Consider the following 57,671-nt stretch of genomic DNA (forward strand, 5'->3'; position numbering starts at 1 on the left):
ATGCCCGCAGCCGCACGTACGCCAACCAGGACGGCACCCGTACCACCGAGATCTCCCCCACACCCCTCAACTACCGCGACGGCAAGGGCGACTGGCACCCGATCGACTCCGGGCTGACCGGGCGCGAGAGCACCGCCCCCGCCGCCGGGGCGGGCGAGGGTGACGCCGGGTGGACCAACACCGCCGACTCCGTCGGCCTCCACCTCGCCGCCCGCGCCGACGCCCCGCGGCTCGCCGCCCTCACCCTCCCGACGGGCGAGTCCTTCTCCTACGGACTGAGGGGCGCCGCGCCCGCACCCGGAAAGGCGGACGGCACCAGGGTCACCTACGAGCAGGTCCTGCCCGGCACCGATCTGTGGCTGGACTCGCAGGCCGGCGGGGTCAAGGAGACCCTCGTCCTGAACTCCGCCGCCGCCCCCGCCGAGTACGTCTTCCCGCTGGAGCTCGACGGACTCGACGCCACCGTCCGGAACGGCTCGGTCGTGCTCACCGGGACGGACGGCCGCACCAGGGCCGTCATTCCGGCCGGGTTCATGACGGACGCCCGGGGCGCCACCTCGTACGCCGTCCGCTACACACTCGTAGAAGGGGGCGAAGGCCCGGCCCTGAAAGTGAACGCCGACCGTGGCTGGCTCACCGACCCGGACCGGGCCTTTCCCGTCCGCGTCGACCCGTCCGTCGACACCGGCGCCGCGTCCACCTCCATGTACGTCAGGGACGGCGGCCCCTCCGTGGTCGGCGCCGAAGAACTCCAGGTGGGCCGCGGCCCGTCCGGCGCGACCTACTCCTACCTGGGCTTCCCCGGCCTCGACGAGCGGCTGCGCAACCACCGGATCTTCGGAGCGCAGCTCCAGATCGTGAACTTCGACTCCGCCTCCTGCAAGGCGCGGCCGGTTTCCGTCCACCCGGTGACCCAGTCCTGGACCGCGGGCACCGGCACGGCCTATCCGGGCCCCTCGGTCGGCGGGGCGCTCGCCACCAGGTCGTTCGCGTACGGACACGTCGCCTTCGGCGCCTCCAAGTCCAACTGCCCGGCGGCCGGAGAGCTCTTCGACCTCGGCAAGGGCGGCCGCGACCTGGTCCAGCGCTGGGCCGACGGCACCCAGGCCAACAACGGTCTGTCGCTGCGCGCCTCGGCGACCGACAGCCTCTCCTTCAAGAAGCTCACCGGCCACGCCACCGCGAACCCGCCGAAGCTGTTCGTCACGCACTCCCCGTACAGCGCCACGTACGCCTTCCCCAAGCCCGTCCCCGACCCGCCGGTGCTCCAGAACCAGGCGGGCAAGGTCAAGGTCGCGGTGACGAACAGGGGGGCCGATACCTGGACCCCGGGCACCTACTACCTCGCGTACCGCGCCTATGACGCCAAGGGCAAGCTGGTCACCCAGCAGCGGGCCGCCAACCTCACCGGCAACGTCGCCCACGGGGCGAAGGCCACCCTCGACGCGACCATCAAGGCGCTGCCGCCGGGCACGTACATGCTCGACTTCACCATGGTCCGCACCGGCGGCAAGGTCTTCACCGACGAGCAGGTGCCGCCCGGCCGGCTCACCCTCCAGGTCTTCGACATCGCCCCCGTGGTCAAGGAGCAGTTCCCGCCCAACGGCTACCAGGCCCAGACCCTCACCCCGCAGCTCTGGGCCGCCGGGGTCGACATCGACGCCCCGCCCGGTTCGGCCCTCCAGTACAAGTACGAGATCTGCGAAGCGGACAAGGGCGGCAAGCCGACCGGCTGCACCACCTCCGCCTACCAGACGTCGTCCGCCTACCCCGTCCCGGCCGGCCGGCTGAAGTGGGGCACCACCTATCTGTGGCGCGGCTTCGTCAAGGACGCGTCCAACGAGGTCCCCACGGCGCAGATCGCGCTGGTCGCCGCCGTGCCGCAGCCCGAGATCACCTCGCGGCTGTCCGAGGCGCCCGGCAAGGAGTTCGACCCGAACGTCGGGAACTTCACCTCCTCCGCCATCGACGCGTCGCTCACCACGACCGGGCCCGACCTGACCCTGGTCCGCACGTACAACAGCCTCGACCCGAGGCGCGACCTCGCGTTCGGCGCGGGCTGGTCGACCCGGTACGACATGCGGCTCACCGCCGACGACGACGGCAGCGGCAACGTCGTCATCCGCTACCCCGACGGCCAGGACGTCCGCTTCGGCAAGAACCCGGACGGCACCTTCGCCCCGCCGCCCGGCCGGTACGCCAAGCTCACCCTCGACGCCACGGCGGGCACCTACCGGCTCCAGGACAAGTCCGGCACCAGCTACGACTTCAGCACCGGCGGGCTCCTCTCGAAGATCACGGACGCTTCGTCCAACGTGGTCACCTACACCTGGTCCGGCGGGAAGATCCAGAGCGCCGCGCACCCCCGCAGCGGCCGCTCGCTGAACTTCACGTGGACCGGCTCCCACGTCACCGCGGTGTCGACCAATCCGGTCGACGGCGCCCCGCTCACATGGTCGTACACCTACACCGGCGACCTGCTCGACAAGGTCTGCGACCCGACCGGAGGCTGCACCCGGTATGCGTACGGGGCGGGCAGCCACTACGGCAGCACCGTGCTCGACTCCCGCCCCGAGTCCTACTGGAAGCTGGGCGAGGCCGAAGGCACGGCGGCCGACAGCGCGGTCGAGGCCAATCTCGGCAAGGACCGCGGCACCTCCACCGACGTCACCCTCGGCGCGGCCGGGGCGATCCCCGGCGACCCGGGCACCGCGGCCGGATTCAACGGCAGTACCTCCCGCATCGTCCTGCCCTCCGGCACGCTCAAGAAGAGCCGGGACACGGCCGTCGAGGTGTGGTTCAAGACGCCCGCGACCGGCGTCGGCGGCCCGCTCGTCGGCTACCAGAACAAGGCATGGGGCACCGCACCGGGGGCCGGTGCGCCCGCACTGTACGTCGGCAACGACGGCAAGCTGCGGGGCCAGTTCTGGACCGGAACCGTCGCCCCGATCACCGACACCACCAAGAACGTCAACGACGGCAAGTGGCACCACGCCGTGCTCTCGGCCTCCGGCTCCACCCAGAGCCTCTACCTGGACGGGAAGCTCTCCGGCACCGTCACCGGAAAGCAGCTCGTCGCCGGCGACCTGACCTACAACCAGATCGGCGCCGCACACGCCACCACCCCGGCCTCCTGGCCCGGCTGGGGCAGCACCGCGGCCCGCTCCTTCGCCGGCAGCATCGACGACGTCGCCGTCTACCACCACCCGCTGGGCGCGACGGCCGTCGCCGGCCACTTCCGCGAGGGCACCCGGACCGCGGACGTGCTGACCCGGACGACGTTGCCCTCCGACCGCATCGCGTCCGAGGTCACCTACGACACCGCCCGTGACCGCGTCCAGGAGTACACCGACCGCAACGGCGGCATCTGGAAGATCGGCACGCCCGCGGTCTTCGGCAACGACACGGACCTGCGCCGCACCGTGGAGGTCCACGACCCGGTCGATTCGCCGTACTTCTACGAGTACGACGGCCTGACCTCGCGGATGCTGCGCTACGGCGAGCCGATGGCGCTCGGCGCCCGCGATCCGGACCCCTCGCCGAGCCCGTCGGACACCGACCCGCCGCAGGAGGTCTGCACCGAGCCCGACCCGGGCGACCCGGCGTTCTGCACCAATCCGCCCGGTGACGGCGGCAGCGAACCGGACTTCATCCGGCACCCCGCCGACGGTGTCGCCATCCGTCTCTTCGCGTACGACGACAACGGCTTCCAGACCGGTATCACCAGCGAGAACGGTGACCAGGTCACCCTTGGCTACGACGACCGGGGCAACGTCACCAGCCGCACGACCTGCCGGACCAAGGACGACTGCCAGACCTCGTACACCACCTACCCGGCCCCGGCCGGGGACATCGACCTGCGCGCCGACCAGCCCTCGCAGACCCTCGACGGCCGGTCCTCCGGACCCACCGACACCCGCTTCCGTACCCAGTACCAGTACGACACCCGAGGGCTGCTCACCCAGCAGACGGCAGCCGACGGCGGCACCGTCAAGAACACCTACACCACCGGCGCCGAACCCGCCGTCAACGGCGGCAACACCCCCACCGGTCTCCCGCTGACCTCCACCGACCCGCGCGGCAAGGTCACCCGCTACCTGTACTTCACCACCGGTGACCTCGCCCAGGTCACCGAACCCTCCGCGCTGGTCACGAAGTTCACCTACGACGCGCTGGGCCGCAAACTCACCGAGACCGCCGTCTCGGACGCCCAGCCCGGTGGCGCCACCGTGACCCTCGCCTACGACAAGCTGTCCCGGCTCGTCTCCACCACCGAACCGGCCGCGACCAACGTCGTCACCCTCTCCAAGCACCAGCAGCGCACCGTCACCGGCTACGACGCCGACGGCAACACCGTGCGCACCGAGGTCAGCGACGTGCTCGGCGGCGACGCCGCACGCGTGATGACCTTCGAGCACGACGCGTACGGGAGGCCGGAGAAGGTGACCGACGCCGAGGGCAGCGAGACCACCTACGGCTACGACGCGCTCGGCAACAAGACCTCGATGGTGGACGCGAACGACAACCACTTCGACTACGTGTACACCGCGCGCAACATGATGGCCGAGACCCGGATGCGCGACTGGGACGACGACGGCGGAGACCCGGACTACACCGTCCTGCAGTCGTACGCGTACGACATGGGCGGCAGGGTCGTCCGCAACACGGACGCGATGGGACGCGACCTCGTCTACGAGTACTTCGGCGACGACCTGCTCAAGTCCCTCACGCTCAAGGGATTCCACAACCCCGACGGCACCCGACGGGACATCGTCGTCGAGTCCAACGTCTACGACGGCGCCGGCAACGTCCTGACCGAGAAGGCGAACAACGGCAAGCTCGTCACCGAGTACACCTACGACGCGGTCGGCCGCACCAAGTCCGAGGTCACCGACCCGGCCGGTCTCGCCCGCCGGACCACGTACGGCTACGACCTCGCGGGCAACGTGGAGACCACCACCTCCAACGGCGCCCCGTCCAACGTGCCGTGGCCCACGAGCGCCACACCCGAGACCGTCCGGTACGTCTACGACAACGCGGGCAACGCCGAGCAGGAGATCGTCCAGAACGGCACCGAGAGCCGCGCCACGGTCTACGGGTACGACCAGCGTGGCCTCGTCACCTCCCGTACGGACCCGGCGGGCAACCGCACCGACTACGCCTACGACGAGGTCGGCCGCCCGCTCTCGGCCACCTCACCCCCCGTGGCGACCGAGTCCGGCGGCACGGCCCCCGTCACCTCCCGGCCCGCCACCTACACCGGCTATGACAGCTTCGGCGCGGTCACCGAATCCGTAGATGCGGCCGGCAACACCAACCGCACCACCTACGACCGGCTGGGACGCGCCCTCACCGCCACCGCCCCCGCCTACCGGGCCCCCGGTTCCACCGAGACCGTCACCCCGACGACCTCCCGGAGCTACGACGCGCTGGGCAACGTGGCCACCGCGACCGATCCGCTCGGCCGGGTCACCGAGTTCGGCTACGACCGGCAGAACCGGCTCACCACCAAGGACGTGCCCGCGGGCAAGGACGACGAGCACGCGCGATGGACGTACACCTACACCCGCACCGGTGAACTCCTCACCGTCACCGGCCCGGACGGGGCCCGCGCCGAGACGACGTACGACGACCTCGACCGGCCCGTCACCACCACCACGATCGAACGCAGGCCGGAACCCGGCGCGTTCACCACCCGCAACGAGTACGACGACGCGGGCAATGTGGTCAAGCAGACCGCACCCGGCGGCGATGTGAGCCAGTACGGCTACGACAGTCTGGGACAGCTCGCCCGGGCGACCGACCCGGGCGGGGTGGTCACCCAGTTCGGCTACGACATGAGCGGGCGCGAGGTCCGCAGCACCGACGGCATGGGCCGCACCTCGGCCAAGCTCTTCGACGCCTTCGGTCAACTGGTCCAGGACTCCGACCTGGACGCGGACAACAGCCCGCTGCGCAAGGTCGACTACGGCTACGACACGGCCGGCAACCTCACCACCTCCACCGACCCGCTCGGCCGCACCACCCGCTACGCGTACGACCCGCTCGGCAGGCTGACCGGACAGACCGAACCGGTCTTCGACACCGAGTCCATCACCACCTCCTTCGGATACGACGCCCTGGGCAACCGCACCCGCTACACCGACGGCCGCGGCAACAAGACCTTCTACACGGTCAACACCCTCGGCCTGCCCGAGTCCGTCGTCGAACCGGAGACCAGCCGCGACCCGGCCCCGCAGGACCGCACCTGGACCACCGCGTACGACGCGGCGGGCCAGGCCCTGCAGGCCACCGCACCCGGCGGCGTGGTCCAAACCCGCGGCTACGACCGGGCCGGCCTCCTCGTCCACGAGACCGGCAGCGGCGCCGAGGCCGCCACCGCGGAGAAGACCTTCGGCTACGACACCTCGGGCCGGCTGACGAAGGCGTCGTCCCCCAAGGGCGAGAACACCTACGCGTACAACGACCGCGGCTCGCTGATCGAGGCGAAGGGACCGTCCGGTTCCGCGACGTACGAGTACGACGCGGACGGCCGGCTCACCTCCCGTACCGACGCCGCGGGCACGGCGAGCTTCGGCTACGCCCGCAGCCAGCTGACCTCCGCCACCGATCCGCTCACCGGTGCCGCCCAGACCTACCGCTACGACGGGGCGGGCTCGGTCAAGGAGATCGACTACGGCGCCGGCCAGTCGCGCAGCTTCGCCTACGACGATCTGGGCCGGATCGGCACGGACACCGTGACGAGCAGTGGCGGCGCCACCGTCGCGGCGACCGACTACGGCTACGACTCCGACGACCACCTCACCTCCAAGAAGACCACCGGCACGGCCGAGGCCGGTGAGAACACCTACGGCTACGACGACGCCGGACGCCTCACCTCATGGACGGAGAACGACACCACCACCGAGTACGGGTGGGACAAGAGCGGCAACCGCGTGCAGAACGGAGACAGGGCAGCCACCTTCGACGAACGCAACCGGCTGCTGTCCGACGGGGACTACACCTACGACCACACCCCGCGCGGCACCCTGGCCAGTCGCACCAGCTCCGGCATGACGGAGGAGTTCACCTTCGACGCCTTCGACCGGCTGACGAAGGCGGGGGAGTCCGGGACCGAGTACACCTACGACTCCCTGGACCGGGTGGCGTCCCGCAACGACGCGGACTTCAGCTACGCGGGTCTCGCACCCGACCCGGTCAGGGACAACAACTCCACCTACGGCAGGGGAGCTTTCGACGAACTGCTCTCGGTGGCGGAGGGCACCGGTGCGGCGCAGCTGACGGTTTCGGACAAACACGGCGACGTGGTCGGCGGCTTGTCGGCGACCGACGGCTCGGCCACCGCGCTGACCGGCTCCACGGCCTTCGATCCGTTCGGGCAGCCGTCCGCGGCGAGTGAAGCGCAGCCGGCCACGGCGGGCAACGCCGGATACCAGGGCGACTGGACCGACCCCGACACCGAACAGGTGAACATGGGGGCGCGCTGGTACGACCCGGGCACCGGGGCCTTCGACTCCAGGGACTCCTACACGTACGCCTCCGGAGCCTCGATCCTCGCGAACCGGTACACCTACGGGGCAGGTGCCCCGATGGACTACTCCGACCCGGACGGTCACTGGCCCAGCTGCGGCTGGTGCAAGAAGGCGTACAACAAGGTCAAGAAGAACAAGTACGTCCGTGCTGCAGTCAAGACCGCCAAGAACATCGTCAAGGCGGTCGTCTACACGGTCCGCCACCCCGTTTCCGCGCTGAAGAAGGCGATCGGCTATGCGGGCAAGGTGGCGAGCTACATCTACCGCAAGTCCGGTCTGAAGACGATCGTCGATGCCGGCGTGCGGATAGCCAAGAGTGTCGGACGCAGTACCGGGGCCACCCAATGGGCCCGGGAGAAGGCAGCCGAGGCGCGCCGGATCTACCACGAGACGCGGGCCGCGGTCAGCCGGAAGGCCCGGTCGGCGGCCGCGTTCGTCGCCAAGCACAACCCGATCCCCGACATCGTGGCCGCGGCCCGGCCACTCATGGCGGTGGCCAAGGCGATCGTGACGGCCGATCCCAATCTGCCGGCGATCCTCGTCGGTGCGGCCCGCGACGTGATCGCGGACGTGGCGAAGGCGACGGACGCCATTCGCGAGGCCGTGGTCGAACAGGTCGGCGCCGTCGTCGAGACGGTCCGCGACTCCGTCGACTGGGGTGCGGTCTGGGAGGGCGCCAAGACCGTCGGCAACGTCGTCGGCGATGTCACCGGCTTCAACGACATCCGGGACTGCGTCACCACCGGCGACATGGAGGCCTGCGCCTGGGCCGTCGCGACGGTGGCCGGTGTGGCCCTCGGAGGAGTCGGCGCCGGTGCGGTCCGGGCAGCCAAGGCGGGCCGGATGGCGACGAAGGCCGCGAAGTACGCGGACGACATCGCGAAGGCCGCCAGGAAGGCCGACGACACACTCGACCGGGTCGAGTCGGCGGTCGAATGCGCCCAGCTCGCCTCCGACCTGGTGGGCAACAGCTTCGTGCCGGGCACCGACGTGCTGATGGCCGACGGCAGCCGGCAACCGATCGAACAGGTCGAGGCGGGCGACAAGGTCCGGGCCACCGACCCCACCACCGGGAAGACCTCCACCCAGGAGGTCACGGCCACCATCAAGGGCAAGGGCCTGAAGAAACTGGTCCGCCTGACCCTCGACACGGACGGCGACCGCGGCGAGGCGACCGACACCCTGACCGCGACCGCGGGCCACCCGTTCTGGGTCCCGTCCGTACGCAAGTGGCTGAAGGCCGAGGAACTGAAGCCCGGCCAGTGGCTGGAGACCGGCTCGGGCACCCGCGTCCAGGTGGACGCGGTCCGCGCCTGGACGCAGCAGGCGGCGGTCTACAACCTGAGCGTGGCCAGGGCGCATACGTACTTCGTGGCGGCGGGGGCCACTCCGGTCCTGGTGCACAACTGCGGCGGGGGTGACGTCGATTACGGCGAGGTACTCCCCGGAGGGCGTCGGACCGGGGTGACGGCCATCATCGCCCCGGGAGTCACCAAGGGGACCAAGGCGGGCCGAAGGATCCTGCCTCCGGGCTTCGTGAAGAACTCGCCCGGTCACACGAGGGGGCATCTCCTCCCGCAGTCGCTGGGCGGTGACGGCAAGGTCGAAGCGAACATCGTCCGCACCAATTCGAAGGTGGACAATGGGGCGATGGCGACGTTCGGAGACTCGATCGCGGCGCACGTCGCGAAGGGCAACACCGTGCTCTTCCAGGCAACACCACGCTACTTGCAGGGGTCGAACGTCCCGTTCAGGGTGGACATCCACGCCTACGACGACAACGGCTGGTCCACCGCGGCTCAATTCCTGGTCGACTGAAAGGTGCCGAAGGACGTGTTTCCGTTCGAACTGGTTCGACTGACCGATTCCGAGAACGAGGTCAGGATCACCGTGTTCTCGGCGATGGACTCCGCGTTCTGGGAGGCGGAGATCGCGGTGACCAGTCTGTTCGTCAAGGGCAGCACGCTGCTCGTCCTGTCCCGTTCCAAGCTGGAGTCGTGGGGCAGGGCCCTGGAGCAGCTTGCCCTGGAACAGGACGTCATCTGGATGGCATCGGACCGAGGCCCCACGGTGAGCATCCAGCTCGACGGCGAGCGGGACTGCCCGGAGGTCGTTGTGGAGGACGAATCGATCTCCATGGTGACCGTCCGGATCCCGATCGCCCTCGAGGACGGGTGGATCGCCGACCACCAGGAACGCGTCAGCCGCTTCGTCGGGCAGCTGTGACGGCTGTCCGGCGAAGCGGCCGGATTCCCACGCCCCGCGTCAGCCCGCCGCCGCCCGCTTCAGCGTGCGGGCCTTGCGGGCGATGCGGCGGACCGTGGCGTTGCGCGGGATGAACGCGAGCTGCGCGGGGATGGCCCCGGGCAGCCCCAGCGCGGTCAGCCGGCGCCGTTTGAAGTACCGCCAGGTCGTGGCGCGGTGCCGGCTGAGGTAGCGCTCGGCGTCGGGGCGCAGGGCGGCCTGGATCTCCGGCTGCATGGCGTATCCCACCGCGGCGAGCAGACCGGTCGGCTCACCCCGGACTTCTTCGGCGGAGGGCAGCGACCAGCCGGTGACGGCGGACTCGTCCTCCAGGTCGGGCAGCAGCGCGTCGACGATCGTCAGGGGGACGCGGTTGCTGTTCTGGTACGGGGTGAGCTGTTCCAGCAGCGGGCCGGTGCCGACGCGGGCGACCGGCAGCCCGTAGAACGAGGCGGCGGTCAGCAGCGCGGTGGAGAAGCAGCCGACGACCAGGGCGGGACGCATCGTTTCGAACAGGGTCTCCGCGAGGACCGGGCTGTCGAGCACGGTGAGGTCCGCGCCGAGCCGTTCCGCCTCCAGCTCCAGCGAGCGGGTCCAGTGGGCCGGCGCGCTGGGGTGCGGTTTGAAGACGATCCGGGTGTGGCCGAGGGCGACGGCGCCGCGCAGCATCCGCGCGTGCTGGTCCTCCTCCTGTTGGGGCGTGAGAATGCCCAGCGTGGAGAGGTACTGGCCGAGCAGCAGGGCCGATCCGGAGGCGTCGGGAAGCTTCGTGGCCGCGCCGGCGAGCTCGCCCAGTACCTTCAGGAAGACATCGGTCGGCACGATCTCCGATGCGACCCCGAACTCGGTGAGCAGCAGCGGCCGCAGGCCCGGCACCAGGTCGAGGTGGAGCAGCCGGCGGATGCGGGTGCCGACCAACTGGTCGAGTTTGCTGCGGGTCGGGCCGTAGCTCATCAGTCCGTCGGCGTAGATGTGCACCGGGCTGTCGCCGAAGATCACCGTGAGGGCCTGGGACGGGTTGGCCTGGATGGACTCGCAGGCGATCTCGACCGGTTCGTCGCCGAGTTCCCAGGCCTGTCGCACGGCCCGCTCCCACAGCGAGGCGTCCTGTTCCCTGGGCGACCAGCCCGCGGGGTGGAACGGCCGGATGAAGTCGTTCCAGGACCGCACCGTGTCGAACTCGGCCGCCAGCGCCTCGAATCCGGGCCGTTGGTGGAGCGGTGTGCCGAGCTCGGGGGAGGGGGAGGTGTCGCTCACGACGAGGATGCGCCGGTGTTCGGAGCGCGGGCCGAACTGGCCGGCGCGCAGGGCGGCGACCAGGGTGGCGGCGGCGTACTGCGTGCACGCGGAGAAGATCTGGGTGGTGGACCGGCCGACCGGCGCGGTGTACGTGCCGGGCATCAGGCCGCGACCTCCCGGGAGACGGAGCGGCGGCGTACCCGTCGCAGTTGGTCCGCGCGGCGGTCGCCCAGCGAATTCAGCGTATCGGCGAGAACTTCCTGAGGCATGCGCCGCAGGGAAGCCGCGCTCATGGAGCGCAATTTCCGTGCCACTGCCGGTTCGAACCTTTCGATGGATTCCAAGTGATGCGCCATGACCGCGCAATAGGTGCGTACGGCCTTCGGCAGCAGACGGTCCGCCTCCGGGTCCCGGGACGTTTCTTCCAGAACCTGGTCGAAGGCCCGGATGAAGTCGAGTTGACGCACATCACCGATCTGGGTGAGTGAGGACGCGACGCCGCGCCGGTAGAACACTCCCGGCAGGCCGACCACCGCGAACGACTCCGCCTCCCGGTGCAGCCGCCAGATCCAGGGCCGGTCCTCCGCGGTGCGCAGTCCGTCCCGGAACCGGAGCAGCCCCGAGTCCGCGAGCCTCCGGTGATAGGCGCCGGCCCAGGCGTACGCGTAGTCCACCGGCGTCGACCGGTCGGAGGGCAGGATCACGTCCCGCGGACGCATGACGGTGTCGCGCAGACCGTGCGGGACCCGGTGCACGGTGCGCACCCGGTCCGTGAACTGCACATGGTCCGTGCGGACGAAGTCGCACCCCAGCCCCGTGATGGCGGCCAGCAGCCGCTCGTAGTGACCGGGAACGACCCAGTCGTCGCCGTCGAGGAAGGTGAGGTACTCGCCACGCGCCGCGTCGATACCCGTATTGCGTGCGGTGGCCAGGCCCCCGTTCTTCTCGTGCGCGACCAGGACGGCACCCGGGATCTCGCCCTCGGCGCGCTGGAGGATCTCCAGAGTCCCGTCGGTCGAACAGTCGTCGACGAAAATGAATTCGAAATCATCACGGGCATTGGCCCGCAGACTTCGCAAGGTATCGGGGGCGTAGGCCCGTACGTTGTAGAACGGCACGATGACGGAGAGCTTAACCACGCGTCACACGCTAGGCGGATGTCCGGCATTTACCCTGGACCCGACGGGGACAGCAGGTGAACGACGAATGTCGAAGTGATGAACCAGGTCCATTCCCTGCCGTAAGCAGGGCATTTGTGAGGGTGATTCGCCAAGCGTCGTCGGGTTGTTAACCCGCTGTTGCCGCCACGTTGGGCTGCGAATCGAAATGCCTTCCTAAGTTTTGGGACGTGCCCCCACGTACCGAAAAGACGACCGCCCTCCGGGTCGCCGTCCTCGCCGACTCCGACACCCGATGGAAGTGGGGCGCGCTCACCGCGCGCCGGCTGACCACGGGCGACGGCGGCGCGCCCACGCCCCGTACGGAGATCAGCGGACTGTTGCTCCGCGGCCGGGCGACCCCGACACCCCGCCAGCTCGCCGAGGTCGGCGACGTCGGCATCGACACCGACCGGGTGCGCGAGGTGACGGCCCTCGAATTCCTCGACACCGTGCGCGACGAGGGATACGACCTCGTGGTCCTCGCCCTCGTCGGCGGCGCCGTCCAGGCGATGTTGCACGGCCTCTCCGCCCTCCGCCCGGCCAAGGGGTCCTGTCCGGAGTGCCCCGTCTGCGCCCCGACGCCCGGCACGCACACTCGGCGCACGGGGCCTCAGGACAGGTGGCTCCGCCACATGACCTGCGACCCCGCACACCGATCGCACGCACCGACCGCCGCTGCGCCCGCGCTCCGCGCGGACGACGGGGAACTCCGGACAGGACCCAGGCCCGTCGTCGTCACCGGCTACGTAGGAGTCGTCTACGAGAAGCTCGCCGACGGCCTGCTGCTGCGGCACGGCGCCGACGTCGTCCTCGCCAACTCCCGCCACGACGCGGAGCGTTTCCGCGCCGTGTACGAGGGAGTGGGCGCCGACGCCTCGGCCGTCACGGAGGCCGCCCTGCCGTTCCTCGGCGGCACCCCGCACGCCCCGGAACCCGGCCGCGACACCGTCGTCTTCGCCGCCCAGCCGTCCGTGCCGGCCTCCCGCGCCGACCGTACGTACCTGCTGCGCAGGCTCGTCGAGCACGCCAGGCTGCACCCGCAGCGCGAGGTGCTCCTCAAGCTCCGCTCCAAGCCCGGCGAGCACACCACGCACATCGAGGAACTCCCGTACCAGCGCCTCGCCGAGAAGCTGCCCGGCGGGCTCCCGCCCAACTTCCGCCTCGTTTACGGGCACATGGGCGAGGTCCTGGACCGGACCGACCTGCTGGTCACCGTCTCCTCGACCGCCGCCCTGGAGTCCCTGCACCGGCGCATCCCCACCGCCGTCCTCACCGACCTGGGGGTCCGCGAGACCCTCGGCAACCACCACTTCATCGGCTCCGGCCTGCTCACCTCCTGGGACCACCTCGACGGCGGCGCCCACCCGCAGCCCGACGCCAACTGGCTGGCCGGCCAGGGCGTCGCCGCCGACGGCACCTACGCCACGGCCTACGACACCGCCCGCGCCAAGGTCACCGCCCTGCTGGCGCAGGACCGGCTGCCCGCCCTCGCGCCCTACTACACGCCCGCCACCGCCCCCGGCTACCTCCCCGGCATCCTCGCCCGCCACCACCTGGCCCCCGACGGCCACCCGCTCCCGGGCGCCGCCGCGCCCAAGGAGACCGGCCGGGTCAGGGGAGCGGTGCGCGAGGCGGTCCGGGACGCGGCCCGGGGCGCGTACCGCCAGGGCGTCCAGCGGGTCGCCCCGGTCATCCGACGGATGGGCGAGCTGTGAACACCACGAAGAGGGGCCGGCAATTGGGGGGCGGCGTCACGGGGCTGGGCACGCGCTCCCCCAACTCTCGGCTTCGCTCGAGCCGGGAGGGGCCCCCTCCGGCGTTGTCGTCAATCACCAGGTTCCCCGAGCTCTCGGCTGCGCTCGAGCAGGGGAGTCCCCATTCGCCATGGCTCGATCCTCCGCCTTGCAGCTGCACGACCCAGCCCGCTCCTTCTTCCACCCCCCAATTGCCGGCCCCTCTACCAAGACACCTCCTGGAGCAGCGATGACGCAGCCCACCAAGCAGCCGACCGTGCTGGCCGTGATCCCCGCCCGGGGTGGATCCAAGGGCGTACCCGCCAAGAACCTCGCCCAGGTCGGCGGCGTACCGCTCGTCGTCCGCGCGGTCCGCGCCTGCCTCGCGTCGAGCGAGATCACGGCAGTCGTCGTGACGACCGACGCCCCGGCCGTCGCTGAGGCGGCCCGTGCCGCCGGTGAAGCCCTCGGCGAGATTGGCCGGCTGCACTGCGTCCAGCGCCCCGAAGCCATCGCGGGCGACACCGCGACCAGCGAGGCCGCCGTCCTGCACGCGCTCGACACCTACGAGGCGGAGCACGGCCGGACCGTGGACGTGGTCCTGCTCGTCCAGTGCACCAGCCCCTTCATCGCCCGCGAGGACATCGACGGCGTCGCCGCGGCGGTCGCCCGGGAAGGCGCCGACACGGCCGTCACCGTCGCCCCGTTCCACGGCTTCCTGTGGCGCGACGGCACCGCGGTCGAGGACCACAACTACGGCGTCAACCACGACAAGGCCGTCCGCCCCCGCCGCCAGGACCGCCCCGAGGACCTCCTGGAGACCGGCGCCGCCTACGCGATGGACGCGGCGGGATTCCGCACCCACCGCCACCGCTTCTTCGGCCACACCGCGCTGGTGCGCACCGACCCGGCCCGCGTCCTGGAGATCGACGACCCGCACGACCTGGCCCGCGCCCGCGCCCTGGCCCCGCTCCTGGACCCGGCCCCGCTGCCCACCCGCGAGGACATCGACGCGGTCGTCCTCGACTTCGACGGCACCCAGACCGACGACCGGGTCCTCATCGACTCCGACGGCCGCGAGACGGTCGCCGTCCACCGCGGCGACGGACTCGGCATCGCCGCCCTGCGCAAGGCGGGCGTCCCCCTCCTGATCCTCTCCACAGAACAGAACCCGGTCGTCGCCGCCCGCGCCCACAAGCTCCGCGTCCCCGTCCTTCACGGCATCGACCGCAAGGACCTCGCGCTCAAGCAGTGGTGCGACGAGCAGTCCATCGCCCCCGAACGCGTCCTGTACGTCGGCAACGACGTCAACGACCTCCCCTGCTTCGCACTCGCCGGCTGGCCCGTGGCCGTCGCGAGCGCGCACGACTCGGTACGCGCCGCGGCGCGCGCCGTGACGACCACCCCCGGCGGCTTCGGCGCCATCCGCGAGATCGCGGCCTGGCTCCTGGGCCCCACCCTCACCAGCAACACCCCCCTCCCCAAGTAAGGAAACGCACCATGAGCACATCCCGACTGCGCACCCTCGGCAACCGCACCGCGGGCCCCGGCAACCCCGTCTACATCACCGGCGAGATCGGCATCAACCACAACGGCGACCTCGACAACGCGATCGCGCTGATCGACGTTGCCGCCGAAGCCGGCTGCGACGCCGTCAAGTTCCAGAAGCGCACCCCGGAGATCTGCACCCCGCGCGACCAGTGGGACATCGAGCGCGACACCCCCTGGGGCCGCATGACGTACATCGACTACCGCCACCGCGTCGAGTTCGGCGAGACCGAGTACCGGGCCATCTCCGAGCACTGCGCCGAGCGCGGCATCGACTGGTTCGCCTCCCCGTGGGACACCGAGGCCGTCGCCTTCCTGGAGAAGTTCGACGTCCCCGCCCACAAGGTGGCCTCCGCGTCCCTCACCGACGACGAGCTGCTGCGCTCGCTGCGCGCTACCGGCCGCACGGTGATCCTCTCCACCGGCATGTCGACCCCGCGCCAGATCCGCCACGCCGTCGAGGTCCTCGGCTCGGACAACATCCTGCTCTGCCACGCCACGTCGACGTACCCGGCCAAGGCCGAGGAGCTGAACCTCCGCGTCATCAACACCCTCCAGCAGGAGTACCCCAACGTCCCGATCGGCTACAGCGGCCATGAGACCGGCCTGCAGACCACCCTCGCCGCCGTCGCGCTCGGCGCCGCGTTCGTCGAGCGCCACATCACGCTCGACCGCGCCATGTGGGGCTCCGACCAGGCCGCGTCCGTCGAGCCGCAGGGCCTGACCCGCCTGGTCCGCGACATCCGCACCATCGAGGCCTCCCTCGGCGACGGCGTCAAGAAGGTGTACGAGTCGGAGCTCGGCCCGATGAAGAAGCTCCGCCGGGTCCCGGGCGTCGTGGCGGAGAGCGGCGAGACGGCCCAGGCCGCCGAGCCGGTCGCGGTCTGACGGGCAGACCGGTGAACCTCGCCTTCGTCGAGAGCCCGGTCCAGCTCCTGAACGTCCTGGAGTGGGCCTACACAGAGGGAGGCGGCGGCCATGTCGTCCGGGACGTCACCGTCGTCGTCCTCCCTCCGGTCGACCCGATGTCGCGCGGTCAGCTGCGCCGGATGGCGGAGCTGGCCCGCGACGAGGGCATCACCGTGCGCTGGCAGGAGGCGCGCGGCGACTCGGGCACCCCCCTGAAGTCGCTGCGCGCCCTGACCCGGCTCGTCCGCAACGCCGACCACATCGTCATCGGGGACCCGTTCTCCCGCTACGTACAACTCCTGCTCTCCCTGGTCCGCCCCCGCCGCCTCACCGTGGTCGACGACGGGACCGCCACCATGGAGTTCGTCGCCCTGCTGACCCGCGGCGAGCGCCTGGTGCGCTGGCACCGCCGCGGCGGCTCCGGCCCCCGCGACCTGGCCCTCGCCCCGGTCTCCGCCACCGCCCGCCGGCGCTTCACCCCGTCCGCGGTGCGCGAGGTCGAGCTCTTCACCGCGATGCCGGTGATCCCGCCGCCCGGCATCACCCTCATCCCCAACACCTTCTCCTGGACCCGCTCCCGGTTCGGCCCGCCGCTGCTCACCAAGGGCGCGGACCTGGTCGGCACCTCGCTGGTCGAGACGGGCGTGGTCGACCGCGCGCAGTACCTGGAGGCGGTCGCGGCCCTGGCCCGTACACACGGCGCCACCCGCTACTTCGCCCACCGCCGCGAGTCCACCGAGAAGCTCCACGCGCTGGAGGCCGCCACCGGCCTGGAGATCGTCCGCCCCGACCTCCCCCTCGAACTCATCGCCCGCCGCGGCCCCATCGGCCGCACGGTCCTGAGCTTCCCCTCCACGGTGGTCCACACCCTGCCGCTGGCCCTGGCCGGCACCGAGGTGAAGGTCGCGGTCTGCGACATCGCCCCGGAATGGCTCCGCGAAACGGCGTCCCCGAGGGCGCAGGGCTTCCTCGCCGGCGTCACGGAGACGGCCCGTGACGTCCAGCGGCTGGCGCCCTGGCGGGCAACGGCGGTGACTACGGAGGCGTGAACCGGCAGGGCAGCCTCGACAGGATCACACGGGCATGACCTGTACGTCGTAGGAGGGAATCCACTTGTCCCGGGTCAGGACGGTCATCCCCTCGGTCTGGGCCTGAGCGATGAGTATCCGGTCGAAGGGGTCCCGGTGGTGACCGGGCAGCCGGCCCGCCCGTACTCCGTGTCCGGCGGTGATGGGCAGCGACAGGAACTGGCTGTCCCGCACCCGTTCCGCGAGGTCATCCGGCCCTTCGAGCCTTCCGAGGGACTGCTTGATCGCGATCTCCCAAGGCGTCACCGCGCTGACGAAGACCGACGGTTCCGTGTCCAGCAGGTGTTTGACCTCGTCGGTGAGCTCGGCGGAGTCGTCGAGCCACCACAGGACGACGTGAGTATCGAGCAGCAGTTTCATCAGCGCATCCCGAAGGCGTCGGCCATGTCGTCCGGCAGCTCGTCGAAGTCGTCGGCGATGCGGATCCGCCCCTTCAGCGAGCCACGCCCGGTCCGCTTCACGTGGGTGCGCAGCGGCACCACCTTGGCCACCGGCTCCCCTGCCTTGGAGATGATCACTTCTTCCCCGGTGGCCACGTGTTCCAGGATGCGCGAGAGGTGGGTCTTGGCCTCATGAACGTTGTACTGACGAGCTGCTTCCACGGCTGCCTCGCAGGGAGCGGGTGCGGGATGGACTAACCACTGGACTAAGCGTACTCCGCGATTCGCCGCCATGCTCGGGCTCTCGCGTCCGCGACCGGCGTGGAAACCGCTGGAGGGGTGGCCGCACCCTGGCAGGTCTTCCCTCAGCCCCGGGGTTTCGACGGGGTCCACCTCAGGGGTGCCCCAGGGGCATCCCCGATAGCCGCCGATGCCGTCGGGAAGCGAGCATCGGGGCATGCAGACAAGTGAATTGACGAAGCCTCACCGCAGCATCACCGCCACGACCGCGTTCCTCGCAGGCCCGGCCCTGATGGCCGGATACGGCGTGGTGCGGCTGATCGGGCGAGCGGTGGGGGACTACGGGCCCGGGGTGTGGTGGTCGGTGGCGCACGTGCTGTTCCTGGCGGGGGTACTCACGTTCGTCCCGGTGTTCCTGGGCCTGTGCAGGACGGCCGGGGTGCGCGGCGGGAGGCGGGCCCGTCTCCGGGCGGCCCGTGCGGTCGGCCTGCTGGGGGCGGCCGCGGTGGCGGTCCAGGCGGTGATCGACCTGGTGGTCGGGTTCCTCGCGGCGGACGAGGAGGCGATGAGTGACATGTTCGAGAAGGTGCAGGACGTGCCCGGCGTGATGCCGGCCGTCTACACGGTGGTGCCGATGCTGTTCTGGCTCGGGCTGCTGGCCCTCGTCACACAGCTCGCGTTCTTCCGCCGCGACGACGTCCCCGGCTGGTCCCCGCTGCTGGTGCTGGCCGCGGTCGTCATGATGGCCATGAGCCTGGACCTGCTGGCGGTGGGGGCCCTGTGTATCGGGCTGGCGCTGCACCCGATGCGCCGGGGGCTGCGGGGCTGACGGAACGGTGGAGCTTACCCACCGCGTCCGGGTCTCACACGCCGCGACCCAGTCATTTATTCGTCTATGTGGCTGAACTTTTCTTGTTTCATGGTCAGTTGGAGGGGGAACAGACTTACCCTTCACCAGTGAACCACTCGACGCCCCGCGATCGCGAAGCCCCGCCGCTCACGGAAGAGGCCCTGCCCGGCACGCTGCCCGAAGCGCTGCGCGCCGAGCTCATCGCCTTCCGCCGCGATCTGCACATGCACCCCGAGCTCGGCAATCAGGAGTTCCGCACCACCGCGGCGATCAAGGCCCGGCTGGAGCAGGCCGGCCTCGAGCCGAGGGTGCTCGCCTCCGGGACCGGGCTCATGTGTGACGTGGGGACGCGGGGCGAGGGGACGCGGCCCATGCTGGCGCTCCGCGCCGACATCGACGCGCTGCCGATCCCGGACACCAAGGCGGGAGTCCCGTACCGCTCCACCGTCCCCGACCGGGCGCACGCCTGCGGGCATGACGTGCACACCACCACCGTCCTCGGCGCCGGCCTCGTCCTCGCCGAGCTCGACCGGCAGGGGCTGCTGCCCAACCCGGTGCGGCTGATCTTCCAGCCGGCCGAGGAGGTGCTGCCCGGCGGGGCGCCCGACGCGATCGATTCGGGGGTCCTGGAGGGCGTCGGCCGGATCATCGGGGTGCACTGCGACCCGAAGGTCGACGCGGGCCGGATCGGGCTGCGGGCCGGGGCGATCACCTCCGCCTGCGACCGCCTGGAGCTGTCCCTGGACGGCCCCGGCGGCCACACCGCCCGCCCGCACCTGACCACGGATCTGGTCACCGCCGCCGCCAAGGTCGCCACCGAGGTGCCCGCGCTGCTGGCCCGCCGGGTCGACGCCCGGGCCGGACTCGCGGTGACCTGGGGGCGCCTGGAGACCGGGCACGCGTGCAACGTGATCCCGCAACACGCCGAGCTGTCGGGCACGGTTCGCTGCCTGGACCTCGCCGCCTGGCGCGACGCACCGGACCTCGTGCACGCGGCGATCGACGAGGTGGCCGGAATGTACGGCGCCAAGACGGTGATCAACTACATCCGGGGTGTCCCGCCCGTGGTGAACGACGCGGCCGCGATCGACCTGCTCGGCAGCGCGATGGCCGCCCGCCGCGGGTCGTATGCGATCGAGGACACCGAACAGAGCCTGGGCGGGGAGGACTTCTCCTGGTACCTGGAGCACGTGCCGGGCGCCATGGCGCGCCTCGGAGTGCGTACGCCCGGCGATACGCGCGGGCTCGACCTCCACCGCGGCAACTTCGACGCGGACGAGGAGGCGATCACCGTCGGGGTGGAGCTCTTCACCGCTTCCGCTCTGCTTGACACGGTGGACTGAGGGCGGTCTGGCTCGGTGCTGGTCGGCAGAGCCAGGTCCGCGATCCCCTTGGTGAACCGTTCCGGATCGGCGAGCTATTTGAATGGACTCGCGCGCCTCGTAGATGTCCAGGGTGTGCGTTTTCCGAACACTGAGTGCTGGAGATATTGCCTCTGGGGCGTCCCCGTCGGCACGCCGTTGGCCGACGAATGGGTAGGTCAGCATAGGTGGGGTATGCCCGCGCCTCGGAGCGCGAGGGAGTACGCCACTGCACGTCGGCAACAACGTCCGTGGAGGCGTCCTCGTCCCCGACTGGGCGAGGACGAGGACGCAGTGTCAGACAATCGTGGTGTGAACCTTAAGGATGCCGACGTTTGGGTTGTCCGAGCACTTGACGGCCGAAGTCCCAGTGTTTCGCGTCCACGGTCCGTTCACGACCCAGGTGCTCCCGCGAGGATCGACGCACGTGGCCTGCACCCGAAACTGTTTGGCTAGCGACAATCCGCTGCAGGAGGCGTAGGCGACATATGGTGCACTTTTGGAAACTCCGTACTTGCATGTCGGAGTTGCTGTTGCTGTTGGAGCCATTACGCCTGCGGTGGCCAGCATTCCTGCTGTGATTGAGAGAATGGAAATTGCCCGCTTCATGTTTTCCCTTCGTCAGTGGTCCGGAAACGGGAGGGGGATCTGTCGCAGGGCGTCGTCATCGACGAGCCTATTCGCGGAATATCCGAGGAGGGGCACCCATTAAAGGCGCGTACGATTAACCCCCACCTTGTAGATGCCCACGCTCGAGTTGTCGGAGCACTGGGCGCTGGAGGTCTTGCCGTTGCCCACCCGGTTTCCATTGACGTGCCACTGGGAACCGCGCGGGTCGATGCAGGTCAGCCGTACCTGTACACCCTCGAGCGGGTAGGGGAGCATGCCCGTGCACTTGGCGTATCCCTTGTAGGGCGCGGTGCTCGACTTCCAGGTATCGCAGTCGACGGAGGCTGCGCCGACTTCCGTGGCGGTCGCGGTGGGCGCGGCGACGAAGATCGAGCCAGCTGCGACGATAAGCCCGGCGGCCAGGTTGTACATCTTCTTCATGAGTATCCCTCAGTTGCGTGGAAGCGGTCGGACATCTGTGCGGTCGCCCCCGTTCCCCGATTGGTTGAGGGGCGAGGGGAGGCCGGAGTCAGGCGCTGAATGAGACCCCGGTCTTGAGGATGCCGACGTTCGGGTTGTCCGAGCACTTGACGGTCGAGGTTTTGGTGTTCTTCACCCACGGGCCGTACGCGATCCACGTGCTTCCGCGAGGATCGACGCAGGTGACTCTCACTCGGAACTTGTCGGCCGCCGCTATTTCGCTGCAGTAGGCGGAACCGGTATAGGGGGCACTGTTGGACGTCCAGGTCTTGCAGTTTCCTACGCCGGCCGATGCCGTCGGAGCCATTGCACCGGCGGTCGCGAGAACTGCTGCCGTGATCGAAAGAATGGAAAATATGCGCTTCATTGTTCCCCTCGGTCCGGAAAAATTGCGTCACGATCGAGTGAGCAGATTTATTTAATGAAACTTTGAGATTTTGGTCAACTTTTTAGCAAGATTTGGCTGAATGATGCGCTTCGGTGAAATGGAAGTCTGCATTGCCAGTAGGTATGGGATGGTTTGCGCTCAGCGCGTGGCCTGTTTCGTTTGGATGGTCGGCAATGGTGCGTGAGTCCTCGCCTGAGTCGCTGGGGTGCTTGTCGCGGACCCCGGCGTCGGGCGGCGGTTGTCGATCTTGGCCATGCCCTGGTGGGTCCGATCGCGTCGGGTGTGTGGAGGCCTGCGGCCTCTCGTGGCGGCCACTCCGCCCCAGACGAGAGGCGTGGCGACCGCCGTGCATCACCGCTTCCGCGCTGCTCTGCGGCAACCATCCGTAACCGGACAGGTCGCCCGCGGTTCACGACGATCCGATAACGGCTTCCGTACGGGTCATTATCTGACATCTACGCGCGTTACGATCGCCGCGAAACCAGCGCCGGAAGAGGCGCTTCGGTCAGGTTTGAAGGAGCCTTCCCTTGCGCCGGGTATCCAAGATCACCGCTGCGTGTGCTGTCACCGCAGCGCTCGCGCTCACCGCCACCGCGTGCGGCAGTTCGTCCGACGAGGGCACCAGCTCCGAATCGGGTCAGATGAAGATCGGCATGGCCTACGACGTCGGCGGCCGTGGCGACAACTCGTTCAACGACTCCGCCGCCCGCGGCCTGGACAAGGCCAAGGCCGAGTTCGACGCCCAGACGAAGGAGCTCACCGCAAAGAACGGTGAGACCCCCGCCGACCGTGAACAGCGGCTGCAGTCGCTGGCCGAGGGCGGCTACAACCCGGTCATCGCCGTCGGCTTCGCGTACAAGGACGCGGTCGACAAGATCGCTCCCAAGTACCCGAAGGTCAGCTTCGGCCTGGTCGACTCGGTCGCCGATGCGAAGAACGTCGACTCGATCGTCTTCACCGAGGAGCAGGGCTCGTACCTCGCCGGTGTAGCGGCCGCGCTGAAGTCCAAGGACGGCAAGGTCGGCTTCATCGGTGGTGTGGACCTCCCGCTGATCAAGAAGTTCGCCGCCGGTTTCCAGCAGGGCGTCAAGGACACGAAGCCCTCGGCCACGGTGCAGATCCAGTACCTGTCCACCGGTTCGGACCTGTCCGGCTTCGGCAGCCCCGACAAGGGCAAGGCCGCCGCCAAGGGCATGCTCGACAAGGGCGTCGACGTCATCTTCGCCGCCGCGGGCGGTTCGGGTGCCGGTTCGATCGAGGCCGTCGCCGGCCAGAAGGGTGCCTGGTCCATCGGAGTCGACTCCGACCAGGCCCTGGACCCGGCGCTGTCCAAGTACAAGGACACGATCCTGACCTCGGTCGTCAAGAACGTCGACACCGGCGTCTTCGACCTGGTCAAGTCCGTCAAGGACGGCAAGCCGCTGACCGGCACGCAGACGTACTCCCTGGCCAAGGGCGGCGTCAGCCTGACCACCACGGGTGACCACCTCAAGGACATCCAGACCCAGCTCGACGCGGCGAAGAAGAAGATCGTCGACGGCGAGATCACGGTCAAGACCACGACCTGATCCGTCCCGCTGACCGGGGCCCGGACGAGTGGCTTCCGCCGCTGGTCCGGGCCCCGATCGCGTAACCCCACCCCCGGGGTCACCGGCCCCGGTCCGCCATCTGTGATCAGGTGGCCAACGATTCGGTGGCGCTACGCGCGTAGCTCCGGCTCGGGCGCGGTACCTTTTTCCGCCCCCCGCTCGCGCCTTCCCGTCTCCGTCCCCACCGCCTCCGCCCTCCGCTCCTGCCAAGGAGAGTGCGCCATCAACGCGTCCAGCAGTCCTCATGCCGTGGAGCTCCGCGGCATCACCAAGCGGTTCCCCGGGGTCGTGGCCAACCACGACATCGACATCACCGTGCGCCGCGGCACCGTCCACGCTCTCGTCGGTGAGAACGGCGCCGGCAAGTCCACTCTGATGAAGATCCTGTACGGCATGCAGAAGCCGGACGAGGGCACCATCGCGGTGGACGGCGAACAGGTCACGTTCTCCAACCCGGGCGACGCCATCGACCGCGGTATCGGCATGGTGCACCAGCACTTCATGCTCGCCGACTACCTCACCGTCCTGGAGAACGTCGTACTCGGCTCCGAGAAGCTGCACGGCATCGGCGACCGGGCCCGCGCGAAGATCCGGGAGATCTCCGACTCCTACGGCCTCGGGGTCCGCCCGGACGCCATGGTCGAGGACCTCGGTGTCGCCGACCGCCAGCGCGTGGAGATCCTCAAGGTCCTCTACCGCGGCGCCCGCACCCTGATCCTCGACGAACCCACCGCCGTCCTCGTACCGCAGGAGGTCGAGGCGCTCTTCGACAACCTGCGCGAGCTCAAGGCCGAGGGCCTGACCGTCATCTTCATCTCGCACAAGCTGGGCGAGGTGCTGTCGGTGGCCGACGAGATCACCGTCATCCGGCGCGGTACGACCGTGGGCACCGCCGACCCGAAGCACACCACGACCAAGCAGCTCGCCGAGCTGATGGTCGGCAGTGAGCTGCCCTCGCCGGAGACCCGCGAGTCGACCGTCACCGACACGCCGATGCTGACCGTCGACGGACTGCGGCTGACCGCGACCGACCCGGACGGGGTGGTGCGCGCCGTGCTCGACGGCATCACCTTCACCATCCACAAGGGCGAGGTCCTCGGCATCGCGGGCGTCGAGGGCAACGGCCAGTCCGAACTGGTCGACGCCATCATGGGCATGCGCACCCTGGGCGGCGGCGCCCTCGCCCTGGACGGCGTGGACATCTCCCGGACCCCGACGCGCAAGCGGCGCGAGGACGGCATGGCCGTCATCCCTGAGGACCGCCACCGGCACGGGCTGCTGCTGGACGCACCCCTCTGGGAGAACCGCATCCTCGGCCACGTCACCGAACGCCCCAACAGCAAGGGCGCCTTCCTCGACCTCAAGGGGGCCCGCGCGGACACCGAGCGGATCGTGCGCGAGTACGACGTGCGCACCCCCGGCATCGAGGTCACCGCGGCCTCCCTCTCCGGCGGCAACCAGCAGAAGCTGATCGTCGGCCGCGAGATGAGCCACTCGCCCAAGCTGCTGATCGCCGCGCACCCCACCCGGGGCGTGGACGTCGGCGCGCAGGCCCAGATCTGGGACCAGATCCGTGACGCGCGACGCGAGGGACTGGCGGTACTGCTGATCTCCGCCGACCTGGACGAGCTGATCGGGCTCTCCGACACCCTCCGCGTCATGTACCGCGGCCGGCTGGTCGCTGACGCCGACCCGGCGTCCGTCACCCCCGAGGAGCTCGGCTCGGCGATGACGGGCGCGGCCAGTGGCCACCTCGAAGCGCCGGAGGGCGACGGCGGATCCGCCGCCCCCGCCACGGACGACACCGACCCCCACGACGGGGGAGAGGACCGATGAAGAAGATCGACAAGGAGCGGCTGCTCCTGGGGATCGCGGCCCCCGTACTCGCGATCGTGGTCGCCTTCCTGGTGACGGCACTCGTGCTCGCCGCCACCGGCAAGGAGCCCTTCAGCGCCTTCGGCATCATGTTCGACTACGGCCTGAAGTCGGACAGCCAGGTCTACATCCTCAACAAGGCGACGACGTACTACCTCGCGGGTCTCGCGGTGGCCGTCGGCTTCCGGATGAACCTCTTCAACATCGGCGTCGACGGCCAGTACCGCCTCGCCGCCTTCTTCGCCGCGGCGGTCGGCGGCGCGCTGACCCTGCCCGGCGCCCTCCAGATCCCGCTGATCATCCTCACCGCGATGATCGTCGGCGCGATGTGGGCCGGAATCGCCGGCGTCCTCAAGGTCACCCGGGGCGTCAGCGAGGTCGTCTCGACGATCATGCTGAACGCCATCGCGACCGCGATCATCGGCTACCTCCTCCAGCAGGGCCGCCTCGGCCACCTCGACGAGGCCGGCACCAAGATCTCCACCAAGCCGCTGCCGGAGTCCTCGCACTTCTTCGAGTTCCCGACCACCCCGACGCCCATCTGGGGCTTCATCGTGGTCGCGATCGTCGCGGGCATCGCCTACTGGTTCACGCTCTCGCGCACCCGGTTCGGCTTCGACCTGCGCACCGTCGGCCAGTCCGGCTCCGCGGCCGAGGCCAGCGGCGTGAACGTCAAGAAGATGGTCGTCACCTCGATGCTCATCTCGGGCGCCGTGGCCGGCCTGATCGGCATGCCGACCCTGCTCAACGACAGCTACGAGTACAGCGGCGACTTCCCGGTCGGCATCGGCTTCACCGGCATCGCCATCGCCCTCCTCGGCCGCAACCACCCCGTCGGCATCGCGCTCGGCGCGCTGCTCTGGGGCTTCCTGGAGCGCGGCACCGGAAAGCTGGAGTTCGAGGGGTACGACAAGGAGATCGTCGGCGTGATCCAGGGCGTCATCGTCCTGTGCGTCGTCATCGCCTACGAAGTCGTCCGCCGCTACGGACTCAAGCGCCAGCAGAGCAAGGTCGGCGCGGAACTCGCCGCACAGGCCGCCCGTAACTCCGACCAGCAGGAGGTGTCGGCGTGACCGTCACGGCGACTTCCACCCCGCCCCCCGCGGCCCCCAAGGTCTCCGGCGGCAAGGGCGGCCGCACCCGTCTCTCCTTCCCCGTCGTCCTGCTGATCATCGCGGGCGTCCTGCTCGCGCTGTCCGCGGTGCGCGCCATCACCGGCGCGCAGGACGTCACCTCGGCCGGACAGATCAGCGCGGCCCTCGCGATGGCCGTGCCGATCGGCCTCGCCGGTCTCGGCGGCCTCTGGGCCGAACGCGCCGGCGTGGTCAACATCGGCCTCGAAGGCATGATGATCCTGGGCACCTTCTTCGGCGCCTGGGCCGGCTGGCAGACCAACCCCTGGCTCGGCGTCCTCGCCGGCGTCATCGGCGGCATGCTCGGCGGACTGCTGCACGCGGTCGCCACCGTCACCTTCGGCGTCGACCACATCATCTCCGGCATCGCGATCAACATCCTGGCGCTCGGCTTCACCACCTACTTCGCCAAGCTCTGGTTCAACTCCGGCGACGCCGCGGCCAAGGGCGGCTCACCGAAGCAGTCCCCACCGGCCGACGACATCACCTCGGTGACGATCCCGGGCCTCTCGGACTGGCTGCACAGCGTCGAGAAGCACCACTGGTTCTTCGTCTCCGACCTGGCCGGTGTCGTCGGCGGTCTGGTCACCAACGTGTCCCTGCTGACGATCGTGGCCGCGATCCTCTTCGTCGTGACATTCTTCATCCTGTGGAAGACCGCCTTCGGCCTGCGGCTGCGCTCCTGCGGCGAGAACCCGGTGGCCGCCGAATCGCTCGGCGTGAACGTCTACAGGTACAAGTACATCGCGGTGATCATCTCCGGCGGTATGGCCGGGCTGGGCGGCGCCTTCCTCTCCCTGGTCACCTCGCACATCTACAACGAGGGACAGACCGGCGGCCGCGGATACATCGGTCTCGCCGCGATGATCTTCGGTAACTGGCGGCCCGGCGGACTCGCCATGGGCGCCGGCCTGTTCGGCTTCGCCGACGCGCTCCAACTGCGCAACGGCGGCGAGTCCGTCCACGCGCTGCTCCTGCTGCTCGTGGTCGTCCTGGCCTGCATCGCCGCCTGGAAGCTCTACCGCAAGAGCTTCGTGCAGGGCGTCGTCAGCGCGGTCATCGCCGCCGCCGTGCTGGTCTGGTACCTCGGTACGGACACCGTGCCCACCGAGTTCGTGAGCGCCACCCCGTACGTCGTCACGCTGCTCGTCCTCTCGCTCTCCGCACAGCGGCTGCGGATGCCGAAGGCGGACGGCATGCGCTACCGCAAGGGCCAGGGCAAGTGACGCCCACCGCCGGCGCGGACGACGCCGCCGTGAAGGGTGCCGACTGGGAGGCCCTGCGGGCCGCGGCCCGGGACGCCATGTCCCGGGCGTACGCGCCCTACTCCGGCTACCCGGTCGGTGTCGCCGCACGGGTCGACGACGGCCGCACGATCGTCGGCTGCAACGTCGAGAACGCCTCGTACGGCATCGGGCTGTGCGCCGAGTGCGGACTGGTCTCCCAGCTGCACGCCACCGGCGGCGGCCGCCTCACCCACTTCACCTGCGTGGACGGGGCGGGCGAGATCCTGGTGCCGTGCGGCAGGTGCCGGCAGCTGCTGTACGAGTTCGGCGGACCGGAACTCGTCCTGGAGACGCCGGACGGCCTCCGCACCCTCGACGAGATGCTCCCGCAGGCCTTCGGGCCCGCGCACCTCGGCTAGCAACCAGCCGGGCAGGCCCGCACGGAGCGGGCCCGCCCGGCTGCTCTCACCTCCTCTATGCGCGTAGAGTCAACGGGACTCATGCGTGCCCACGCGTACGTACGTACCGGCCGGAAGGACTCCAGACCATGGACGCCATCTCCGTCATCCGCACCAAGCGGGACCGAGGCGAGCTGACCCCCGAGCAGATCGACTGGGTCATCGACGCGTACACCCGCGGCGAGGTCGCCGACGAGCAGATGTCCGCACTGGCCATGGCGATCCTGCTGAACGGCATGAACCGTACGGAGATCGCCCGCTGGACCGCCGCCATGATCGCCTCCGGCGAGCGGATGAACTTCGACGCGCTCTCCCGCCCCACCACCGACAAGCACTCCACCGGCGGCGTCGGCGACAAGATCACCCTGCCGCTCGCCCCGCTGGTCGCGGCCTGCGGCGCCGCCGTACCGCAGCTCAGCGGCCGCGGCCTCGGTCACACCGGCGGCACCCTCGACAAGCTGGAGTCCATCCCCGGCTGGCGCGCCCACCTCTCGAACGCCGAGATGCTGAACGTCCTCGACACCACCGGCGCCGTCATCTGCGCGGCGGGCGACGGGCTCGCCCCCGCCGACAAGAAGCTGTACGCGCTCCGCGACGTCACCGGCACCGTCGAGGCCATCCCGCTCATCGCCAGCTCGATCATGTCCAAGAAGATCGCCGAGGGCACCGGCGCACTCGTCCTGGACGTCAAGGTCGGCTCCGGCGCCTTCATGAAGACCATCGAGGACGCCCGCGAACTGGCCTCCACCATGGTCGCCCTGGGCACCGACAGCGGAGTCCGCACGGTCGCCCTGCTCACCGACATGGCCACCCCCCTCGGCCTCACCGCGGGCAACGCCCTGGAGGTCCGCGAATCCGTGGACGTTCTGGCAGGCGGCGGCCCGAAGGACGTCGTCGACCTCACCCTGGCCCTCGCCCGCGAGATGCTGGACGCGGCCGGACTCAAGGACGCCGACCCGGAGAAGGCCCTCGCGGACGGCTCAGCGATGGACGTCTGGCGCCGGATGATCTCCGCCCAGGGCGGCGACCCGGACGCCACCCTTCCGGTCGCCCGCGAACAGCACGTCGTCACGGCCCGGTCCTCCGGCGTCCTGACCCGCCTCGACGCGTACGACATCGGTGTCGCCGCCTGGCGCCTCGGCGCGGGCCGCGCCCGCAAGGAGGACCCGGTCCAGGCCGGCGCGGGCGTGGAACTGCACGCCAAGCCGGGCGACGAGGTGACGGCCGGGATGCCGCTGATGACGCTGCACACGGACACCCCGGAGAAGTTCGATTACGCGCTCAAGGCGCTGCCGGACTCGTACGACATCGCACCGGCCGGCACGCCGTTCGCCGCCACCCCGGTGGTGCGGGAACGTATCGCCTGACCTGCGGCTTCCCCGTACGGGTGAACGGGACCGGTGGACTGCCGCCGGTCCCGTTCGGCATGCTGGACTCGGTGACGCACCGATAAGAGGAGACCGCCATGAGCGCACTCACCGTCGATCCCGCGCCGGGCCACGGCCAGGACTGGGACGACCTCGTCCGGATCTGGGAGGAGACGGACGCGCCCGAGGGCTGCAAGGTGGAGATCATCGAGGGGATCGTCACTGTGTCGCCACCGCCGTCCAAGGACCACAACACCACCGCGGCGCTACTGCAGCGCAGGCTCTACACCGTCATCCCGGAGGACTGGGAGATCTACCAGACCCTCGGTGTCTCGGTCCCTGGCCGGGCGGGGCTCTACATCCCCGATCTCGTCGTAGTGCCGCGTGCCATCGCCACCGGCCCGGGCAACCGCGTCCCCGCCGGTGAGGCGCGGCTCGTCGTCGAGATCACCTCGCAGGCCAACGCCAACCACGACCGCATCGGCAAGGTGCACGGCTACGCGAAGGCGGGCGTCGAGCTCTTCCTCCTCCTCGACCCCTGGCACTCGGGCCGCCCCACCGCCACGCTGTACGGGGAACCCGAAGGCGGCACCTACCGGGTTCTGGACACGGTCGAGTACGGCGGGAAGCTGATGCTTCCGGAACCGTTCGCGCTGGACCTGGACACCGGGGTCTTCCCTGTCAGCTGAGGAGCACCACGGCGTCGCGATGAGCTTCCGCCGTGGTGCCGGTCGCTTCGGTACGGATCCCTTGCGGCACACCGTTCGCCGCCACCCCGGTGGTGCGGCGACGTATCGCGCGGCCATGCGCACCCCGACACGAACGGCCCGCCGGAACGGTGAGAACCGTCCTGACGGGCCGCTGCAGTGCGGGGCCGGTGCGGGCCGCCTTCGGCCTGTCACCGGCTGCTCGGGCTACTTGCCGAAGTAGGCGTTGTAGATCGCCACCGAGGACTTGTTGCCCTTCTTGTCTGTGACACTGGCCTTGAAGGAGAGTGACTTCTTCTTGGCCGGGTTCTTCACCGAGATCTTGCCCTTCTTGACCGCGGTCTTCTTCCAGGTCTTCCCGGCGTCATAACTGACGTACACCGTGAGCGACTTGAGGTTCTTCCCGGCAGCCGCTCCCTGCACCGTCACCGGCACGGACACGGACTTCCCGGCCTTGGCGGTACCGTCCAGCGCGACCGCGGGCGCGAAGCGGACCATGGAGACCGGTAGCACGACGAGATCCTTGGTCCGGCCGGACCGGAAGGTCCAGCTCGCGTCGATCCGGGTGGAGACCGAAGCGACGTCGGCGGCACGCCGCACCGACGTGGTCAGCCGGTAGTCGGCGGCCGCGGCGGGCACGGTGAGGGGTGTCTCGCCCGCCAGCGGGTCGGCGTTCCTGGCGAACACCTTGCCGTTGCGGTAGAGCACGGTCTTCACCGAGCTGTAGACGGAACCGCCGATGTTCCGGTTGCCGTCGGCGACCAGCGGCAGCGACCCGATGAGCGTGTTGTCCTCGCGGAAGACCCCGAAGCCGGCGTTGACGTAAGGCCCGAACACCGCGGTGTTCACGGTCTTCGTGTATGCCTTGCCCGCCTTGAGGATCTGCGGGTCACCGAGGGAGTACGAGGCATCGGTCCGCGGGAAGCCGTCCTCGTCGGGCGCACCGTTCTGGGAGAAGTCGAAGCCCCACCGCACCTTGTCGGCGGTGGAAACATAGGCGGTGGTGGTGGACGGAAGCTTCTGGGTGGTTGCGATCGACCAGCCGCCGTACGCGTCGGGCAGCTCGCTCCACGCGGAGATGTCGCCGGTCTTGCCCTTGACGGACGAACCGGCGCGGACCGTGACCCTGGCCAGCTGCCCGCTGCGGAACGCGCGGTGGTAGCCGGTCGCCACCCGGCTCACCGGGCCGCCGACCGCGATGTCGTACCGGGTCTTCGCGCCCTTGGTCCAGGTGCCGTACCAGTGCTGGGAGAGCTGGACGCCGGTCGCCTTCGGGCCGATGTGCGCGGTGCGCAGCTGCTTGTACGAGTCGAGCAGCACGCTGAAGGAGACGCCGTTGTCCCCGTTCTCGACCTGGAGGTCGGGCGAGGCGAGCACGGGCTTCAAGCCGGTGACCGGAAGAGTGATGTCCACCGGCTTGGCCAGGCGCGCGTCGAAGGTCACCGTGGTGTTCTTCGTGAGGTTCAGAGACGGCTGAGCGATCCAGTCGACGCCCTTCTCCGAGTCCTCCGGGTCGATGTACACGGCCGAGTTGAGCACGTACCCGCCCTTGGGGACGCGGATCTTCGCCGTGCCGTTGACGACCTCGGGGGACTCCCACACGCCGTTCGCGGCGCCGCTCATGCCGTAGACGTCGCCCGTGGTGTACCGGGCCGGCTTGCCGTCGCGCCCGATGGTCTTGAGCGTGAGGTCGTAGGACTCGCGCTCGCGATCGACCGCGGCCGCGGTGCGGACGGTCTGCCCGGCGCCGCTGGCGACGACGTAGGCGGAGTAGCCGCCGTCGGCCGTGCCGCCGAGCTTGGTGTTCACGGTCAGCGGCACCTCGGCGGTGCCGCCCGCCGGGACGGTCACAGCGGTGGCGCCGAGGGCGAAGAAGCCGGCCGGGGCGGGCTTGCCCGTCGGACCGGTGCCCTGGACGGTGAGCGCGAGCGTGACGTCGCTCGTGCCGAGGTTGCGGTACGACACCTTCTTGGTGACCGGCACGTCATCGGTGTGCGGCCACTGCTGGACGCCGAAGCTCATCGAGACCGGGTCGGCGACGACGGACTGGGTGATCGCCCGGTCGACGGCGATCCGGCCCGAACCCTGCTGGAAGGGGGTGTACTTCCCCGGCTTCGTGGAGGCCGTGAGCGCACCCTTGAGCTCGGTGTACTTCCACGTGGGGTGCTGCTGCTTGAGGAGTGCCGCGGCGCCCGCTACATGCGGGGTCGCCATCGACGTACCGGAGATCGTCAGATAGCCCGCCGGGCTCTGACCGACCTCCTTGTCGATGACGGAGCCGGGCGATGCGGCTGCCGTGATGTCCACGCCGGGAGCGGTGACATCGGGCTTGATCGCGCCGTCGCCGACCCGGGGGCCCCGGCTGGAGAAGTCCGCCAGCACGTCCTTGTCGTCGACCGCGCCGACGGTCAGCGCGGAGTCCGCGCTGCCGGGGGAGCCGACGGTGCCTGCCCCGTCGCCCTCGTTGCCCGCCGCGATGGCGAAGAGCACGCCGCTGTCGGCGGAGAGCCTGTCGACCGCCGCTTCCAGCGGGTCGATCCCCGGGGTGTCGGTGCCGCCGAGGCTCAGGTTGATGACGTCGGCGCCCTGCGCGACCGCCCACTCCATGCCGGCCAGGATGCCGGAGTCGTCACCGAAGCCGTTGTCGTCGAGCACCTTGCCCTCAAGGAGCTTGGCGTCCGGCGCCACGCCCTTGAACTTCCCGCCCGACTTCGCGCCCGTACCGGCCGCGATGGAGGAGACATGGGTGCCGTGGCCGAAACGGTCCTTCGTGTCGGGCGACGTGGAGAAGTTCTTCGACGCGAGGATCTGGCCCTTGAGGTCCGGGTGAGTGGCGTCCGCGCCGGTGTCCAGGACGGCGATCTTGACGCCCTTGCCGGTGTAGCCCGCCTTCCAGGCGGTCGGGGCGCCGATCTGCGGGACGCTCTTGTCGAGGCTCGCCCGGCGCACGCCGTCCAGCCACACGCGGTCGATTCCGGCGGCCGTGGTCCGCTGGGTGTTGCCCGACGGCTTGCTGGTGAGCGCCTGCCAGATGGACGGGGCGTCTTCCTGCGGGGTGGCCACGGCCTGGGCGTTCAGCGACTTCAGCACGGGTCCGACGCGGGTGGCACCCGCGTCGCGTACCTCGGCCTTGGCGGCCGTGGCCGCGGCGCCCCGGTAGGAGACGATCAGCTTCAGGGCCGACTTCTGCGCCCTGCGGTTCTCCGCCCGGCTCAGCTCCGTGACGTCGAACAGCCGGCGGTCCAGCTTTCCGGAACTGATCAGCCGGTGCGCGTCGGCCGGGACGAGCAGGGTGTGCCCGTTCGACGTCTGCCGCTGCACGGGTATGTGCTCGCGCCCCGCCGCGGGACGGAAGCCCACGACCCGGCCCTTGGCGTCCACCGTGACGCGGTCGCCGGTGATGAGCGTCAGCTGATGCCGTGCGCCGGACGAGCTGTCGGCCGGCTGCGACGGGCTGGTGTCGCGGGCCATGGCCGGGGTGGTCAACCCGGCCGCGAGCGCCACTGCCGCCGCTGTGGCGACGGTTGAAACACACGCGCTTCTCACGTGTCTGCGCAACTCTCCCCCTGGAGAATCAGGCGGCCCCCGAGGGGCCGGTGGGCGGTCGGCGCCGATGCGTGCACCGGCGCGGCCGTTTCACCCATCTAGAGGGGGATCTGGCCGAATGGGTTCACAACAGGCACACATATGGCCGAAGTTGGCGAAACGTCATCGCCTGTCGGTCGGCTGAGAGTCGTCTGGCAGTCGGTCCTGCGAGACGGGGGAGCGGCCCGCTACGAAGGCGGCCGGAGAGGCCCATGGCAGCTCGTGGGCGCAGGGGCACCCCCCGACGGGCCGGACATGAGAGCACGCGCGTACGGCAGGAAGCGGGGAGCGGCGGGGCGATGAGTTTCGGCCGTAGGGCCGGTCTCCCTGGTATGGATCCCCTGTCGCCAGCCGTACTCGTCCTCTCCGGACGTGTCACCCGGGCCGGTACGCCCCGCCTCTGCGCGGACCTGGAGGCGATACTGGCCACGTCGGACGCCGCCGTGGTGGACTGCGACGTGGGCGGCGTTGTCGAGCCGGACCTGGCCTCCGTGGAGGCGGTTGCCCGCCTGTCACTGGTCGCACGACGGTCGGGCGGCAGACGGCTGCGGCTGCGTGGGACACCGCCCGAACTCCAACTGCTGCTCGACCTGGTGGGGTTGGGTGAGGTGGTCGAGCTGGCGGAGACGCCTTTGTGAAGCGAATCCACGGAATGCCGAAGTGGGCGAGTTGAGCCTTTTCGCCAGGGCGGCGGGTCGCGCGCGCCCCTCCACAAGCCCGGGCCCGGACGTGATTTGGGCCCGGACCGGGCCCGTGGACCTATGGTCGGATCGGCGTCATCTCCTTAGTGTCTATGCGTGTAGATGAATGACGTGGGCACCTCAAACGCTGGGTTCGCGAGGTGCCCACGTCGACAACTCGTGCCCGGTTCAGCAGACCTGAGGGAGCGAACATGTGCGATTCCTGCGCAGCGGCGGTCGAGGCGACGACGGAGAATCCTGAGCCGCTCGGCGGGCTGTCCCGCCGCGGACTGATCGCCGGGATGGGGCTAGGACTCGGCCTTGCCGCGGCCGGCCTTGCGACCGGAGCCACGACGGCCTCCGCGGCCACGGCGAAGAACGGCAGATGGGCCAACCCCGCCCTCGGCCGCTTCCCCGCCGGCGGTTACTACGGTGCCTCCCGGGGCGGCGCCGCGCACGCCGGTCAGGACGTCTCGAACTCGACGGGTACCGGGGTCTACGCGGCCGCGGCCGGCACGGTCGTCCGCCGTTCGTGGGGAGGCGGCCTCACCGGCCGGACCGGCAACGCCCTGGTCGTCTCGCACGGCGGCGGCCAGTACACCTACTACGGTCACCTCAACGCCTACCGGGTCGCGCTCAACGCCACGGTCGCCGCCGGTCAGCGCATCGCCGACATGGGAGCCACCGGCAACGTGACGGGGCCCCACCTGCACTTCGAGACCCATACGGGAGGGCTCGGTGTCACGGCCAACCCGGTCACCTTCATGGCTGCCCGGGGTGTCGACCTGGGCGGCGGCTGGCCCAGGATCGACCCCGGTGCGAGCGGGAGGACGGTCGTCGTCATCCAGTTCCTCATGACGCAGCGCGGCTACGGACTGGTCGCCGACGGGCAGTACGGCTCGGTCTCGTCCGACGCCGTCAAGCGCTTCCAGAAGGCCAAGGGCCTGGTGGCCGACGGCCAGGTGGGACCGGCGACCTGGCCGCACCTCGTCTACACCCTGCGGAACGGCGGCAGCGGCTCCCACGTCCGGGCCCTGCAGAACGCGCTGAACAAGCGCAGCGCCGGTCTGACGGTCGACGGCACGTTCGGCGCGGTCACCACGACCGCCGTGCGCACCTACCAGGGCGTCAACCGGCTCGTCGCCGACGGAGAGGCGGGCCCGGTGACCTGGCAGGCACTGGTCGGCTGAGAGTGCGCCGGGCCCCGCCCGCAATGCTCCGGCGGGGCCCGGCCCGGTGGGCCCGAACACCGAGCCCGGACCCCGAACCCCGGCTCAGTCGCTGACCACCGCCGAGTCGCAGATCACCTGCGTGAGGCGGGCCCGCCCGTCGCCCCCCACCTCCGCACGATGCGTCGGCTGGCCGGAGTCCCATGGATTCGGCGAGCCGGGGATCGGTACCGGGCGCGGCATCGGAGCCGATGACTTGCCCGATCCCGGGGTCGAGGCCGCGCCCGATCCCGGCGACCGCTCCGCAGCACGGGCGGCCGCCTCCGCGCAGTCGGACTCCGGCTGCGGTCCCGGCTCCGCGCCGGAGGCCGGCGGCACGACGGGGCCCGGCCCCGACGTCGCCGCCGGCTCACCGACCCATTGCGTGACGCCCCACCCCGCGACGGCGACAAGGACCCACCCCGCAACGAGCCCGTGCACCAGCTGCGGCCTCACGCGGCATCGGCGTCCAGGTGGTCGGGCAGCCCGAACAGCGGGAACCAGCGCGGGGTGTCCAGGAAGCAGTGCATCCCCGTGATCGCACCGTCCTGGATGTCGATGACCTGAACCGCCCACGGTACGAAGCCCGGCCCGTCCGGATTCGGCTTGTAGTGCGCGAACGCGGGCGTGCCGTTCGCCGACGTGGCGACCAGTCGGGAGCCCTCGCAGGCCGCGCCGAAGGACGTCATGAAGCCGGTGATGTCGTCGTGCCCCTGCAGCCAGAGGTCGAACGGCGGCATGGTCATGACGGCGTCCTCGTGGAGGAGCGCGGTCAGCGCCTTCATGTCGTAGCCCTCGAACGCCGCCACATACCGCTCCAGGAGCTTGCGCTGCTCCTCGTCGAGCGGGTCGGCCGCGTCGGCGGTGGCGGCATCGCCCTGGTGGTCGGTCAGCGTGGCCCGGGCCCGCTGGAGGGCGCTGTTGACCGAGGCGACCGAAGTGTCGAGGAGCTCGGCGACCTCGCTCGCCTTCCACGCGAGGACCTCGCGAAGGATCAGCACGGCCCGCTGCTTCGGCGGCAGATGCTGGAGCGCGGCGACGAACGCCAGCCGTACCGACTCACGCGCCACCGCGGCCTCCGCCGGGTCCGCGACCGACGGCAGGATCCGCCCGTCCGGCATCGGCTCCAGCCAGGTGTTCTCCGGCAGCGGATTGAGCGCGGCCTGCGCGAGCGGCGTCGGCCCGGACAGATCGACCGGCCTGGCCCGCTTGTTGCCCGCGTTCAGCATGTCGAGGCAGACGTTCGTCGCGATGCGGTACAGCCAGGACCGCAGCGACGAACGCCCCTCGAACTTCTCGATGTTGCGCCACGCGCGCACCAGGGTGTCCTGGACCGCGTCCTCCGCCTCGAAGGCCGAGCCGAGCATCCGGTAGCAGTAGCCCGTCAGCTCGACCCGGTGTCCCTCCAGACGGCTGTCGATATCGGTCGTCGTCGCTGTCAGATCACTCATCGCTATCGATCCACCCCTGTTGTAGCGCTGCGCTGCGCTGTGACGCCGCTCACTCCAGTACTTCGGAAACTACCGCAGGCCACTGACAACGGGGGCGCGAAGAGCAGAAGCGGTCACGTACCGAGCTTGCGCCCGTACACGTACACGTCGTCGCCGTTCTTCAACAGGTTCCAGTATGACTTCGCGTCGGCGGTGCGCATGTTGACGCAGCCGTGCGAGCCCGGGGGGTTCCACATCTTCACGCCCACCGCGTGGAAGGCCTGCCCACCGTCGAAGAACTGGGAGTACGGCATCGAGACGTGGTAGATCGACGAGACGTGGTTCTTGTGCTTCCAGTAGATCTTCTTGGCCCCGGTCCGGGTCTCGTACCCGTTCCGTCCGGTCCGCACCGGCACCGGTCCGAACTTCAGCTTGCTGCCGTCCTGGATCCAGGTGATCTGCCGGGTGAGGTCGACGCAGGCGATGCGCCCCTTGTTCGTGGGGCACTTCTTGGCCTTGTTCGGAGTCTTCCCGGCTGCCTTCTGCGCGGTCAGCGTCTGCATCGTGCGCCAGGTGACGGGCCCCGCGTAACCGATGGTGGGCGTGACCCCGTACGTGCTCTGGAACGACCGGATCGCCTTGCAGTCGGCGGCCGACTGCTTGCCGTCCACCTTCAGGTGCAGATACTTCTCGGCCTGCTTCTGGTACGGACCCTTGGACGCCGTGCAGGACGCCGCCTGGGCCGTGCCGCCGGTGCCGAGCACGAACGCCGGTACGGCCGTCAGACCGGCGACGGACAGCGCGAGCACGCGCCGCGCCCGCACACCCCGTATGTTCCCCATGACTCCCATAACCGCCAACTCCCCTTCGCGCACAGTGCGATGATTCCGCCTGCTAGACGCGCGTCGGGGAGTGGATGGTTGTGCGCCGAATGTCTCAGTTCTGTACGGAGACGAGTCCGGCCGGCCGCATCCGCTCGGCGCGGGCCGCCCGCGACCCGTACAGCGTGATCGAGACGACACCCAGCACCGCGAGCAGTCCCAGCGCCACCGTGCCCGCCCAGCCCCCGGCGTGGAAGGCGAGCGCGCCGAGCGTGCCGCCGACGCTGGAGCCCAGGTAGTACGCCGACTGGTAGAGCGCCGACGCCTGGGCGCGGCCCGTGGTGGCCGTGCGGCTCACGGAGGACGAGGCGACCGCGTGCCCGGCGAAGAAGCCGGCCGTGATCAGCACCAGGCCGAGGAGTACGGCGGCCAACTGGTCGGCCAGCGAGAGCAGCAGCCCGGCGGCGGTGGTGGAGACGGCGAGGTAGAGCGCACCCCGGCGCCCCAGCCGGCCGACGAGCCGCCCCGCGGCGGCGGAGGACACCGTACCGACCAGATAGACGAGGAAGATGGACCCGACGACACCCTGCGGCAGGCTGAACGGCGCCTCGACGAGCCGGTAGCCGATCACCGTGTAGACCGCGCCGAACACCGTCATGAACAGTGCGCCGATCGCGTACAGCCGACGCAGCAGCGGGTCGGAGAGGTGCCCGCCGACGGTCTTGGCGAGTGCCTTCGGGTTCAGCGAACCGGGGGTGAAGTGCCGGGCCTTGGGAATCATGAAGTGGAAGACGACCGCGCACGCCACGGCCAGCAGCCCGACCGCGCCGAGCGCCGCCCGCCAGCCCCACGCCTGGGCGACCCAGCCGGTGAGGATACGGCCGCTCATCCCGCCGATGCTGTTCCCGGCCACGAACAGCCCGATCGCGGCGACGAGCGCCTTCGGCCGGACCTCCTCCGCCAGGTACGCCATCGCGGAGGCGGGCAGACCGGCGAGCGCGGCGCCCTGGACGGCACGCAGCGCGATCAGCCAGCCCAGCGAGGGCGCGAACGGCACGAACAGCCCCACGGTCACCGCGACCACCAGCGAGGCGGTCATCATCTGCCGCCGGCCGAAGCGCTCGGACAGCGCGCTCAACGGCAGCACACACAGCGCCAGCGCACCTGTCGCGGCGGACACCGTCCAGCTCGCCTGCCCGGCCGTGGCGCCGAAGGACGCGGAGACGGCGGGCAGCAGGGCCTGGGTGGAGTAGAGGAGTGCGAACGTCGCGACACCGGCGGCGAAGAGCGCGAAGCTCATCCGGCGATAGCCGGGGCGTCCGGGCTCAAGCCGCTCTGAAGCGGTGGCTACGGGGGACGACTGGGGCGAGGCGGCCACGATGAGGGTGGACGCCCCGGTACTGGCAGGAGGCATGCCAAGAACGTATGCCGCCTCCTTTCATGCGTCCAATGCACAAACACGCGATAATCAATCCCATGGCGCATCAGTACAGCTCACAGCCTCGGCTGTCACCAAGCAGTTACGAAGAAGACATCCGCGCGGTCCTCGCCCCGCGCCTGGCGTACTTCGAGGCCGTCGCCCGCCACGAACACGTGACCCGCGCCGCGCACGAGCTCGGCGTCCCGCAGTCCACGCTCTCGCGGGCCATGGTCCGCCTGGAACAGGACCTGGGTGTCGCCCTGTTCGCCCGCAAGGGCCGCACGGTCTCCCTCACCCCCGCAGGCCGCACCTTCCTCGGCTCGGCGGAACGGGCACTCGCGGAGGTGGAGAAGGCAGCCGACTCGGTACGCGCCGATGCCGACGCCACCTCCGGCAAGGTCGCCTTCGGCTTCCTCCACACCATGGGCTCGGAAACCGTCCCCGCCCTCATCCGCGCCTTCCGCGTCGACCACCCCCGGGTCCGGTTCCAGCTCGTCCAGAACTACGGCGAGGCCATGCTGGAGCGCCTGCGCGCGGGCGGCCTCGACCTCTGCCTCACCTCACCGGTCCCGGACGCCCCGGACCTCGTCGCCCGCCGCCTGGACGAACAACGCCTGCGCCTGGTCGTCCCCGAGGACCACCGCCTGGCCACCCGCCGCCGTATCCGCCTGGCGGAGGCCGCCGACGAAACCTTCGTCACCCTGGAACCCGGCTACGGCCTGCGCCGCATCACGGACGACCTCTGCACGGAGGCGGGCTTCGTCCCCCGCGTCGCGTTCGAGGGCGAGGAGGCGGAGACCCTGCGCGGCCTGGTCGCGGCCGGCCTGGGCGTGGCGCTGCTCCCGCCTCCGGCGGTGGCCCGCCCCGGAGTGGTGGAACTGACGGTGACGGCACCGCGGGCCGCTCGGGAGATCGGGGTGGCCTGGCTGGACGGGCACCCGGACACCCCGCCGGTGGCGGCGTTCAAGAAGTTCCTGCTGTCGCGGCGGGGACACCTGCTGCCGGACTGAGGGGTGGGCCGAGCCGGTGGCCGGACCGCTCGGCCCGGATCTCCGCGCAGGCCGGGGCGACCGGGGCACCGGCCGGCCCGCGACACCTTCCCTACCGCTTGAAGGTCACCTCGTTCGAGTCCTTGTCGCGGTCGTAGGTGCCGGCGAAGCCCCAGTTCTTCCAGCCCCCGTCACCGTTGTTGATGATGGTGCCGTTCTTGATCGAGAAGATGTCGACCCCGTCCACCACCGCGATGTGTTCCAGCCCGGACACCCCCGAGAAGGAGAGGTCGTTGAAGTTCTTCACCGCGATGATGTTCGTGTCGGGGAAGCTGCGGCTGTACTCGTCGATCAGGGACTGGTTCAGCTCGCCGTCGTCCCCCGGTGCCTTGCCGGAGTAGTCGGTGCCGGGGTACGTCCCCTCCGTGTACTTCGGTGCCCCGTCGTTGAAGTTCACCGACTCCGTTCCCGTGGAGGTGGAATCGGCGTCCAGGTCCGCGGGTTCCGGCTGTTCGAAGGTGGCTTCCTTGCCCTCGCGGGTGGCGTCACCGTAGTAGGCCCAGTTGGTGTAGCCGCCGTCGCCGTCGTTGCTGAACTTGCCCTTGTCGAAGACGTAGACGTCGAACACGGCGCGGCCCGAGTCGATGTCGTTGCCGGTCTCCTCGTCGTGGTACTCGGGCGAGTTCAGCCGGTACCGGCTCTGGTTGATGAACGAGTCCGGCTTGTCGATCCAGTGCGAGGACTGCTCCGAGTGCATCGCGACCACGTTGTAGTCCGGGTAGCAGCGCCGCATGTCGTTCACGAGCATCCGGACCGCCTGGGCCGAACCCTCGTTGTCCAGCGGGGAGTACGTGTTGTAGTAGCGACTGCGGTCGGGCGGCTCCTGGCCCTCGATCTGGCAGCCCTCGTCGCCGGGCTTCCAGTCCTTCTTCCGCTTGGGGCGGGGCGGGGTGTCGAACGTGACGGTGCGCTTGTCGTCGCTCACGTCGAAGTGGCCCTTGAACGCGCGGTTCTTCCAGCCGAGGTCGGCGTCGTCGGCCCAGGTGAACTTGCCCGTCTTGAAGGCGTAGACGCGGTACGTCGTGCCGCTGATCTCCACGGTCGAGATCATCGCCGCGCCGTCCATCTGCTGGAGGTTTCCCTCGTGCGGCTGAGCGATGACGATGTTGTAGTCGGGGAGGCAGTAGGAGAGGTCGTCGAGCGCTGCCTTGACCCGCTTCTCCTTGTTCTTCTCGTTGTTGACCTTGTCGATGACGAAGTTGACCAGGTACGAGTAGCCCCAGGCCGCCGCCGTGCTGGTGGGGCCGTTGCCGGGGACGGAGACCTTCGAGTTCGACGACCGCTCGCGCGGCTCGAAGCACAGGCTGGGGAGCGCATTGCCCGTGTTGTCGGCCGGCTTGTCCGTGGACTCGTCGTCGGGTTTGCCGCCCGGTACACCACCGGACTCGTCGGCCCCGTCGTCGGGGGCGGACGCCGGCTCAATGGATTCGGTGGGATCAGCGGGGTGGGAGTCGTCGTCCCCGTCCTCGTTGACAGCGTTGTCATCCGCGCATTCGCCGCCGCCGCCCGTCGTTGCCGCGATGCGGCAGATCTGCACGTGGGCGGAGCTGGTGATGTCGCCGCCGATGGTCACGGCGACGATTGCGCCGACCACGGCGACCACGACCCCCAGCATGGCGAGGTACTCGATCGCCGACTGCCCCGTGCTCGTGCGTACGCCCTGACGTATCCGTTCACTGCTGTACACGTCTCACCTCGTCGTGGCTCGCCCCCGAGGAACCGGGGGGCGGTAGCCCGCCGGGGTACGAACGTAGCGACGACACTGGGGCCCACGGACAGTGCCCAAAGGCCCATACCAGGGCCCAAATCGGCGAGTGGGCCCATACGGGCACGGCGACCCCGCGAAGCGGGCGCCGGGACCGGCCGTTCGGGCCCGTTCCGGGTTCGGCGCCGGGGAGCCTGCTGCCGGACCGAGAGCGTCAGGCGGTGCGGTTGGCGGCGGACGCGTACGCGGTGAAGTCCGACCATGCGGTGGCGGAGACGGTGAACGGTCGGCGGGTGGTGTCCTTGGAGTCGCGGACGTGAACGGCGTGGGGGCGTAGGGCGACCTCGACGCAGTTGTCGCCGCCGCTGCCGCTGTAACTGCTCTTGAACCAGGCCAGTTCGGTACTCATAGCGCTCCTAGCATCTGCTTCAGCAGGCCCGCCGAGGCCTCGTGACTCAGCGCCTGTGAGCGCATCTTGCCATAGCGCTGGAGCATGGCACTGACCACTTTCGGGTCAGTGAGGAGGGTGCTGCTGTCATGGCCTTCGACGTAGCCGAACCAGCTGTTGGAGGGTGTCTCCGCGAGGTACATCTGCCCGTCGATGCCGGAGTGGTCCGGCTGCCTGAGCGGCATGACGAGAACCTCGACGTTGCGGCGCCCGCCCTGGGTCAGCAGGTTGTCGATGAGGGCGGAGGTGATCTGCTTGCCTCCTAACCGGCGCTCAAGGACGACCTGTTCGATCAGGAACGAGAAGGAGGTGTTGGGTCGTTGGGAAAGAAGATCCTGCCGCGCCAGGCGTGCGGCCACCTGCTGTTCGAACTGCTCCTCCGCGAGTGGTGGGAGCCGCCGGTCGAAGACGGCTCGGATGTACCCCTCGGTCTGGAGCAGTCCAGGGACCCCGCGGCACTCGTACGCGTACAGAGTGATGGCTTCCTCCTCGATCCCCGCCCACTGCTGGAACCAGGAGGCCAGCCCCGCCCTCCTCCGCAGGCTCCGCGCCGCAGCGCCGAGGACCTTGCCCGCGACGGGCCCGAGAGCGTCCGCCGCCCGCTCCGGAAGATTCTCCGGCGGGAACCGCTTGCCCTGTTCGATCTTGGCGATGTAGGCGGGCGAGTACTGCACGCGGGGCGCGAACTCGTCCTGGGTGAGGCCGGCGGCCTCGCGCAGGGCCTTTATGACCGCACCGAACGTCCGCAGACTGTCGGACAGTTCGGGCTCGCCGCCCGCCGTGGTGCTCTCATGGTCCGCCGTCATCGCCGCCCCGTCTTCCGCGCATCGATCAACTCGACAATGATCACGGACGGTTACCCACCCCGTCCAGAGCGTCAACCCATACAGGTGGATCTGTATGGGCGTCGTTCCTGCTGGAAGCATGGGGTGAGACGGAACGCTTGGCGCATGACAGCACTGCAAGCCCAACCACCCCTGACCGTGCGTGTGTTCGTCCAGAGGTGTTCCGCCACCCGCCTGGGCGCGACCCTCGCGCGGCGGCTGGCCGTATGGAAGCTCGACGTCTGGGGGATCGCGTACGGAACCCCGTTCTCCGACGACGTGGCTCTCCTTGTTGCGGAGCTCGCGGCGAACTCCGTCCTGCACGGACGGGTCCCGGGGCGCGACTTCGAGCTGCGGCTCTCGTACGCGTACGGGACCGGAGTCGTACGGGTCGAGATCTCCGACACCCACGAGGCGCGACCGGACCCAGCCGCCGTGCCCCCGCCCGGCCCGGAGGCGGACGGGGGCAGGGGCCTCGTCATCGTCGAGGGGATCGCCGCCCGGTGGGGCGTGACCGACCGGGTCGGGCCGGGCAAGACCGTGTGGGCGGAGACGGAGACGGAGCCGGTTGCCCGGTGAGGACCGGATGCGGGCGAAGTCCGTCAGGAGAGCGGCTCGTGGTTGGCCCAGACGACCTTGTAGGGGTGGCGGGACTGCCAGCGCTTGATGACGTCCTCGAGTCCGGGGGTCGTGAACGAGGCGTTGAGCGTGTCGAGGTCGGCGAGGGCGAGCTGCACGATCGCGGTGGCAGTGGGCACGGGGCTGTGGTCTTCAGCGGGTACACGGATGTGGTGCGACGCCGCGAACGCCTGGATCTGCCCGGAGTCGCACATGACCTGTTCGATGTCTTTGAGGAACTGATCCAGCTCGGTGTCCGGGATGGAGTCAGTGAAGGAGACGATCATTGTGTGGTGAATCATGGGTCAATCGAACCTCGTCCCATGAATGAAGTCCAAGGCCGATTGATTAATCGGCGATAACCTGGGGGCATGGTTGATCTGGAGACGCGTGAGCTCGAGTACTTCGTCGCGATCGCCGAGGAGCTGCACTTCGGCCATGCCGCCGCGCGCCTCGCCATCGCTCAGCCGGCGCTGTCGAAAGCGATTCAGCGTGTCGAATCGCGGCTCGGCGTTCAGCTGCTCGTGCGCTCCAGCCGTCGCGTCGCGCTGACGCCGGCCGGGGAGGCGTTGCTGCATCACGGCCGCCACGCGCTCAACGCGGTGAGCGCTGCGGCGCAGAGCGCGCGCCGGGCCGGTGACGTCCAGGCGCAGCTGCGGCTGGTGATCAAGCCGGGTGGTGATGCCAACCTGCTGTCCGGGATCCTTGCCGCGTATGCCGGACAGCCCGATGCGCGCAGGGTGGACGTCCTGTTCGGCGGTGCCACCGACCGCGCCGACTATCTGCGTGACGGCAGAGCCGATGTGGCGCTGCTGTACGCGCCGTTCGACGACCTCACGGGGCTGGAGTCCGAGACGCTGTTCGTCGAGGGGCGCGTGGCGATTCTGCCGCGGGGCCACCGGCTGGCCTCGCGCAGCGAGCTGCGCATGGCCGACCTGGAGCACGAGACGCTGCCGCGCTGGAAGGGGGTGCCTGACGGCGGGACCGGCCCGGAGATCGTGGACGTGGCGCAGATGACTCAGCTGATCATGCTCGGACGGACGATCGCGATCCTCCCGCGCTCGTCCGTCGAACCCGTTCACCCGGGGCTGGTCTGCAAGCCGGTGATCGATGCGGCGCCCAGCCGTCTGGTCGTCGCTTGGTCGCAGCTCGACCACCGGCCGCTCGTCGCCTCGTTCGTCGACGCGGCGGTTGCCGCGAGCCGGTCGCAGTCCGACCCGGCGTCGAGCCGGGGGGCGGGCCTTTCGCCGGGCGAGCGGGCTGGGTAGGTATCGCTATCGGGCGACGTGCCCCAGCGGCGTGCGGAAATCCGCCGCTCCGCCAGGGAACGCGCACACGATGCCCGCCGGCGGATGCGGCAGGCGGCGCGCTGGGCCGGCCACCGGCAGCTCCGCGACCTGTCATGGCCGAGGCGAGGCCGCGTCCAGGAGAGCACGGCCGGCCTTGGTGAGCTCGTGTGTGGCCGTGCGACCGACCCGGCTGCTGTCGATCAACCCGGCGTCCCGCAGGATCGCCAGGTGTTCGCTGGCCGTCGGAGGAGTGACGCTCACCAGTCCGGCCACAACGGTCGTCTGCAGCGGAGTGGCGAGCGCGGCCAGGATCCTCGATCGTGTCACCCCCAGAAGACGGTCCAGCGACTTCGGAGTGGGAGGCGCCGCCCAGAGGTACCGCCCGGACGCCGGGTAATAGATCGCCGGAGCCCAGTGGTCCGAAGTGGTGCACTGCATCCGGTCGGTGATGAACAGTGACGGTACGAGAATGAGTCCCGCCGGGCAGTCGACGTCGATGTCGACGGACTTCTCGACGTTGATGGTGTGGCCCCCGCACGCAGCGGAGGAGTGCAGCCGGGGAAGGACTGCGCGCAGCCCCTCGCGGTTGACCTGGATGGCCCGATCCAGCATCTCGGCACGCAGCGCCTGCCGCATGGACGGCCATTCCGGTTCGACAACTTCCTTCCAGAGGCGGCGCAACGCATCGGCCGCCTCGGATCTGGCTCGGTCGGGGTCCTCGAGCAGCCGGCGGGCCGTCTCTGCCCCGTGCCCCTTCGCAGCGTCGACCAGCTCGGCATACGTCTCGTCCGCGGGGGCGGCGAGAAGGGCATCCACGCCTTCCTCGAACGTCGGCTCACTGGACATCGGCGATGGGTCGAGGAAGTCGGGTCGATACGCGCCATCGGCCATGAAGACCGTGAGCGCCCTCAGGTCCAGTTGCGAGAGACGGTGGCGGCGGCGGCGAAGCCATGGGTGGAACATCGGATGACGCTGCGGTTCGGTCAAGAGCTGGGCGAGACCGACCACTTCGTGGATCGGCGACATCGCCCACCGTACGCTCGCAGCACCGGCGCCCAATCGGTAGCGGATCACTCCACCATTGTTAGGCCACGGCCGAAGTGAGCGCGAGCAGAACGGCGAAGCCCCGAGACTCGGGTCATGACCGACACCGAGTCGACAGCCCAAGTTCCCGAGGCGCCCGAGCGAGCCCGACAGACGCGGACGATCCGGCTGGGCGCCGGCGGATCGACCATCGAAGTGCTCGCGGGTCCGGCGGAGACCAGCGGGACCGTGAGCATCTACCGGTGGCGCATGTCGCCCTCCAGCCGGGGACCTGCCCCGCACTTTCACACGACGTTCGGCGAGACCTTCATCGTCGAAGAAGGTGAAGTCGACCACTTCGACGGGCGGGCCTGGCGAACACTGCGGCCCGGCGACACCGCGCACGCCGCGGTGGGTGACGTCCACGCCCTCCGGAAGGTGCGCGCCGAACCTGCCACCCTCCTGATGGCGCTCTCGCCAGGCGTACCGCGGGAGGAGTACTTCGCGCAGCTCGCCACCGTGGACGAGCGGGACCTGAGCCGGCTTCACGCAGACCACGACAACCACTTCACCGACGACGACGAGCGGTGAGGGCAGCGGCAACGGCCCGCGCCCCCCCGACCCACCCCACGATCTGGAGCAGCCGACGGCGAGGCGTTCGCCTCGTCCGGCGCCGGCACCCCTCGGTGAGATCACGCTCACCGTCGCCCGATCACCCCGTTCCCCACGCGTCCACCAGCGTCCACCAGCAAAGGATTCACTGTGCCCAGCATCGCCATCGTCGGAGCCGGCCCCGGTATGGGCCTGGCCATCGCCCGTACCTTCGGCTCCCACGGCTTCGACGTCGCTCTCCTCGCCCGCAACCGCGACAAGCTCGAAGACCTGGTCGGCCGGCTTGCCGCCGAAGGCATCGCCGCCGCCGCGTTTCCCGCGGACGTACTCGACCATGACGCGCTCACCCGGGCGCTCAAGGACGCCGCCGCCCGCTTCGACGGCGTTGACGTCCTGGAGTACTCCCCGGGTGGGAGCCTCGAATCCGCGCCGCTCACCGCTCCGTCCGAGACCCACCCGTCCGATGTGCAGTGGGCGATGGACTTCCTCCTCTACGGGGCCATTGCCGCCACACGGGCCGTGCTGCCCGCGATGCGCGAGGCAGGCGCGGGCACCTTGCTCTACACCAACGGCGCCGGCTCGGTCGACCCCACTCCGATGCTCGGCAACCTCAACGCCGCCCAGGCCGCGCTGCGCAACTGGGTCCTCGGCCTGCACAAGGAACTGGCCGGCACCGGCGTCCAGGCCGCGCACGTCGCCATCGGCGCGTGGATCGGCACGGACGGCCCGCCCGGACTGCCGTCGGCCTCGGCCGAGGAGGTCGCCCCCCTCTACTGGGACCTGCACACGCGGCGGGACGAAGTCGAGCGCGTCTTCACCGTGTGACGCCAAGTGGGCCGCCGGCCGGCTTGAGGGCCTGGGACGCCGTGCGCCCGGCCTCGCGTCGGCGCCGGGCCCACCTCACCCCCGCAACGACTCCCCGAACCCCGCCGCCAGCGGCATCCGCAGTCCCAGCGGCGGCGGAGCCGCCAGTGCGTCGGCGACCGGGCGGGCGTAGCCGCGGCCGAAGAGGGAGCCGCGGACGAAGTCGGCGGCCAGGGCGGCTACTTCGGTGTGGTGCTGGCGTAGTGCGTGGCCGTCCGAGTGCACCTCGAAGCGGCATGTGTCGCGGTTGGACTTCTTGGCGCGTTCCGCGAGGCGGAAGGAGAGCTCGGGGTCCGAGTGGGCGTCGTTCGTGCCGTGGACCAGCAGGACCTGACGGCCGACCAGGTGTTTGACCGGTTCCGGTTCGGCGTCCGGGTCGCCGGGGAGCCAGGGGGCCATGGCGAGGACCGAGGTGACCGCCGGGTGGCCGCCCGCGCGGAGGGCCGCGCGGCCGCCCATGCCGTGGCCGGCCAGGCAGACCGGGATGTCGCCGTAGCGGCGTACGGCCTCGTCCACCGCCCATTCGGCGTCCGCCGCGAGGTGGGCGTCCGTGGTGTTCCAGCCGCGGCAGCGGTAGTGGACGACGTGGATGGCGAGGCCGTCGGTGCCGCCGGCGCGGGCCAGGGAGCGGGCCAGGGGGAGCCGGCGGGCGTAGGAGAGAGGGGAGGGGCGGCGGTACGAGTAGGGCTCGCCGTCCGGGAGCAGCAGGACCACGCCGCTGACCGCGGTGGATGCTCCGGCCGTCCTGACGGCCCGTCCCAGCCTTGCAGCAGGCAGGGGGAGTGCGCGCTGTGCCATGACGTAACAGTGTCAGAAAGGCAGGTGTACGCCACCCGTATTCGCGGTCTCTGTTACGTATCGGCGAGCCGCGCCCAGCGGCGCTCTACGCGCGTAGGCGCTACAGTGCGTGGATGATGAGCCCGACCCTCAATGTGCCCGGCCAGGATCAGATCCGGCGTGCCCCCAAGGTCCTTCTCCACGACCACCTCGACGGCGGCCTGCGCCCCGGGACGATCGTCGACCTCGCGGCGGTCAATGGTTACGACGGACTCCCGGAGAGCGATCCCGACAAGCTCGGTATCTGGTTCCGGGAAGCCGCCGACTCCGGGTCGCTGGAGCGGTATCTGGAGACCTTCGCCCATACCTGCGCCGTCATGCAGACCCGTGACGCCCTGGTCAGGGTCGCCGCCGAGTGTGCGGAGGACCTGGCTGCCGACGGTGTCGTCTATGCCGAGATCCGGTACGCCCCCGAGCAGCACCTCGAAGCCGGTCTGAGCCTCGAAGAGGTCGTCGAGGCCGTCAACGAGGGCTTCCGCGAGGGTGAGCGCCGGGCGCGCCAGGACGGCAACCGGATCAGGGTGGGTGCGCTGCTCACCGCGATGCGGCACGCCGCGCGTTCGCTGGAGATCGCCGAACTGGCCAACCGCTACCGCGAGCAGGGCGTCGTCGGCTTCGACATCGCGGGCGCCGAGGCGGGCTTCCCGCCCACCCGGCACCTCGACGCCTTCGAGTACCTCAAGCGCGAGAACAACCACTTCACCATCCACGCCGGTGAGGCCTTCGGCCTGCCGTCGATCTGGCAGGCCATCCAGTGGTGCGGCGCCGACCGGCTCGGTCACGGTGTCCGCATCATCGACGACATCGAGGTCGCCGAGGACGGCAGTGTGAAGCTCGGCCGCCTCGCCTCCTACGTACGGGACAAGCGCATCCCGCTGGAGCTCTGCCCGACGTCGAATCTCCAGACCGGTGCCGCGGCCTCGTACGCCGAGCACCCGATCGGGCTGCTGCGCCGGCTCCACTTCCGGGCCACCGTGAACACGGACAACCGGCTGATGAGCGGGACGAGCATGAGTCAGGAATTCGAGAAGCTGACCGAGACCTTCGGATACACGCTCGAAGACATGCAGTGGTTCACCGTCAATGCGATGAAATCAGCATTCATTCCTTTCGATGAACGTCTGGCGATGATCAGTGACGTCATCAAGCCCGGATATGCCGAGCTGAAGTCCGAATGGCTCTTCGAGCAGACCGCTGCGACCAGCGTGTCTACCTCGGTCGCCGGCTGATCGAGCGTCGTGGGAAAACGGCCGGGAGCGTGATTCCCGGCCGTTTTCCGTGTTCTTCGATGTTTGCGGGACGGGCATGCGGCTGATTACGTTGCAGAGCCGCTCACATCCCCTTCCCCAAGGATGAATTTCACATGAAGCAGTCTGCTGCCAGGACTCTCGGCGTCGCCGCTCTCGGTGCCGCTTTCGCCGCTGCCGCCGCCGGTACGGCGTCGGCCTCCGCGCTGCCGCTGGACGCCGCGACCAGCGCCCTGCCCGTGGCCGGCGCCCTGGCGAACGCCACGTCGACCCTGCCGGTCCAGGACACCGCCACGGAGCTCCTCGGCACCAGCCAGACGAAGGTCCTGGGCGACGTCACCGCCCCGGCCAAGGGCCTCCTCGGCGGTATGCCCGCCGGTGGTCTGACGACCAGCGGCCTGTCGGCCAACGGGCTGCCGCTCGGCCGCTGAGAACCCCTTCGCACGCGCCTGTGGGCGGATCCCCGGAACTGGGGGTCCGCCCACAGGCGCGTGCGTACGCGGATCAGTGGATCAGGGGGTCAGTGGATCACCAGGCGGTCGCTGACGATGCCTTCTCCTCGGGGAGCAGCAGCCACAGTGCCAGGTAGAGCAGGAACTGCGGGCCCGGCAGCAGGCACGAGACGACGAAGATGACGCGCATCGTCCTCGCGGAGGTGCCGAAGCGCCGTGCCAGCGCTGCGCACACTCCGCCGAGCATGCGTCCGTCACGGGGGCGGGCAAGTGCGGCCATGGTGGGCTCCTTCGCGAACCGTTGCTGAGGGAGCGGTCCGTTGCGCTCCCGGTGTATCCAGGATGGCTCGCGCAACGGGGCAAAGCGTCGCTCTACGGGGCGATCCCGACCCCGGAAATCGTCGGGGTCGACCCCTGAGATCCCTGAGATCCCTGAGACCCGTGCGAGGTCCGAGACCCGTGCGAGGTCCGAGACCCGTGCGAGGTCCGAGACCCGTGCGAGGTCCGGGCCGCCCCGTGGCAGGCCCGGGGCAGCGAGCGGCGGCGGCGCGCCCGCCAGGCCGGGACGATCAGGACGTGGGCGAGCCCGACGCCGACGGTGTTCAGGATCAGCGAGTCGACGTCGACGACCTGGCCGGGCACCCCGGTCTGGCCCAGTTCGATGGCCAGCGAGATCAGCGCCCCGGCCGCGACCGTACGGGCCAGCGAGGACCACGGCGAGACGAGGAGCCGGCCCCCGGCCAGCGGCAGCAGCACGCCCAGGGGCGCCAGCAGCAGGAGTTCCCTGCCGATGCGGTGGGCGGCGGCGACCGGGCCCAGGGACAGGTCGGCCTTGATGCCGGCGAACGGCTGGAGGTTGGCGGCCGTCATCCACGGCACGTCCAGCGGGCGCAGAGTCAGCCACCCGACGAGCAGCAGATGCGCGAGGAGGAGCGATACTCCGACCGCGCGGAAGCGGATGACGGTCTGGCCGCCCGAACCTTGACGCACGCCACCCAAGACGCGGGCAGCGGCAGGATCGGTTCCGCTCGGGTGGGGGAGACCTGGCTCACCCCGCCCGGCGAGCCCGTCCCGGGCCCGCTCAGGGCAGTGCGGCCGTGCCCTTCGTCGGTACGGCCTTCGGGCTGGCCTTCGTCTCCGTGGTGCACACGTAGCCGCGCGGGGCGTAACTCCCCGGGCCGCCGAGCGTGACCGGGCCGTCGGGGACGAGCGCCTCGCTCTCGGCGTACGTACAGACGATCTGCGCCAGGGCCTCGGACGGCAGGTCCTCCGGCTGCACGCTGAGACGCAGCGTGCCCTTCGGGTCGCCCGCGACGGGGCCGGTGACCCGGAGCGTGCCGGGCACGTGGGTGGAGAAGCCCGCCTGCTCCTCCGTGCTCGGCGGATCCTGGCGCAGTTCCTCCAGGAGGGCCCGGGCGATCCGGAGCCGGTCCGAGGTCGTCTCCTGTACCTGCACGGTGCGGTCGACGGTGACCAGTTCCGAGGCGCAGACCAGATAGATCTGTACGGGGATGCCCTGCTGGGCCTGGGCGGCGATGTCCTCCGCCGGCATGGCGCACGGCACCCGGGACGGGGCCGGGCCCGCGTCGACGGGTACCGAGGTCGTCCTGATGCCGCAACCCGCCGCCAGTACGGCGCAGAGCGCGGCAGCGGCCAGAGCCGCGGCGCGGCGGCCACCCCGACGTGATGCGGCAGCGGCCGGCGCCGCGGCGGGGCGGGGGCCCCGGCGTTCGGTGGGCGTCACGTCGCGTCGTCCTCCTCGTCCGGGATCTCGGCGTCGTGACCCTCGGTGGTGCGGTTCAGCGCCTCCGCGTCGCGCGGCAGGCGCAGGACGAATATCGCGCCGTCGCCGTCCGGCGAGTTGGCGGCGGTGATGTCGCCGCCGTGGATGTGCGCGTTCTCCATGGCGATCGAGAGCCCCAGGCCGCTGCCCTCGGAGCGGGGGCGGGAGGCGCTGGCCTTGTAGAAGCGGTCGAAGACGTGCGGCAGCACGTCCTCGGGGATGCCGGGGCCGTGGTCGCGCACTTCGATGACGAGGTCGTCGCCCTCGGTCCGTACCGTGACCCGTACCGGCGAACCGCCGTGCTTCAGCGCGTTGCCGATCAGGTTGGCCAGGATCACGTCGAGCCGGCGCGGATCGAGGCGGACCATCATGCCGCGTTCGGCGTCCAGGTCCACCGCGTCCAGCCAGGCGCGGACGTCGATGCAGGCCGTCACCTGGTCGGCGACGTCGACGGTGTCGGTGACGAGACGGGCCGTGCCCGCGTCGAAGCGGGTGACCTCCATCAGGTTCTCCACCAGGTCGTTGAGGCGCCGGGTCTCGCTGACCACCAGGTGCACGGCGGGCGCGATCATCGGGTCGAGGCTGTCGGCCTCGTCCTCCAGCACCTCGGCGACCGCGGTGATCGCGGTGAGCGGGGTGCGCAGTTCGTGCGACATGTCGGCGACGAAGCGGCGGCTGGACTCCTCCCGCGCGCTCATGTCCGCGACCTTCTTCTCCAGGGAGCTCGCCGTCCTGTTGAACGTTCTGGAGAGATCGGCCAGTTCATCGGTGCCGGACACCACGAGCCGGGTGTCGAGCTTGCCTTCGCCGAGCTTGCGGGCGGCGTCGCCGAGCCGCTGCACGGGACGCAGCACCGTCGTCGCCGCGGCCTGGGCCAGGAGGGCGGAGCCGACCAGGGCCAGGGCGGTGGCGATCCCCAGGGACCAGGCGAGGGAGTTGAGGTCCTGCCGTTCCTGGTCGAGGGACTTGAGCATGTAACCGGTCGGGCCGCCGCCGATGATCTTCGTACCGGCGACGAGGTACGGCGTGCCGCGGATCGAGGTCCGCTGCCAGAACAGGTGGTACTGGTACTTGTTGCCCGCCTTGACCGGCTGCTTCTTGTCGACCTGCTTCTGCAGCGACACCGGCACGTTGTCACGGGTGAAGGTGTCCAGGTCGGAGTTGCCGACGATCGGCTTGCCGGGGTCGCGCTCGTCGATCAGCAGCACGCTGTAGCCGGGGCTGCTGCTCGCCATCTGTACGGCGGCGGTCTGCAGGTCCTCCCTGGTGGGGTTCAGCGGCAGCGAGGCCGCCCGGCTCTGCATCTCCTGACGGAAGTCCCCGAGCGCGGAGTCCTGGGTACGCGTCAGCACCGCCTCGCGGTTCAGCCAGTACGCGATCCCGGACGCGGACACCGCGGCGGTCAGCGCGACCAGCGCGAACACGACGACGAGCCGCAGCCGCAGGCTGGTCCAGCGGAGCCCGGCGAGCAGGCTCCGCCGCACAGCCGTGCTCACTGCGGCGAGTCCAGCCGGTATCCCACGCCCCGCACGGTACGGATCAGGGTCGGCGAGGACGGCACGTCCTCCACCTTCGCGCGCAGCCGCTGGACACAGGCGTCCACCAGCCGGGAGTCACCGAGGTAGTCGTGCTCCCACACGAGGCGCAGCAACTGCTGCCGGGACAGGGCCTGGCCCGGCCGGCGGCTCAGTTCCAGCAGGAGACGCAGCTCGGTCGGCGTGAGCTGCAGGTCCTCCCCGTTCTTGGTCACGGTCATGGCGGACCGGTCGATCACCACGCTGCCGAACGTCGCGGAGTCCGTGGACTCCCGTTCACCGCGGCGCAGTACCGCGCGGATACGGGCGTCGAGCACCCGGCCCTGCACGGGTTTCACCACATAGTCGTCGGCACCGGACTCCAGACCGACCACGACGTCGATGTCGTCGCTCCGAGCGGTCAGCAGGATGATCGGCAGCTGGTCGGTGCGCCGGATGCGCCGGCACACCTCGAAACCGTCGATCCCGGGCAGCATCACATCCAGTACGACCAGGTCAGGTCGCTGCTCGCGCAGCAGGTTGAGGCCGTCCTCTCCCGTCGCCGCGGTGGCCACACGGTGGCCCTGGCGAGACAGCGAGAGTTCGAGGGCCGTGCGGATGGCGTCGTCGTCCTCGATCAGCAACAGGAAAGGCACGCTGGTCATTCTGACCCATGGGGGTGCCCTAGTTCGACAGTTGGTCCCCTCTCATGCATCCCGCGGCCCCGAATCACGTCCGCGCCGGGCCCTGTGACAGGTCTGTGACAGTCGGCGGACAGGGCCATGAAATCGCCCCGGCAAGCTCGTTGACACAAGGAACGGACGGACTCCACCGACGGGGGGCGCGAGATGAACACCACGCACAGCATCACCACGAGCGCAGTTGTCACGCGTCTCCACGACGTCGGGCGGAGCACCGAGAAGTCCGGCGCCGCAGTGAACGGACGGGGGTGCGTTCGAGGCGCCGGGCGTCAGCACCCGTCGTACATGACGGTGGTCGACGCACCTGCCGCCACGGTGGCGGGCAACGGGGGAAGCACGTACGGGGAGGTCACGGGGGAGCGGAAGGCCCCGGAGGGGGCCGAGGACGCCGAAGCGGCGTTCACGGCCTACGTCCGGGAGCGCCGCGCCTCCCTGTACGCCACCGCCTACCACCTGACCGGTGACCGGTTCGAGGCCGAGGACCTGCTGCAGAGCGCCCTCTTCTCCACGTACCGGGCATGGGACCGCATCAGCGACAAGGCGGCGGTCGGCGGTTACCTGCGCCGCACCATGACCAATCTGCACATCAGCGCCTGGCGCAGGCGCAAGCTGAACGAATACCCGACCGAGGAGCTGCCGGAGACGGCGGGCGACACGGACGCGATGCGCGGTACGGAGCTGCGCGCCGTGCTCTGGCAGGCGCTGGCGCGACTGCCCGAGACGCAGCGCACGATGCTGGTCCTGCGCTACTACGAGGGCCGCACGGACCCGGAGATCGCGTCCATCCTCGACATCAGTGTCGGCACGGTGAAGTCCAGCATCTGGCGGTCGCTCCGCCGGCTGCGTGAGGACGAGGTCCTCAGCTTCGGCCGTGACGAGGAGGAGTCCTTCGGCGAGCTGGTGGCCTGAGGCAACGGGGGAACGGGGATACGGGGATACGGGGGAACGGGGGAACGGGGTACGGGGGAACGGATCGTCGCTTCGGGGGAGGCGGCGGTGTACGGGGGAAGCCGAGGGGTCGGACGGGCCGGGGGGTCCTGTCCGGCCCCTCGGCGCGTACGGAGGGGCCGCTCATGGCGAGCGGCCCCTCCCCACGTGACCGGAGCGCTGTCAGAGGGGCAGCGGGTCAGCGGGTCTGCGCGCGCAGCACGTGGTGACCGGACGCGACGCCGTCCACGTACACCTGCACACCGTCCGTGGTGGCCCGTGCGCCGCCGACCGCCCGTGAGCCGTCCCAGACGGTGATCCCGTCGAGCTTCACCCGCACCTTCTTCCCGCCCGTCGGGACGGCGAGCCGCCCCGAGGTGCCCTTGGGGGCTGTGGCGTTCAGCACGAAGCCGTCGGCCCGGGAACGCCAGGACGTGGTGATGTCGCCGTGCGGCGTCGGGACGCTGCCCTGCGCCCAGGTCAGGTCGCCCGGGTGCGGCACGATCGAGTACGTCGAGAAGCCGGGGCCGGTCGGCCGCACACCCAGCACCTGGTTGGTCAGCGTGACCGTGGGGCCGGACGCCCAGCCGTGGGCGAGGCTGGTGAACTGCTTGATGCCCGGCTGCCCGTTCACGTCGGCCTTCTCCCAGAACGTGCCGCCCGGGTCCTGGGTGAGCTGGTAGCCCCAGAAGGTACGCATCAGCTCCAGGGCGCTCTTCTGCGATCCGCCGCTCGGATCGGCCGCCGTCAGCCGGGCGTCCGCCTCGAAGCCGCTGGGCAGCGGCTCGTAGGACGGGTTGATCGACGCGTTGGGCGTGCTGGGCGACACGGTCAGGGCGCCGTACGGGCCCCAGCTGTTGCGCTTCAGGTAGTCCATCGCCCGCCCCGCCCGGTCCCGGTCCGCGATACCGGCCAGCACCGCCGTGGCGTTGGCGTCCTGCGGATAGGCGTCCGGGATCTCGCGGGACAGCCGGTAGGCGCCGGCCTTCTCGTCCCAGAGCTGCTCGTTGACGGCCTTCCTCACCTCCGCGGCGCGCGAGGCGTACCCGCCGGCGTCCGAGGCGGTGCCCCTGGCCCCGGCGAGCTCCGCCATCTCGTCGAGATTGCGGGCGTAGAGGGCGTTGACGTACGTCTCGTGGCCGCAGTCGCCGTAGCCGTAGTGCCCGCAGGAGCCCGAGGCCTGGAACGCGATCAGACCCTTCGGGTCCGTGCTGCGCACCTTCTCCAGCCACGCCGTGGCCCGGGTCAGCTGGGGCCACCACCGGTCCAGGTAGGCGCGGTCTCCGGTGTAGAGCCAGTGGTTGTAGAGGTTGTGGACGAACCAGGTGACGTACTCGCCGTAGGTGCGCAGCTCGTCCTGGTTGTGCTGCCCGACCAGGCTCGCGGCCGGTACGTAGCCGTCGTCCAGCTGCTGCGCGGCGAGGGAGGACAGCGAGTTCTCGACCGCCGGGACGTCGTTCGTGCTCAGGTACGTCACCGGTGCCTGGACGGCGAGGTCGCCCTGCCAGACGATGCGGTCGCGCTTGCCGCCGTCGAAGATGACCTCTTCGGCCGGATCGGCGTGCGGCACCTGGTCGTCGGCGTGGTCGGCCTCGCCCGGCTCGTACGGCCAGCTCTTCGCGGTGTCCGACATCCAGGTGTTGAGCTGGACGGTGTAGGCACCGGCGTACCAGATCTTGTTCAGCTCGTTGTCGCTGGAGAGGAACCAGCCCTTGTACGCCGCCGGGTCGGGCTGATTCGGAACGGCGGTGAAGTCCAGGGACACCCTGCCCACGTCCACCCAGCCCGGACCGTCGAGGAACAGGGTCGCGTAGCGGAACCCGCCGCGCAGTTGCGGGTCGGTCAGGGTGGCCGGCAGTTTCGCCGGGTCGAGTTCGAGGGTGTGGCTGTCGGAGTCGTAGGTGTAGGCGGTGCCCGGGTAGCCGTTCCAGATGTTCGCGGTGTCACAGCCCGGCGCGTGCGCCGCCTGCCCGTTGTTGTCCTGCGGTTGCACGGCGGCGAACTGACGCGATTCGCTGAAACACACATGAAGCTTCGGAGGTGTCGCGGACGCTCCGTCGACATGGACGCGGATCTTCCCGCCGACGTTCTTGCCGAAGTCCAGGGTGAGGAGAGGGGACTTGGTGCGGTCGCCGTCGCTGACCAGCCGCACCGGGTGTCCGGCCCTGCCCAGGACGGCCTTCGGGTCGCCCTTGATCGCGCCGCCGCGCGGATCCGCGGAGAGCACGGACACCGGTTCGACGCGGTGTCCGGTGGGCGCGAGGACGTACGGCTGCCAGCGGCCGGGCTGCGGCCGGTAGTTGGCGGTGTCCCAGGGGCCGGCGTGCCCGGCCGCAGGGCGGGGCGCGGCGGCCGCGCTTCCCGCCGGGGACGGCAGGACGCCCAGCAGGAGGGCCCCGCTCGCGGCCGCGACAAGTCCGGTGAGGCGTGTTCTCGAACGTGTGGTCATCTGATCCTGACTCCTGTTCGTGGTGCGCTGCGGAAGGGGCGGCTCAGCGTCGGCGTACCGTCACCTCGT

General features: G+C 70.1%; 48 protein-coding genes (2 of these 48 running past the window's edge). 25 read left to right on the forward strand and 23 right to left on the reverse strand.

What is annotated here, in order from left to right; translation table 11 throughout:
• Both ACIBJG_RS14290 and ACIBJG_RS14295 read left to right on the forward strand, forming a co-directional pair.
• Nucleotides 1-9,350: the 3' portion of a polymorphic toxin-type HINT domain-containing protein gene (locus ACIBJG_RS14290; RefSeq protein WP_399307779.1), read on the forward strand. 355 nt of this gene lie to the left of the window's left edge; 9,350 of the gene's 9,705 nt are visible here — the last part of the coding sequence; the start codon falls outside the window, past its left edge; it ends in the stop codon at nucleotides 9,348-9,350.
• Nucleotides 9,351-9,365: 15 nt separating this feature from the next.
• On the forward strand, nucleotides 9,366-9,758 hold the full coding sequence (locus ACIBJG_RS14295; RefSeq protein WP_399307780.1) for a DUF5959 family protein: 393 nt from the start codon (nucleotides 9,366-9,368) through the stop codon (nucleotides 9,756-9,758).
• Between the two features lie 39 nt (nucleotides 9,759-9,797).
• Here the strand turns inward: ACIBJG_RS14295 and ACIBJG_RS14300 are convergent, their stop codons facing one another.
• Together ACIBJG_RS14300 and ACIBJG_RS14305 are read right to left on the reverse strand one after the other, a co-directional pair.
• Nucleotides 9,798-11,177, reverse strand: coding sequence for a polysialyltransferase family glycosyltransferase (locus ACIBJG_RS14300; RefSeq protein ID WP_399307781.1), 1,380 nt, complete (start codon nucleotides 11,175-11,177; stop codon nucleotides 9,798-9,800).
• Nucleotides 11,177-12,154 carry a glycosyltransferase family 2 protein gene (locus tag ACIBJG_RS14305; RefSeq protein WP_399307782.1) on the reverse strand — a complete coding sequence of 326 codons (978 nt, stop codon included), beginning with the start codon at nucleotides 12,152-12,154 and terminating at the stop codon, nucleotides 11,177-11,179. Before ACIBJG_RS14305 ends, ACIBJG_RS14300 begins: the two co-directional genes overlap by 1 nt.
• 209 nt (nucleotides 12,155-12,363) lie before the next feature.
• On the opposite strand from ACIBJG_RS14305, the gene ACIBJG_RS14310 reads away from it, so the two are divergent.
• From ACIBJG_RS14310 to ACIBJG_RS14325, 4 genes are all read left to right on the forward strand, one after another.
• Nucleotides 12,364-13,890, forward strand: coding sequence for a DUF6716 putative glycosyltransferase (locus ACIBJG_RS14310; protein ID WP_399307783.1), 1,527 nt, complete (start codon nucleotides 12,364-12,366; stop codon nucleotides 13,888-13,890).
• Between the two features lie 268 nt (nucleotides 13,891-14,158).
• Nucleotides 14,159-15,397 (forward strand): cytidylyltransferase domain-containing protein, encoded by a 1,239-nt coding sequence (locus tag ACIBJG_RS14315; RefSeq protein ID WP_399307784.1) that lies wholly within the window; start codon nucleotides 14,159-14,161, stop codon nucleotides 15,395-15,397.
• Nucleotides 15,398-15,408: 11 nt separating this feature from the next.
• Entirely contained in the window at nucleotides 15,409-16,344 is a 936-nt protein-coding gene (locus tag ACIBJG_RS14320; RefSeq protein WP_399307785.1) for an N-acetylneuraminate synthase family protein, read from the forward strand.
• 11 nt (nucleotides 16,345-16,355) lie between these two features.
• Nucleotides 16,356-17,414: a hypothetical protein gene (locus ACIBJG_RS14325; RefSeq protein WP_399307786.1), complete on the forward strand. Its 1,059-nt coding sequence runs from the start codon at nucleotides 16,356-16,358 to the stop codon at nucleotides 17,412-17,414.
• 24 nt (nucleotides 17,415-17,438) lie between these two features.
• On the opposite strand, the gene ACIBJG_RS14330 is transcribed toward ACIBJG_RS14325, so the two are convergent.
• Together ACIBJG_RS14330 and ACIBJG_RS14335 are read right to left on the reverse strand one after the other, a co-directional pair.
• A complete protein-coding gene (locus ACIBJG_RS14330) occupies nucleotides 17,439-17,813 on the reverse strand; it encodes a type II toxin-antitoxin system VapC family toxin (RefSeq protein ID WP_399307787.1) in 375 nt (124 codons plus the stop codon).
• Nucleotides 17,813-18,055 carry a type II toxin-antitoxin system Phd/YefM family antitoxin gene (locus tag ACIBJG_RS14335; protein ID WP_399307788.1) on the reverse strand — a complete coding sequence of 81 codons (243 nt, stop codon included), beginning with the start codon at nucleotides 18,053-18,055 and terminating at the stop codon, nucleotides 17,813-17,815. The genes ACIBJG_RS14330 and ACIBJG_RS14335 overlap by 1 nt, the downstream gene beginning before the upstream one ends.
• Before the next feature lie 235 nt (nucleotides 18,056-18,290).
• Here ACIBJG_RS14335 and ACIBJG_RS14340 point away from each other — a divergent pair, with 235 nt between their 5' ends.
• Both ACIBJG_RS14340 and ACIBJG_RS14345 read left to right on the forward strand, forming a co-directional pair.
• Entirely contained in the window at nucleotides 18,291-18,902 is a 612-nt protein-coding gene (locus ACIBJG_RS14340; protein WP_399307789.1) for a hypothetical protein, read from the forward strand.
• Between the two features lie 128 nt (nucleotides 18,903-19,030).
• Complete coding sequence (locus ACIBJG_RS14345; protein WP_399307790.1) at nucleotides 19,031-20,266, forward strand: amidohydrolase; 1,236 nt, start codon at nucleotides 19,031-19,033, stop codon at nucleotides 20,264-20,266.
• 726 nt (nucleotides 20,267-20,992) lie between these two features.
• On the opposite strand, the gene ACIBJG_RS14350 is transcribed toward ACIBJG_RS14345, so the two are convergent.
• On the reverse strand, nucleotides 20,993-21,334 hold the full coding sequence (locus ACIBJG_RS14350) for a hypothetical protein (RefSeq protein ID WP_359313551.1): 342 nt from the start codon (nucleotides 21,332-21,334) through the stop codon (nucleotides 20,993-20,995).
• Nucleotides 21,335-21,422: 88 nt separating this feature from the next.
• Nucleotides 21,423-21,740 carry a hypothetical protein gene (locus ACIBJG_RS14355; protein WP_399307791.1) on the reverse strand — a complete coding sequence of 106 codons (318 nt, stop codon included), beginning with the start codon at nucleotides 21,738-21,740 and terminating at the stop codon, nucleotides 21,423-21,425.
• Nucleotides 21,741-22,288: 548 nt separating this feature from the next.
• Between ACIBJG_RS14355 and ACIBJG_RS14360 the strand changes: the two genes are divergently transcribed.
• From ACIBJG_RS14360 to ACIBJG_RS14390, 7 genes are all read left to right on the forward strand, one after another.
• Nucleotides 22,289-23,329, forward strand: a complete 1,041-nt coding sequence (locus tag ACIBJG_RS14360) for a BMP family protein (RefSeq protein ID WP_399307792.1) — start codon at nucleotides 22,289-22,291, stop codon at nucleotides 23,327-23,329.
• Between the two features lie 270 nt (nucleotides 23,330-23,599).
• A complete protein-coding gene (locus ACIBJG_RS14365) occupies nucleotides 23,600-25,186 on the forward strand; it encodes an ABC transporter ATP-binding protein (RefSeq protein ID WP_399307793.1) in 1,587 nt (528 codons plus the stop codon).
• Nucleotides 25,183-26,298: an ABC transporter permease gene (locus ACIBJG_RS14370; protein WP_399307794.1), complete on the forward strand. Its 1,116-nt coding sequence runs from the start codon at nucleotides 25,183-25,185 to the stop codon at nucleotides 26,296-26,298. The genes ACIBJG_RS14365 and ACIBJG_RS14370 overlap by 4 nt, the downstream gene beginning before the upstream one ends.
• Nucleotides 26,295-27,584 (forward strand): ABC transporter permease, encoded by a 1,290-nt coding sequence (locus tag ACIBJG_RS14375; RefSeq protein ID WP_399307795.1) that lies wholly within the window; start codon nucleotides 26,295-26,297, stop codon nucleotides 27,582-27,584. The genes ACIBJG_RS14370 and ACIBJG_RS14375 overlap by 4 nt, the downstream gene beginning before the upstream one ends.
• A complete protein-coding gene (locus tag ACIBJG_RS14380; RefSeq protein WP_399307796.1) occupies nucleotides 27,581-28,003 on the forward strand; it encodes a cytidine deaminase in 423 nt (140 codons plus the stop codon). Before ACIBJG_RS14375 ends, ACIBJG_RS14380 begins: the two co-directional genes overlap by 4 nt.
• 128 nt (nucleotides 28,004-28,131) lie before the next feature.
• A complete protein-coding gene (locus ACIBJG_RS14385) occupies nucleotides 28,132-29,409 on the forward strand; it encodes a thymidine phosphorylase (protein WP_399307797.1) in 1,278 nt (425 codons plus the stop codon).
• A 98-nt stretch (nucleotides 29,410-29,507) separates the two neighbouring features.
• Nucleotides 29,508-30,098 (forward strand): Uma2 family endonuclease, encoded by a 591-nt coding sequence (locus tag ACIBJG_RS14390; RefSeq protein ID WP_399307798.1) that lies wholly within the window; start codon nucleotides 29,508-29,510, stop codon nucleotides 30,096-30,098.
• Nucleotides 30,099-30,323: 225 nt separating this feature from the next.
• Here the strand turns inward: ACIBJG_RS14390 and ACIBJG_RS14395 are convergent, their stop codons facing one another.
• Nucleotides 30,324-33,587 carry a S8 family peptidase gene (locus ACIBJG_RS14395; protein ID WP_399307799.1) on the reverse strand — a complete coding sequence of 1,088 codons (3,264 nt, stop codon included), beginning with the start codon at nucleotides 33,585-33,587 and terminating at the stop codon, nucleotides 30,324-30,326.
• Nucleotides 33,588-34,033: 446 nt separating this feature from the next.
• Here ACIBJG_RS14395 and ACIBJG_RS14400 point away from each other — a divergent pair, with 446 nt between their 5' ends.
• Together ACIBJG_RS14400 and ACIBJG_RS14405 are read left to right on the forward strand one after the other, a co-directional pair.
• Nucleotides 34,034-34,339 carry an STAS domain-containing protein gene (locus tag ACIBJG_RS14400; protein WP_399307800.1) on the forward strand — a complete coding sequence of 102 codons (306 nt, stop codon included), beginning with the start codon at nucleotides 34,034-34,036 and terminating at the stop codon, nucleotides 34,337-34,339.
• A 254-nt stretch (nucleotides 34,340-34,593) separates the two neighbouring features.
• Nucleotides 34,594-35,571 (forward strand): peptidoglycan-binding protein, encoded by a 978-nt coding sequence (locus ACIBJG_RS14405; RefSeq protein ID WP_399307801.1) that lies wholly within the window; start codon nucleotides 34,594-34,596, stop codon nucleotides 35,569-35,571.
• 470 nt (nucleotides 35,572-36,041) lie between these two features.
• Here ACIBJG_RS14405 and ACIBJG_RS14410 read toward each other — a convergent pair whose 3' ends face one another.
• From ACIBJG_RS14410 to ACIBJG_RS14420, 3 genes are all read right to left on the reverse strand, one after another.
• A complete protein-coding gene (locus ACIBJG_RS14410; protein ID WP_399307802.1) occupies nucleotides 36,042-37,040 on the reverse strand; it encodes a sigma-70 family RNA polymerase sigma factor in 999 nt (332 codons plus the stop codon).
• A 113-nt stretch (nucleotides 37,041-37,153) separates the two neighbouring features.
• A complete protein-coding gene (locus tag ACIBJG_RS14415; RefSeq protein WP_399307803.1) occupies nucleotides 37,154-37,861 on the reverse strand; it encodes a L,D-transpeptidase family protein in 708 nt (235 codons plus the stop codon).
• 94 nt (nucleotides 37,862-37,955) lie between these two features.
• On the reverse strand, nucleotides 37,956-39,254 hold the full coding sequence (locus ACIBJG_RS14420) for an MFS transporter (protein ID WP_399307804.1): 1,299 nt from the start codon (nucleotides 39,252-39,254) through the stop codon (nucleotides 37,956-37,958).
• A 62-nt stretch (nucleotides 39,255-39,316) separates the two neighbouring features.
• Here ACIBJG_RS14420 and ACIBJG_RS14425 point away from each other — a divergent pair, with 62 nt between their 5' ends.
• Complete coding sequence (locus tag ACIBJG_RS14425; protein WP_399307805.1) at nucleotides 39,317-40,270, forward strand: LysR family transcriptional regulator; 954 nt, start codon at nucleotides 39,317-39,319, stop codon at nucleotides 40,268-40,270.
• A 91-nt stretch (nucleotides 40,271-40,361) separates the two neighbouring features.
• Here the strand turns inward: ACIBJG_RS14425 and ACIBJG_RS14430 are convergent, their stop codons facing one another.
• The 3 genes from ACIBJG_RS14430 to ACIBJG_RS14440 form a co-directional block, all read right to left on the reverse strand.
• Nucleotides 40,362-41,996 (reverse strand): hypothetical protein, encoded by a 1,635-nt coding sequence (locus ACIBJG_RS14430; RefSeq protein WP_399307806.1) that lies wholly within the window; start codon nucleotides 41,994-41,996, stop codon nucleotides 40,362-40,364.
• Between the two features lie 232 nt (nucleotides 41,997-42,228).
• A complete protein-coding gene (locus ACIBJG_RS14435; protein WP_399307807.1) occupies nucleotides 42,229-42,423 on the reverse strand; it encodes a DUF397 domain-containing protein in 195 nt (64 codons plus the stop codon).
• Nucleotides 42,420-43,268 carry a helix-turn-helix domain-containing protein gene (locus ACIBJG_RS14440; RefSeq protein WP_399307808.1) on the reverse strand — a complete coding sequence of 283 codons (849 nt, stop codon included), beginning with the start codon at nucleotides 43,266-43,268 and terminating at the stop codon, nucleotides 42,420-42,422. The genes ACIBJG_RS14435 and ACIBJG_RS14440 overlap by 4 nt, the downstream gene beginning before the upstream one ends.
• Nucleotides 43,269-43,412: 144 nt before the next feature.
• On the opposite strand from ACIBJG_RS14440, the gene ACIBJG_RS14445 reads away from it, so the two are divergent.
• Nucleotides 43,413-43,865, forward strand: coding sequence for an ATP-binding protein (locus tag ACIBJG_RS14445; RefSeq protein WP_399307809.1), 453 nt, complete (start codon nucleotides 43,413-43,415; stop codon nucleotides 43,863-43,865).
• A gap of 23 nt (nucleotides 43,866-43,888) precedes the next feature.
• On the opposite strand, the gene ACIBJG_RS14450 is transcribed toward ACIBJG_RS14445, so the two are convergent.
• Nucleotides 43,889-44,206 (reverse strand): hypothetical protein, encoded by a 318-nt coding sequence (locus ACIBJG_RS14450; RefSeq protein WP_399307810.1) that lies wholly within the window; start codon nucleotides 44,204-44,206, stop codon nucleotides 43,889-43,891.
• Nucleotides 44,207-44,275: 69 nt separating this feature from the next.
• On the opposite strand from ACIBJG_RS14450, the gene ACIBJG_RS14455 reads away from it, so the two are divergent.
• A complete protein-coding gene (locus tag ACIBJG_RS14455) occupies nucleotides 44,276-45,172 on the forward strand; it encodes a LysR family transcriptional regulator (RefSeq protein WP_399307811.1) in 897 nt (298 codons plus the stop codon).
• Nucleotides 45,173-45,304: 132 nt separating this feature from the next.
• Here the strand turns inward: ACIBJG_RS14455 and ACIBJG_RS14460 are convergent, their stop codons facing one another.
• On the reverse strand, nucleotides 45,305-46,219 hold the full coding sequence (locus ACIBJG_RS14460; protein WP_399307812.1) for a DUF5937 family protein: 915 nt from the start codon (nucleotides 46,217-46,219) through the stop codon (nucleotides 45,305-45,307).
• A 114-nt stretch (nucleotides 46,220-46,333) separates the two neighbouring features.
• On the opposite strand from ACIBJG_RS14460, the gene ACIBJG_RS14465 reads away from it, so the two are divergent.
• Both ACIBJG_RS14465 and ACIBJG_RS14470 read left to right on the forward strand, forming a co-directional pair.
• Nucleotides 46,334-46,807 (forward strand): cupin domain-containing protein, encoded by a 474-nt coding sequence (locus ACIBJG_RS14465; RefSeq protein WP_399307813.1) that lies wholly within the window; start codon nucleotides 46,334-46,336, stop codon nucleotides 46,805-46,807.
• A 171-nt stretch (nucleotides 46,808-46,978) separates the two neighbouring features.
• On the forward strand, nucleotides 46,979-47,653 hold the full coding sequence (locus ACIBJG_RS14470) for an SDR family NAD(P)-dependent oxidoreductase (RefSeq protein ID WP_399307814.1): 675 nt from the start codon (nucleotides 46,979-46,981) through the stop codon (nucleotides 47,651-47,653).
• Between the two features lie 75 nt (nucleotides 47,654-47,728).
• On the opposite strand, the gene ACIBJG_RS14475 is transcribed toward ACIBJG_RS14470, so the two are convergent.
• Nucleotides 47,729-48,490, reverse strand: coding sequence for an alpha/beta hydrolase (locus ACIBJG_RS14475; RefSeq protein WP_399307815.1), 762 nt, complete (start codon nucleotides 48,488-48,490; stop codon nucleotides 47,729-47,731).
• Between the two features lie 113 nt (nucleotides 48,491-48,603).
• Here ACIBJG_RS14475 and ACIBJG_RS14480 point away from each other — a divergent pair, with 113 nt between their 5' ends.
• The gene (locus ACIBJG_RS14480) at nucleotides 48,604-49,758 is read left to right on the forward strand and encodes an adenosine deaminase (RefSeq protein WP_399307816.1); all 1,155 of its coding nucleotides are present in this window, start codon (nucleotides 48,604-48,606) and stop codon (nucleotides 49,756-49,758) included.
• 134 nt (nucleotides 49,759-49,892) lie between these two features.
• Nucleotides 49,893-50,207, forward strand: coding sequence for a hypothetical protein (locus ACIBJG_RS14485; protein ID WP_326738299.1), 315 nt, complete (start codon nucleotides 49,893-49,895; stop codon nucleotides 50,205-50,207).
• 97 nt (nucleotides 50,208-50,304) lie between these two features.
• Here the strand turns inward: ACIBJG_RS14485 and ACIBJG_RS14490 are convergent, their stop codons facing one another.
• The 5 genes from ACIBJG_RS14490 to afsQ1 form a co-directional block, all read right to left on the reverse strand.
• Entirely contained in the window at nucleotides 50,305-50,508 is a 204-nt protein-coding gene (locus ACIBJG_RS14490; protein WP_399307817.1) for a PspC domain-containing protein, read from the reverse strand.
• Nucleotides 50,509-50,600: 92 nt separating this feature from the next.
• Nucleotides 50,601-51,218, reverse strand: a complete 618-nt coding sequence (locus ACIBJG_RS14495) for a VanZ family protein (protein WP_399307818.1) — start codon at nucleotides 51,216-51,218, stop codon at nucleotides 50,601-50,603.
• 91 nt (nucleotides 51,219-51,309) lie between these two features.
• A complete protein-coding gene (locus tag ACIBJG_RS14500) occupies nucleotides 51,310-51,972 on the reverse strand; it encodes a hypothetical protein (protein ID WP_399307819.1) in 663 nt (220 codons plus the stop codon).
• On the reverse strand, nucleotides 51,969-53,507 hold the full coding sequence (locus ACIBJG_RS14505; RefSeq protein WP_399307820.1) for an ATP-binding protein: 1,539 nt from the start codon (nucleotides 53,505-53,507) through the stop codon (nucleotides 51,969-51,971). Before ACIBJG_RS14505 ends, ACIBJG_RS14500 begins: the two co-directional genes overlap by 4 nt.
• Nucleotides 53,504-54,181 (reverse strand): two-component system response regulator AfsQ1, encoded by a 678-nt coding sequence (gene afsQ1, locus ACIBJG_RS14510; protein ID WP_185095372.1) that lies wholly within the window; start codon nucleotides 54,179-54,181, stop codon nucleotides 53,504-53,506. The genes ACIBJG_RS14505 and afsQ1 overlap by 4 nt, the downstream gene beginning before the upstream one ends.
• 192 nt (nucleotides 54,182-54,373) lie before the next feature.
• Here afsQ1 and ACIBJG_RS14515 point away from each other — a divergent pair, with 192 nt between their 5' ends.
• Nucleotides 54,374-55,135: a SigE family RNA polymerase sigma factor gene (locus tag ACIBJG_RS14515; protein ID WP_399307821.1), complete on the forward strand. Its 762-nt coding sequence runs from the start codon at nucleotides 54,374-54,376 to the stop codon at nucleotides 55,133-55,135.
• A 217-nt stretch (nucleotides 55,136-55,352) separates the two neighbouring features.
• On the opposite strand, the gene ACIBJG_RS14520 is transcribed toward ACIBJG_RS14515, so the two are convergent.
• Together ACIBJG_RS14520 and ACIBJG_RS14525 are read right to left on the reverse strand one after the other, a co-directional pair.
• On the reverse strand, nucleotides 55,353-57,602 hold the full coding sequence (locus tag ACIBJG_RS14520) for an MGH1-like glycoside hydrolase domain-containing protein (protein ID WP_399307822.1): 2,250 nt from the start codon (nucleotides 57,600-57,602) through the stop codon (nucleotides 55,353-55,355).
• A gap of 43 nt (nucleotides 57,603-57,645) precedes the next feature.
• On the reverse strand, nucleotides 57,646-57,671 hold the final stretch of the coding sequence (locus ACIBJG_RS14525; RefSeq protein ID WP_399307823.1) for an alpha-L-rhamnosidase C-terminal domain-containing protein. It continues 2,209 nt past the right edge of the window; the window shows 26 of its 2,235 coding nt (coding positions 2,210-2,235); the start codon falls outside the window, past its right edge — the gene reads right to left on this strand; the stop codon is at nucleotides 57,646-57,648.

This window comes from Streptomyces sp. NPDC050422, from assembly GCF_044458665.1.
GTDB lineage: Bacteria > Actinomycetota > Actinomycetes > Streptomycetales > Streptomycetaceae > Streptomyces.

Coding starts and splice junctions, on each gene's coding strand:
- ACIBJG_RS14300 (WP_399307781.1), bottom strand. CDS start 11,177: ATGCCCGGCACGTACACCGCGCCGGTCGGCCGGTCCACCACCCAGATC.
- ACIBJG_RS14420 (WP_399307804.1), bottom strand. CDS start 39,254: ATGCCTCCTGCCAGTACCGGGGCGTCCACCCTCATCGTGGCCGCCTCG.
- ACIBJG_RS14330 (WP_399307787.1), bottom strand. CDS start 17,813: ATGAAACTGCTGCTCGATACTCACGTCGTCCTGTGGTGGCTCGACGAC.
- ACIBJG_RS14395 (WP_399307799.1), bottom strand. CDS start 33,587: ATGGCCCGCGACACCAGCCCGTCGCAGCCGGCCGACAGCTCGTCCGGC.
- ACIBJG_RS14435 (WP_399307807.1), bottom strand. CDS start 42,423: ATGAGTACCGAACTGGCCTGGTTCAAGAGCAGTTACAGCGGCAGCGGC.
- ACIBJG_RS14390 (WP_399307798.1), top strand. CDS start 29,508: ATGAGCGCACTCACCGTCGATCCCGCGCCGGGCCACGGCCAGGACTGG.
- ACIBJG_RS14475 (WP_399307815.1), bottom strand. CDS start 48,490: ATGGCACAGCGCGCACTCCCCCTGCCTGCTGCAAGGCTGGGACGGGCC.
- ACIBJG_RS14315 (WP_399307784.1), top strand. CDS start 14,159: ATGACGCAGCCCACCAAGCAGCCGACCGTGCTGGCCGTGATCCCCGCC.
- ACIBJG_RS14450 (WP_399307810.1), bottom strand. CDS start 44,206: ATGATTCACCACACAATGATCGTCTCCTTCACTGACTCCATCCCGGAC.
- ACIBJG_RS14520 (WP_399307822.1), bottom strand. CDS start 57,602: ATGACCACACGTTCGAGAACACGCCTCACCGGACTTGTCGCGGCCGCG.
- ACIBJG_RS14465 (WP_399307813.1), top strand. CDS start 46,334: ATGACCGACACCGAGTCGACAGCCCAAGTTCCCGAGGCGCCCGAGCGA.
- ACIBJG_RS14440 (WP_399307808.1), bottom strand. CDS start 43,268: ATGACGGCGGACCATGAGAGCACCACGGCGGGCGGCGAGCCCGAACTG.
- ACIBJG_RS14415 (WP_399307803.1), bottom strand. CDS start 37,861: ATGGGGAACATACGGGGTGTGCGGGCGCGGCGCGTGCTCGCGCTGTCC.
- ACIBJG_RS14445 (WP_399307809.1), top strand. CDS start 43,413: ATGACAGCACTGCAAGCCCAACCACCCCTGACCGTGCGTGTGTTCGTC.
- ACIBJG_RS14515 (WP_399307821.1), top strand. CDS start 54,374: ATGAACACCACGCACAGCATCACCACGAGCGCAGTTGTCACGCGTCTC.
- ACIBJG_RS14485 (WP_326738299.1), top strand. CDS start 49,893: ATGAAGCAGTCTGCTGCCAGGACTCTCGGCGTCGCCGCTCTCGGTGCC.
- ACIBJG_RS14405 (WP_399307801.1), top strand. CDS start 34,594: ATGTGCGATTCCTGCGCAGCGGCGGTCGAGGCGACGACGGAGAATCCT.
- ACIBJG_RS14320 (WP_399307785.1), top strand. CDS start 15,409: ATGAGCACATCCCGACTGCGCACCCTCGGCAACCGCACCGCGGGCCCC.
- ACIBJG_RS14455 (WP_399307811.1), top strand. CDS start 44,276: ATGGTTGATCTGGAGACGCGTGAGCTCGAGTACTTCGTCGCGATCGCC.
- ACIBJG_RS14410 (WP_399307802.1), bottom strand. CDS start 37,040: ATGAGTGATCTGACAGCGACGACGACCGATATCGACAGCCGTCTGGAG.
- ACIBJG_RS14340 (WP_399307789.1), top strand. CDS start 18,291: ATGCAGACAAGTGAATTGACGAAGCCTCACCGCAGCATCACCGCCACG.
- ACIBJG_RS14460 (WP_399307812.1), bottom strand. CDS start 46,219: ATGTCGCCGATCCACGAAGTGGTCGGTCTCGCCCAGCTCTTGACCGAA.
- ACIBJG_RS14370 (WP_399307794.1), top strand. CDS start 25,183: ATGAAGAAGATCGACAAGGAGCGGCTGCTCCTGGGGATCGCGGCCCCC.
- ACIBJG_RS14490 (WP_399307817.1), bottom strand. CDS start 50,508: ATGGCCGCACTTGCCCGCCCCCGTGACGGACGCATGCTCGGCGGAGTG.
- ACIBJG_RS14350 (WP_359313551.1), bottom strand. CDS start 21,334: ATGAAGAAGATGTACAACCTGGCCGCCGGGCTTATCGTCGCAGCTGGC.
- ACIBJG_RS14400 (WP_399307800.1), top strand. CDS start 34,034: ATGGATCCCCTGTCGCCAGCCGTACTCGTCCTCTCCGGACGTGTCACC.
- ACIBJG_RS14355 (WP_399307791.1), bottom strand. CDS start 21,740: ATGAAGCGCATATTTTCCATTCTTTCGATCACGGCAGCAGTTCTCGCG.
- ACIBJG_RS14480 (WP_399307816.1), top strand. CDS start 48,604: ATGATGAGCCCGACCCTCAATGTGCCCGGCCAGGATCAGATCCGGCGT.
- ACIBJG_RS14425 (WP_399307805.1), top strand. CDS start 39,317: ATGGCGCATCAGTACAGCTCACAGCCTCGGCTGTCACCAAGCAGTTAC.
- ACIBJG_RS14385 (WP_399307797.1), top strand. CDS start 28,132: ATGGACGCCATCTCCGTCATCCGCACCAAGCGGGACCGAGGCGAGCTG.